The organism is Escherichia sp. E14S1, assembly GCF_004211995.1.
GTDB lineage: Bacteria > Pseudomonadota > Gammaproteobacteria > Enterobacterales > Enterobacteriaceae > Escherichia.
This window is the reverse complement of record NZ_RHJQ01000006.1, coordinates 1-57,671: the sequence shown is the minus strand read 5'-3', so window position 1 is coordinate 57,671 and position 57,671 is coordinate 1. Positions and strand designations below refer to the sequence as shown.

Annotated in this window: 44 protein-coding genes, 1 pseudogene and 1 riboswitch (1 of these 46 running past the window's edge); of the genes and pseudogenes, 22 read left to right on the top strand and 23 right to left on the bottom strand. The window is 51.5% G+C overall.

The annotated features are described in order from the left end of the window. The 5 genes from hslU to priA all read right to left on the bottom strand — a co-directional run. A protein-coding gene (hslU, locus tag D9734_RS07815) for an HslU--HslV peptidase ATPase subunit (RefSeq protein ID WP_001293348.1) crosses the window boundary here: on the bottom strand, positions 1-1,143 show its 5' portion. The gene continues 189 nt to the left of window position 1, outside the view; only the first 1,143 of its 1,332 coding nucleotides appear in the window; it begins with the start codon at positions 1,141-1,143; its stop codon lies beyond the left edge, outside the window. Positions 1,144-1,152: 9 nt separating this feature from the next. Next, the gene (gene hslV / locus D9734_RS07810) at positions 1,153-1,683 is read right to left on the bottom strand and encodes an ATP-dependent protease subunit HslV (RefSeq protein WP_000208242.1); all 531 of its coding nucleotides are present in this window, start codon (positions 1,681-1,683) and stop codon (positions 1,153-1,155) included. 92 nt (positions 1,684-1,775) lie between these two features. Further along, positions 1,776-2,735 carry a cell division protein FtsN gene (ftsN, locus tag D9734_RS07805; RefSeq protein ID WP_130206606.1) on the bottom strand — a complete coding sequence of 320 codons (960 nt, stop codon included), beginning with the start codon at positions 2,733-2,735 and terminating at the stop codon, positions 1,776-1,778. Between the two features lie 91 nt (positions 2,736-2,826). Further along, the gene (gene cytR, locus D9734_RS07800; protein ID WP_130206604.1) at positions 2,827-3,852 is read right to left on the bottom strand and encodes a DNA-binding transcriptional regulator CytR; all 1,026 of its coding nucleotides are present in this window, start codon (positions 3,850-3,852) and stop codon (positions 2,827-2,829) included. 155 nt (positions 3,853-4,007) lie between these two features. Next, the gene (gene priA / locus D9734_RS07795) at positions 4,008-6,206 is read right to left on the bottom strand and encodes a primosomal protein N' (RefSeq protein WP_130206602.1); all 2,199 of its coding nucleotides are present in this window, start codon (positions 6,204-6,206) and stop codon (positions 4,008-4,010) included. A gap of 203 nt (positions 6,207-6,409) precedes the next feature. Between priA and rpmE the strand changes: the two genes are divergently transcribed. Further along, positions 6,410-6,622 carry a 50S ribosomal protein L31 gene (gene rpmE, locus D9734_RS07790; protein WP_000710769.1) on the top strand — a complete coding sequence of 71 codons (213 nt, stop codon included), beginning with the start codon at positions 6,410-6,412 and terminating at the stop codon, positions 6,620-6,622. 81 nt (positions 6,623-6,703) lie between these two features. Here rpmE and D9734_RS07785 read toward each other — a convergent pair whose 3' ends face one another. The 4 genes from D9734_RS07785 to D9734_RS07770 form a co-directional block, all read right to left on the bottom strand. Next, on the bottom strand, positions 6,704-7,966 hold the full coding sequence (locus tag D9734_RS07785; protein ID WP_130206600.1) for a sigma-54 dependent transcriptional regulator: 1,263 nt from the start codon (positions 7,964-7,966) through the stop codon (positions 6,704-6,706). Positions 7,967-7,968: 2 nt separating this feature from the next. Further along, positions 7,969-9,936, bottom strand: a complete 1,968-nt coding sequence (locus D9734_RS07780; RefSeq protein ID WP_130206598.1) for an ATP-binding protein — start codon at positions 9,934-9,936, stop codon at positions 7,969-7,971. Beyond that, the gene (locus D9734_RS07775; protein ID WP_130206596.1) at positions 9,933-11,165 is read right to left on the bottom strand and encodes an ABC transporter substrate-binding protein; all 1,233 of its coding nucleotides are present in this window, start codon (positions 11,163-11,165) and stop codon (positions 9,933-9,935) included. The genes D9734_RS07780 and D9734_RS07775 overlap by 4 nt, the downstream gene beginning before the upstream one ends. Positions 11,166-11,305: 140 nt before the next feature. Beyond that, positions 11,306-11,647, bottom strand: coding sequence for a hypothetical protein (locus D9734_RS07770; protein ID WP_130206594.1), 342 nt, complete (start codon positions 11,645-11,647; stop codon positions 11,306-11,308). Between the two features lie 389 nt (positions 11,648-12,036). Here D9734_RS07770 and D9734_RS07765 point away from each other — a divergent pair, with 389 nt between their 5' ends. Then, the gene (locus tag D9734_RS07765) at positions 12,037-13,422 is read left to right on the top strand and encodes an MFS transporter (RefSeq protein WP_130206592.1); all 1,386 of its coding nucleotides are present in this window, start codon (positions 12,037-12,039) and stop codon (positions 13,420-13,422) included. Positions 13,423-13,585: 163 nt separating this feature from the next. Here D9734_RS07765 and D9734_RS07760 read toward each other — a convergent pair whose 3' ends face one another. Together D9734_RS07760 and metJ are read right to left on the bottom strand one after the other, a co-directional pair. Next, entirely contained in the window at positions 13,586-14,194 is a 609-nt protein-coding gene (locus D9734_RS07760) for a YiiX family permuted papain-like enzyme (RefSeq protein WP_130206590.1), read from the bottom strand. 59 nt (positions 14,195-14,253) lie between these two features. Continuing rightward, on the bottom strand, positions 14,254-14,571 hold the full coding sequence (gene metJ / locus D9734_RS07755) for a met regulon transcriptional regulator MetJ (RefSeq protein WP_000852812.1): 318 nt from the start codon (positions 14,569-14,571) through the stop codon (positions 14,254-14,256). 276 nt (positions 14,572-14,847) lie between these two features. On the opposite strand from metJ, the gene metB reads away from it, so the two are divergent. Beyond that, positions 14,848-16,008: a cystathionine gamma-synthase gene (gene metB, locus D9734_RS07750; RefSeq protein WP_001353720.1), complete on the top strand. Its 1,161-nt coding sequence runs from the start codon at positions 14,848-14,850 to the stop codon at positions 16,006-16,008. Positions 16,009-16,010: 2 nt separating this feature from the next. Beyond that, positions 16,011-18,443 carry a bifunctional aspartate kinase/homoserine dehydrogenase II gene (gene metL, locus D9734_RS07745; protein ID WP_130206588.1) on the top strand — a complete coding sequence of 811 codons (2,433 nt, stop codon included), beginning with the start codon at positions 16,011-16,013 and terminating at the stop codon, positions 18,441-18,443. A 65-nt stretch (positions 18,444-18,508) separates the two neighbouring features. Here metL and malI read toward each other — a convergent pair whose 3' ends face one another. Together malI and D9734_RS07735 are read right to left on the bottom strand one after the other, a co-directional pair. Next, positions 18,509-19,525 carry a Mal regulon transcriptional regulator MalI gene (gene malI / locus D9734_RS07740; protein ID WP_130206586.1) on the bottom strand — a complete coding sequence of 339 codons (1,017 nt, stop codon included), beginning with the start codon at positions 19,523-19,525 and terminating at the stop codon, positions 18,509-18,511. Between the two features lie 87 nt (positions 19,526-19,612). Further along, complete coding sequence (locus D9734_RS07735; protein ID WP_130206584.1) at positions 19,613-21,112, bottom strand: PTS transporter subunit EIIC; 1,500 nt, start codon at positions 21,110-21,112, stop codon at positions 19,613-19,615. A 498-nt stretch (positions 21,113-21,610) separates the two neighbouring features. On the opposite strand from D9734_RS07735, the gene metF reads away from it, so the two are divergent. The 3 genes from metF to yijE all read left to right on the top strand — a co-directional run bounded on the left by metF (position 21,611) and on the right by yijE (position 26,021). Continuing rightward, positions 21,611-22,501, top strand: a complete 891-nt coding sequence (gene metF / locus D9734_RS07725; protein WP_130206580.1) for a methylenetetrahydrofolate reductase — start codon at positions 21,611-21,613, stop codon at positions 22,499-22,501. Between the two features lie 340 nt (positions 22,502-22,841). Beyond that, positions 22,842-25,022: a catalase/peroxidase HPI gene (katG, locus tag D9734_RS07720; protein ID WP_130206578.1), complete on the top strand. Its 2,181-nt coding sequence runs from the start codon at positions 22,842-22,844 to the stop codon at positions 25,020-25,022. A 93-nt stretch (positions 25,023-25,115) separates the two neighbouring features. Beyond that, positions 25,116-26,021, top strand: coding sequence for a cystine transporter YijE (gene yijE / locus D9734_RS07715; RefSeq protein WP_130206576.1), 906 nt, complete (start codon positions 25,116-25,118; stop codon positions 26,019-26,021). Positions 26,022-26,047: 26 nt separating this feature from the next. Here the strand turns inward: yijE and D9734_RS07710 are convergent. The 4 genes and pseudogenes from D9734_RS07710 to ptsP all read right to left on the bottom strand — a co-directional run bounded on the left by D9734_RS07710 (position 26,048) and on the right by ptsP (position 31,228). After that, positions 26,048-26,664, bottom strand: a pseudogene (locus D9734_RS07710) (DUF1287 domain-containing protein). A 274-nt stretch (positions 26,665-26,938) separates the two neighbouring features. Next, complete coding sequence (gene gldA, locus D9734_RS07705; protein WP_130206574.1) at positions 26,939-28,042, bottom strand: bifunctional L-1,2-propanediol dehydrogenase/glycerol dehydrogenase; 1,104 nt, start codon at positions 28,040-28,042, stop codon at positions 26,939-26,941. A 10-nt stretch (positions 28,043-28,052) separates the two neighbouring features. Next, complete coding sequence (fsa, locus tag D9734_RS07700) at positions 28,053-28,715, bottom strand: fructose-6-phosphate aldolase (RefSeq protein WP_130206572.1); 663 nt, start codon at positions 28,713-28,715, stop codon at positions 28,053-28,055. Positions 28,716-28,726: 11 nt separating this feature from the next. Continuing rightward, entirely contained in the window at positions 28,727-31,228 is a 2,502-nt protein-coding gene (gene ptsP / locus D9734_RS07695) for a phosphoenolpyruvate--protein phosphotransferase (RefSeq protein WP_130206570.1), read from the bottom strand. A 309-nt stretch (positions 31,229-31,537) separates the two neighbouring features. On the opposite strand from ptsP, the gene D9734_RS07690 reads away from it, so the two are divergent. From D9734_RS07690 to D9734_RS07670, 5 genes are read left to right on the top strand one after another with little or no spacing between them, the layout of a single operon-like run. After that, positions 31,538-32,617: a PTS fructose transporter subunit EIIC gene (locus tag D9734_RS07690; RefSeq protein WP_130206568.1), complete on the top strand. Its 1,080-nt coding sequence runs from the start codon at positions 31,538-31,540 to the stop codon at positions 32,615-32,617. Positions 32,618-32,631: 14 nt separating this feature from the next. Next, positions 32,632-32,952: a PTS fructose-like transporter subunit IIB gene (locus D9734_RS07685; RefSeq protein WP_130206566.1), complete on the top strand. Its 321-nt coding sequence runs from the start codon at positions 32,632-32,634 to the stop codon at positions 32,950-32,952. Positions 32,953-33,004: 52 nt separating this feature from the next. Next, positions 33,005-35,302, top strand: coding sequence for a formate C-acetyltransferase (locus D9734_RS07680; protein ID WP_130206564.1), 2,298 nt, complete (start codon positions 33,005-33,007; stop codon positions 35,300-35,302). Then, positions 35,268-36,146 (top strand): [formate-C-acetyltransferase]-activating enzyme, encoded by an 879-nt coding sequence (locus tag D9734_RS07675; RefSeq protein WP_130206562.1) that lies wholly within the window; start codon positions 35,268-35,270, stop codon positions 36,144-36,146. The genes D9734_RS07680 and D9734_RS07675 overlap by 35 nt, the downstream gene beginning before the upstream one ends. Before the next feature lies 1 nt (position 36,147). Next, positions 36,148-36,489: a PTS fructose-like transporter subunit IIB gene (locus tag D9734_RS07670; protein WP_130206560.1), complete on the top strand. Its 342-nt coding sequence runs from the start codon at positions 36,148-36,150 to the stop codon at positions 36,487-36,489. Here D9734_RS07670 and D9734_RS07665 read toward each other — a convergent pair. The 4 genes from D9734_RS07665 to argE all read right to left on the bottom strand — a co-directional run bounded on the left by D9734_RS07665 (position 36,476) and on the right by argE (position 43,569). Next, positions 36,476-37,327, bottom strand: coding sequence for an AraC family transcriptional regulator (locus tag D9734_RS07665; protein WP_130206558.1), 852 nt, complete (start codon positions 37,325-37,327; stop codon positions 36,476-36,478). The two genes, D9734_RS07670 and D9734_RS07665, sit on opposite strands and share 14 nt — an antisense overlap. Before the next feature lie 173 nt (positions 37,328-37,500). Further along, the gene (locus D9734_RS07660; RefSeq protein ID WP_130206556.1) at positions 37,501-39,234 is read right to left on the bottom strand and encodes a phosphoethanolamine transferase CptA; all 1,734 of its coding nucleotides are present in this window, start codon (positions 39,232-39,234) and stop codon (positions 37,501-37,503) included. A 180-nt stretch (positions 39,235-39,414) separates the two neighbouring features. After that, positions 39,415-42,066 (bottom strand): phosphoenolpyruvate carboxylase, encoded by a 2,652-nt coding sequence (gene ppc, locus D9734_RS07655; RefSeq protein WP_130206554.1) that lies wholly within the window; start codon positions 42,064-42,066, stop codon positions 39,415-39,417. 351 nt (positions 42,067-42,417) lie between these two features. Beyond that, positions 42,418-43,569, bottom strand: a complete 1,152-nt coding sequence (argE, locus tag D9734_RS07650; protein WP_130206552.1) for an acetylornithine deacetylase — start codon at positions 43,567-43,569, stop codon at positions 42,418-42,420. A gap of 153 nt (positions 43,570-43,722) precedes the next feature. Between argE and argC the strand changes: the two genes are divergently transcribed. From argC to oxyR, 4 genes are all read left to right on the top strand, one after another. Beyond that, positions 43,723-44,727 (top strand): N-acetyl-gamma-glutamyl-phosphate reductase, encoded by a 1,005-nt coding sequence (argC, locus tag D9734_RS07645; protein WP_130206550.1) that lies wholly within the window; start codon positions 43,723-43,725, stop codon positions 44,725-44,727. Between the two features lie 7 nt (positions 44,728-44,734). Then, positions 44,735-45,511, top strand: a complete 777-nt coding sequence (argB, locus tag D9734_RS07640) for an acetylglutamate kinase (RefSeq protein ID WP_130206548.1) — start codon at positions 44,735-44,737, stop codon at positions 45,509-45,511. Between the two features lie 60 nt (positions 45,512-45,571). Continuing rightward, on the top strand, positions 45,572-46,945 hold the full coding sequence (argH, locus tag D9734_RS07635; RefSeq protein WP_130206546.1) for an argininosuccinate lyase: 1,374 nt from the start codon (positions 45,572-45,574) through the stop codon (positions 46,943-46,945). Positions 46,946-47,211: 266 nt separating this feature from the next. Then, complete coding sequence (oxyR, locus tag D9734_RS07630; RefSeq protein ID WP_130206544.1) at positions 47,212-48,129, top strand: DNA-binding transcriptional regulator OxyR; 918 nt, start codon at positions 47,212-47,214, stop codon at positions 48,127-48,129. On the opposite strand, the gene sthA is transcribed toward oxyR, so the two are convergent. Further along, positions 48,112-49,512 (bottom strand): Si-specific NAD(P)(+) transhydrogenase, encoded by a 1,401-nt coding sequence (gene sthA / locus D9734_RS07625; protein ID WP_001120822.1) that lies wholly within the window; start codon positions 49,510-49,512, stop codon positions 48,112-48,114. The two genes, oxyR and sthA, sit on opposite strands and share 18 nt — an antisense overlap. 329 nt (positions 49,513-49,841) lie before the next feature. On the opposite strand from sthA, the gene D9734_RS07620 reads away from it, so the two are divergent. The 4 genes from D9734_RS07620 (at position 49,842) to D9734_RS07605 (ending at position 53,480) form a co-directional block, all read left to right on the top strand. After that, positions 49,842-51,008 (top strand): M20 aminoacylase family protein, encoded by a 1,167-nt coding sequence (locus D9734_RS07620; RefSeq protein WP_130206542.1) that lies wholly within the window; start codon positions 49,842-49,844, stop codon positions 51,006-51,008. 42 nt (positions 51,009-51,050) lie between these two features. After that, positions 51,051-52,367, top strand: a complete 1,317-nt coding sequence (locus tag D9734_RS07615; RefSeq protein ID WP_130206540.1) for a citrate-proton symporter — start codon at positions 51,051-51,053, stop codon at positions 52,365-52,367. A 103-nt stretch (positions 52,368-52,470) separates the two neighbouring features. Next, positions 52,471-53,121, top strand: coding sequence for an HTH-type transcriptional repressor FabR (fabR, locus tag D9734_RS07610; RefSeq protein WP_001309117.1), 651 nt, complete (start codon positions 52,471-52,473; stop codon positions 53,119-53,121). Continuing rightward, positions 53,121-53,480, top strand: coding sequence for a YijD family membrane protein (locus tag D9734_RS07605; RefSeq protein WP_000806411.1), 360 nt, complete (start codon positions 53,121-53,123; stop codon positions 53,478-53,480). Before fabR ends, D9734_RS07605 begins: the two co-directional genes overlap by 1 nt. A 39-nt stretch (positions 53,481-53,519) precedes the next feature. Here D9734_RS07605 and trmA read toward each other — a convergent pair whose 3' ends face one another. Continuing rightward, positions 53,520-54,620 carry a tRNA (uridine(54)-C5)-methyltransferase TrmA gene (trmA, locus tag D9734_RS07600; RefSeq protein WP_000187026.1) on the bottom strand — a complete coding sequence of 367 codons (1,101 nt, stop codon included), beginning with the start codon at positions 54,618-54,620 and terminating at the stop codon, positions 53,520-53,522. A 113-nt stretch (positions 54,621-54,733) separates the two neighbouring features. Continuing rightward, positions 54,734-54,925, top strand: a riboswitch (cobalamin riboswitch). A 64-nt stretch (positions 54,926-54,989) separates the two neighbouring features. Here trmA and btuB point away from each other — a divergent pair. Further along, positions 54,990-56,834: a TonB-dependent vitamin B12 receptor BtuB gene (btuB, locus tag D9734_RS07595; protein WP_130206538.1), complete on the top strand. Its 1,845-nt coding sequence runs from the start codon at positions 54,990-54,992 to the stop codon at positions 56,832-56,834. After that, a complete protein-coding gene (gene murI, locus D9734_RS07590; protein WP_130206536.1) occupies positions 56,779-57,636 on the top strand; it encodes a glutamate racemase in 858 nt (285 codons plus the stop codon). The genes btuB and murI overlap by 56 nt, the downstream gene beginning before the upstream one ends. The last annotated feature ends 35 nt before the right edge of the window (positions 57,637-57,671 follow it).

Below are 57,671 nucleotides of genomic sequence, written 5' to 3'. Positions count from 1 at the left end.
CCATGCCGCTTCTGCAATGCGTTTGATACCGGAGTCGGTGAACTCAATATTCACGCCTTCGGTCGCCATCAGTGCTTTGTACTGCACGGTGATAGAGGCATTCGGCTCGGTCAGAATACGCTCAAAGTCGCTGGTGGTCAGGGCCTGCAGCTCAACGCGGATCGGCAGACGACCTTGCAGTTCTGGGATCAGGTCAGACGGTTTTGCAACCTGGAATGCGCCAGAAGCGATGAACAGAATGTGGTCTGTTTTGACCATCCCGTGTTTGGTGGAAACAGTACAACCTTCTACCAGCGGCAGCAGGTCACGCTGAACGCCTTCACGAGAAACATCCGGGCCGGAGGATTCGCCGCGCTTACAGATTTTGTCGATTTCGTCGATGAACACGATCCCGTGCTGTTCTACGGCGTCGATAGCGTCTTGCTTCAATTCTTCCGGATTTACCAGTTTCGCCGCTTCTTCTTCAATCAGCAGCTTCATGGCGTCTTTGATTTTCAGCTTACGCGCTTTTTGCTTCTGACCGCCCAGGTTCTGGAACATAGACTGCAACTGACTGGTCATCTCTTCCATTCCCGGAGGCGCCATAATTTCAACGCCCATCGGTGCTGCGGCAAGATCGATCTCGATTTCTTTGTCATCGAGCTGGCCTTCACGCAGTTTTTTGCGGAATGCCTGACGGGCAGCGGAAGGTTCCTGCTGCTGTTCGGTCTGTCCCCAATTGTTTTTAGCCGGTGGGATCAGCACGTCGAGAATACGTTCTTCTGCCAGTTCTTCAGCGCGATAACGGTTTTTCTCGATAGCTTGTACACGTACCATTTTCACTGCGGCATCGGTCAGGTCGCGAATAATAGAATCGACTTCTTTACCTACATAACCGACTTCGGTGAATTTGGTTGCTTCAACTTTGATGAACGGCGCGTTCGCCAGCTTAGCCAGACGACGGGCGATTTCAGTTTTACCGACGCCGGTCGGGCCGATCATCAGAATGTTTTTCGGGGTCACTTCATGGCGCAACTCTTCGTTGAGCTGCATGCGGCGCCAGCGGTTACGCAGTGCAATCGCCACGGAACGCTTAGCGTTATCCTGGCCGATGATGTGCTTATCAAGTTCGCTGACGATTTCGCGTGGGGTCATTTCAGACATGGGAGATCCTTACGCTTTGTAGCTTAATTCTTCGATGGTATGGAAATGGTTGGTATAGATGCAAATATCGCCTGCAATATCCAACGCCTTTTCAGCAATTTCACGGGCGCTAAGTTCTGTGTTTTCTAACAGAGCGCGTGCCGCAGCCTGGGCGTAAGGGCCGCCGGAGCCGATAGCAATAAGATCGTTTTCTGGCTGTACCACGTCACCGTTGCCGGTGATGATCAGCGATGCAGTTTCGTCCGCGACCGCCAGCAGTGCTTCAAGTTTGCGCAACATGCGATCGGTACGCCAGTCTTTTGCCAGCTCAACTGCCGCTTTAACCAGATGGCCCTGATGCATTTCCAGTTTACGTTCAAACAGTTCGAACAGCGTGAAGGCATCCGCCGTGCCGCCGGCAAAGCCTGCGATTACTTTATCGTTATACAGGCGGCGAACTTTTTTAACGTTGCCTTTCATTACGGTGTTACCCAGTGTGGCCTGACCATCACCGGCGATTACTACGTGGCCATTACGGCGTACGCTTACTATAGTTGTCACGAGCAGACCCCTTGGTTAGGAATACAGAATTCAAGCCCCGCACAATTGTGCGGGGCATAATGCAAGTATAGATGGGGGAGATTTTGAGGGTTTCAACCCCCGGTGGCGAGCCGAATGCAGTTTGTATGGCCTGCCATCTTCAAACGATTGAGGGTGTTGTCAGCGTTCTCTTTGCCTTTCACCGGCCCGATGACCACACGATTCCAGCCATTGTTGGTGGTAATTTTCGAGTCAAAGCCTTCGAAAGCCAACTGCGCACGTACAGTCTCAGCCTGTTCAGCACCTTTAAATGAACCGCACTGAACCATCCAGCGACGTTCATCTTTCTTCTCCGCTGTTGGTTTTGGCGCTTCAGCCGCGCGTGCTACTGGTGCGGCCTGCTGTGGCTTCGGCGGCGAGGTTGTATGCGCAGGCGTTTGCAGCAGATCCTGGTACGGTTGCTGGGTAGAAGCCGGTTTAGACTGGCGCGGTTGCGCTTGTACCGGCGCGGCTTGCGACGTACGCGTCTGTTGCTGCCAGCTTTGCTCGGTCGTACGCGACTGCTGAGCCAGGCGTTGCTGTTCCGCTAACTGCTGCGCCTGACGCTGGCGTTGCAGCGTTTGCTGGCGCTGTGCCGGTGTCTGCTCATTCCACGGGACTTCGGCAAGCTGCGTTGGTTGCTGACGCATATCAGCCTGCATTTGTTCAAGAAGCTGGCGCTGCTCCGGAGTCAGCTGATCCGGCGTTTTCACTTCGCCGCCAGCAGACGGTTCTGTTGGCGCACGCACGCCCGGCTGGCGACTTTCCAGCTCTTTAATATAGCGCCAACGTTCTTCCGGTTTCGGAGGTAGCCCGTTTCCGGTCACTTTCTGGCTTTGCAGCGTCTCAGACTCTTCTTTCTTGTGGTGCGTAATGAAGTACAGACCCCCGATAAAGGTCACAAGAACGGCTGCAGCAATAGCGACCATTGCGGGAGAAACCGCAGGCATATTTCGTTGCTTTTTCCGTGAGGTGCTCTTTTTTCGCCGCGAAGGTGCCGGTTGGCTGCGGCGTACATAATCTCGTTGTGCCACTATCGTTTCGCTGTATTTATTCGTTCGTCAGCCCGCCATGTTACTTAAGCGGCGGGCCTTTGACCAGTCACGGAAGCCTTAAAGGTTTACTTTAAGATAACGTGCGCGTCGATCCCCGGATAATAAGCTCGCAGTCCATTAAACGTGAGCCGCTTCCGACCGTTTGCCCCTGCATTTGATCAAGCAGTAACAGCATAGCTTCCCGACCAATTTCGTAGCGCGGCTGTGCAATGGTTGTCAGCGGCGGATCGCAAAATTGTGTCAGGTCGATGTTGTCAAAACCGATTATGGAAAGGTCGTCAGGGACTTTCAGCCCCTGGCGTTTCGCCTGAGAAAGTGCGCCGAGCGCCATGACATCGCTATGACAGAAGACGGCAGTTGGCGGTTGCGGAAGGTCGAGCAGCTGTTGCATGGCTTTACTTCCGGCTTCGAAGGTGAAGTCGCCCCGGGCGATATATTGCGGATCAACCATAATGCCGCAGCGACGCAGTGCCTGCACGTAGCCTTGTAGACGGTAGTGACACAATGGCATCTCTTCGGGGCCGGCAATACAGCCAATCAGTTTATGCCCTTGTTCATACAGATAATTTACGGCATCAAAGGCAGCGGTCAGGTTGTCGATATGAACCGTAGGCAGTTCCAGCTCTGGTGCGAATTCGTTCGCCATCACCATCGGCGGCAGATTACGTTGTTCCTCTATGCTTGCATCAAACGGCAGCCTTGAACCCAGCAGCAACATGCCATCAATTTGTTTGGTGATGATCAAGTCGATAAAGGTCTTTTCCTGCTGATTTTGGTGTGCGCAGTCGCCAATCAGTACCAGATATCCATGACTTGCCGCCGTGACTTCGATACCGCGAATAATTTCGCTAAAGAAGGGGTCGCAGATATCCGGGACAATCACCAGAATCGTTCGGGATTCATTACGCTTAGCGTTACGCCCCATTGGCTGCGGAAAATAACCCACTTCCCGGGCTGCTTTTTCAACCCGATTACGGGTGGCCAGGGAGACTTTATCTGGATTCATTAATGCTCGGGAGACGGTCGCTGTAGAGACTTTTGCCTTCAGGGCAACGTCTTTCATTGTTGCGGCAGTTTCCTGCTTCTTCGCTTTCACACTCACTCCTCGCCTGGCACGTCAGGCGTACTACATCCATGTTTACTTCATATCGGCAACATTTTTAGCAGATAGTGTGTGAAAACGGTTACAGAATTTTCATGAAAAGTGTGATGAATATTTAATTTTTCGATCCGCCTCGCATCGTGAGCGGTTTACCCCTCAATGGGATCAACATCCAGCACCCATTTCACTTTGCGTGAATCCGGTATGGTATTGATAAGCGCCAGTGTGCCATTGATGATGTGTTGTAAACGCACGCGGGAAGGGTGCTGCAACAAGATTTGCCAGCGCCAGCGACCGCCGCGTTTAGGCGCCAGCGCCGGAACCGGGCCGAGAACCCACAATTTGTCATCCGCCAGTGGGCTGGAGAGAAGCAGATTACGCAACTGTTGCAGGAACAGCGGCGCGTGCTGATTGTTATGATCCTCCGCGCGCACAATCACATGGCTGGTCCACGGCGGCAGTTGCATCATTCGCCGCTCGGCCAACGCCTGTTCCGCAAAAGCGTCATAACCTTTATACAGCAAGGTTTGTAAGAGAGGATGTTCCGGATGGTGCGTTTGCAGCACCACTTCGCCTTGTTTACCTGCGCGTCCGGCACGGCCTGCCACCTGGGTGTATAGCTGGGCAAAACGCTCCGCCGAGCGAAAATCGGCAGAAAACAGCGCGCCGTCCACGTCCAGTAATGCAACCAGCGTTACATCCGGGAAATGGTGACCTTTCGCCAGCATTTGCGTGCCAATCAAAATTCGCGCGCCGCCGCGATGCACTTCTGCCAGTTGCTGCTCCAGCGCGCCTTTACGGCTGGTGGTATCGCGGTCGATACGTGAAATGGCTACACCAGGGAAAAGCGGCGCTAACGTCTGTTCAAGTTGTTCTGTTCCCAGACCCACCGGCACCAGATGGGTAGAGCCGCAGGACGGACACTGGCGCGGTACTGGACGCTGACTGTCGCAATGATGGCAGCGCAAATGCTGCTGCGCCTGATGCAACGTGTAGTAGTGATCGCAACGTGGACATTCGGCAATCCAGCCGCAGTCGTGGCACAGCAGTGCAGGCGCAAAACCACGGCGGTTAAGAAAGAGAATGACCTGGTTATCGGCCTGCAAATGCTGGCGCATACGGGTGATTAACGCCGGAGCCAGCCCCGCCTGCACCTTCTGACCTTTTAAATCCAGTACATGTTGAATTGCCGGACGCGCATTACCCGCCCGACGTGTCAGACGCAGCAGGCGGTATTTTTTCTGCTGCACGTTGCATAACGTTTCCAGCGCGGGTGTTGCCGAACCGAGAATTATCGGGATTTGCTCGCTGTGCGCGCGATATACCGCCAGGTCGCGGGCATGATAGCGCCAGCCTTCCTGCTGCTTGTAGGAACTATCGTGCTCTTCATCGATAACAATCACACCGAGATTTTTAAACGGTGTAAACAGTGCGGAACGGGTGCCAATCACAATCGCCGCCTCGCCATTTTTCGCTTTCAGCCAGGCCGAAAGGCGCTCACTGTCATTCAGGCCGGAATGCAGAACTTCCACTGGCGCATTAAACCGTTCACGAAAACGGGCGATCGTCTGGGGTGTCAGGCCGATTTCCGGCACCATCACCAGCGCCTGCTTGCCCTGAGCGAGCACGTTTTCCAGCACGCTCAAATAAACCTCTGTTTTACCGGAACCGGTAACGCCCGCCAGCAGCCAGGCAGAAAAAGTATCCGCCGCGCTATGAATTGCGCCAACGGCGGTGGCTTGTTCGGTATTCAGCCGTAGACGTTCGCCAGTAACAGCATAGTTCGTTCGCCAGTCGCTAAATTCCGGCGTTTCGCTTGCCAGCTCGCAAAGACCTTTTTTGCGCAGCGCCTGTAGTGCGGCATCGTTGAATTCAAGTTCCGCTACCTGGTCACGCCAGATTTTCCCTTGCCGCAACGCCGCCAGCGCCTGTTGTTGCTTAGGCGAACGTTTCAGGCTGTTGATATCCACCGCCTGGCCTTGTTCGGTAGCAAACCAGTACCACATGGGCGCGTTCGCCGCAGGCCGCCCCTGGCGCAATAAAATCGGCAAGGCATGAAACAATACATCGCCAATTGGATGATGATAGTAATCCGCCGCCCAAAGCAGTAAGCGCCAAACGGAACTGGAAAAAACGGGTTCACTGTCCAGCACTTCTACTACGGTTTTCAGTTCGTTGAGCGGCAACTCGCTGACGTCGCTAACTGACACGACAATCCCGATGCGCTCCTGCTGTTTGCCAAACGGCACGCGCACGCGACACCCGGCTTTAACAGTCATGCCTTCTGGCAGGAGATAGTCAAAGGTGCGGGGAAGCGGAACGGGCAAGGCAACGTGGGCAACGGGCATAGCATCATCCTGACTTGAAATTCGGTGGAACAGTATACACATTGCGGTAGAGGAGTGCGGATCAGTTTGCATACGCTGGTTAATTTCTGTATGATTCGGCGCCTTTGATACGAAATGATCGTATTGAAACTATACTTTAAACATCGCGTGGTGTCTGGCGTTAGGGCTGGAAGAGCGACGCGGCCTTAAACCGAGGTTTTCCCATGAAAAAAGATATTCACCCGAAATACGAAGAAATTACTGCTAGCTGCTCTTGCGGTAACGTAATGAAAATCCGCTCCACCGTTGGTCATGATCTGAACCTCGACGTGTGCAGCAAGTGCCACCCGTTCTTCACTGGCAAACAGCGTGATGTTGCTACCGGTGGCCGTGTTGACCGCTTCAACAAGCGTTTCAACATCCCGGGCAGCAAATAAGACCGGATTTCCGAAAAAAGCGCCGAACGGCGCTTTTTTTGTGCCTGAAAACTTTCATTAGCAGGATAACGTATTGGATTGTTATCTTTCCTTTACATCGCGAAAATCCATTTTATCAATACCGTATTTTTTCATGCGCAAATACAGCTTTTTTCTGGGGATCTGAAAGTAATCGGCAACGTCGTTGATACGTCCCTGGAAGAAGTTGAGTGCATCAATAATTATTTGTCTTTCATAGCTTTCTACACGTTCATCAAGTGGTGTTGGATCAGCATCCATCATCTGCAAACTGACTGAATCGTCCAGCATTAAAACACCCACAGCCACCAATTCTGCTGCATTTATTAATTCAATGATATTACCGGGCCAGGTTCGCGCCATCAGTCGCTTATAAAACGTTTTCCCCAGCAGCGGTTGTTGGCGATTTAATCGTTTACAGGTGAGAGTCAGATAATGGTGAAAAATAGGCTCAATATCCCCCGGGCGTTGACTTAGCGGTGGGCATTCGATGTGGGTAAGTGAAAAAAGAAAATACAATGCGGGAATAATTTTTTGTGTGGCGGCAAATGCAGCCAGAGGGCTTTGATTAACAACAATCAGACGAAACGATCGATCCTGTGGGCGTTCCTGGAGTTGAATCAAGAGACGCTGATTTTCTTGCGTTAAATATTCAAGTTCTTTTAATAACAGCGTGCCACCTTTGGCTTCTTCCACCCATTCTTCCAGCGGTTGCTGACTATTAGCGCTGAGTGTGCGTTCAATTAAAGGTCTTTCCTTGCGAGAACTAAATTGGTGAAGATAATGGGCGGCTAATGTTCTGCCGGTTCCAGGTTCGCCGTAAAAACAGACGGGAAGATCGGTTTCTGCCAGAGTTTCAAGCTGCTGACGCGTCTGACGAACCCAGCCACTGTTACCAATTAAGTGCCGATTAAATTGCGCTCGTCGCCATTTTTTTTGTTCCAGATAATCTTCACGCTCTGCCAGCGCTTTTTCGATAAGCGATAAAAATTGTTCCGGGTTGATCGGTTTTTGCAGGAAATCCCACGCTCCTTTTTTTACCGCTTCAACGGCCATTGGGACATCGCCGTGGCCGGTGATCATCAGAATGGGAAGATTAGGATCAATCAGCATTATTTTTTCCAGCAGCATAATGCCTGAAATATCCGGCATGCAAACGTCGCATACCACGATTCCTTCCCAGGTATCTTGCAGCAATTGCAGCGCTTCTGAAGGATTGCTACAGGTACATACGGCATAACCCTCTTGCTGTAAGAGAGAACTGTAGGCTTGCAGAACATCATTGTCGTCATCAATGAGCAGTATTGTTGGAGTTGTATCTGTCATGCTTAAAGTTTCCTGAAACATAGAATAACCAACGCATGGCGGTCGAGGGTAGACGCGATATATAGCTCTCCCTGGCACTGACGCATAATAGAATGACTAATCGAAAGACCAATACCTAAACCTACAGCTTTGTCAGTCGTAAATGGTGTTAATAGTCGATCAGCCAGAAGCACTGGCCAGCCTTTTCCATTATCAGCAATATAGAGCGTTAACGTGGTGTCTTCTTCTTCAAAGTTAATGGTTATTGTGGGCGGTTTTTCCTGACTGGCTTCCAGGGCATTCGTAAATAAATTAACTAAAACTTGTTGAATCAAAACATCGTCGCCATAAACGGCAGGAAAATTATCCGGGTAGTGAAGAGATGCTTTCAGTGGCCGATGTTTCAATGCCAGAAGCTCCCAGGATGAATAAATTACCTGCTGTAAATTAATTGCTCCACCCACGAGTTCACTATCGCGGCGGCGGGCGAAGTTTCGCAGTCGTTTAACGATATTATCCATGCGCTCAACCAGCGATCGCATCGTAACGATATAGTTTTTCGCCAAACCAGCGTCTTGTTGCTCTATAGCGCGATTGGCGCTGAACAGGTACATAGATAATGCATTAAGCGGTTGATTGATTTCATGTGCCAGTGTTGTCATTGTCTGCCCGACTACGGCCAGTTTGGCGGTTTGGATCAATTCACTTTGTGCTGTTCGCAGATTTTTTTCTGTCGCGATTCGATCACAGATTTCCTGCCCCAGTTGACGTTGCTGCTGATTAATTTGCGCTATCGTCTGGCGGAGTAGGTTGGCAATTCTACCAAGCTCATCATTGCCGGAGACTGGAATATCTGCATCGAGTTCACCGTTACTTAATTTGACGACGGCATCATTCAGTAAGCGAAAACGGCGGATCATTCTTGGCCGAATGTAGAAGTAATTCACCAGAATAACGAACAGTAAGGCCGTCACCATAGCGGCAAAAATCAGTAGTCCACTAATTTGCATTATTTTTTCTAATCGCAGATTGAAAGTTTGTAGCTGTTGATGACTATTACCCAGTTGCGTTTCTAATTGGCCGCGTATTTGCGTAAATACACGCTCTTTATCCCTGATGGTATTCATAAGGGTCTGTTGAGCCTGCTGCCAGGCGGCCAGAGTTTCGGGTAGATAATTTTTCTGTGTACCCAGTTCCCACAGAGAATAAACTGTCTGGTGTAATGTAATAGTGCTGGAATAAGAAGCTAACGACCGCACATTTTCGTCAATGCTATGCTTCAAAAAATCCAGGTATTGAATATGTTGTCTTAACGACTCGGTATCATTGTTATGCGTGTTAAGCATCTCCTTTAAGGTACTGACGATTTCAGTTTCTATATGTGAGAGTTCGAAAACGAGCTGCAACTCGTTTTGAATAGATTGCAGTGCATTTTGCAACCCCTGGTTTTCGTGAAGATCTTTCCGTTGGCTGAGTTGATTGAGCAATGATGATTGTTGCCAACTTAAATCCTGAGTCAGGGAGTTGAGTTCATTATTGAAATCGTCATGCAACCAGTTAACTCTTGACGATATAACGTCGAGTTTTCCGTTTTCCTTATTATGTTCATTTAATGCTTTATCGAGATTACTCAGCAATTTGCGACTACTGGCGACCTGTTGGTTAAGCGCACTTTGATTTACTGAATCAAGATGGGGATTAATTGACTGAATTTTTTGTAGCCGTTGTTCAATTTGCTCTCTTACCTGAAGGCGGCTATCGGTGTTGGTTGTCTGTTGTAGCTCATTGAATTCATTTACCAATGCCGTAAGGTTTTCTTCAAAAAGAAATGAAGCCTGAATTCGTGGGAAATAATCGTCAAGTGCGTAGCGAACCTGGGAATTTTGTTCATGCCAGGAATAAAGGCTAACTACACTAACAAATAGCGTAAGAACGGCACTAAAAACAAAGGCGAGCCGCAAGCTCGTCCCGATAGTATGTAGTTGTTTCACTTTAATGACTCAAGTTGCGTATTCACTAATTGCTGCTGCTGCAGGAAAAACTGCTGCCAGGCCATAATCTGGGCTTCACGAAAACCTGATTGCAGTTCGAATTGCTGTAGATATGTAGGATTAACAGACTGTTGTGGAGTAACGGGAACTGCGATTAATAGTGCGCGCACCTCTGGCAATGTCCGCTTAAGCCGATGTTCTGCGGCATATAATGCTTTCCAACTTTTCTGAAGCTCGGTAAGGCGAAAAGTAATCGCATAATCAAATAACAATTGCACGAGCTTTTGGCGTTGCATGATCAACGGGTAATCAAGCGAAGGAGATGCAAATAACCGCATTTGTTGGTCAGCGAGTGGAGTGCCGGAGGGCAGAGGATATACCGGATACTTCCCTGAATCAGAATCGCTCAGTGCTTGCTGACCTTCCGGACTCAACAAGAAATCAATAAAACGTCCCGCCTCTTGTGGATGATTACTGCCTTCTGTAATGGCAATAAACATAGGCGCTGCGCGCGAGTTGGGGAAATAGCTGAAACGTAAAGTTGAATTATTAAGCAGTACGTTAGCGTAATTGTCGATTACCGGACCAGCGTCCCCCAGTCCTGTACTGATCTTATTTGCTACGCCGAAGCTACGTGATGAAATGGTGGCGAGATTACCGCCTATTTTCAGTAGTGTACTCCAACCGCTACTCCATCCTTGTTGCTGCAGAAGATCTTCAATCATCAGATGAGTAGTATCTGAACGAGAAGGACTGCTCATTAATAGCGTTCCTTGATAACGCGACTTACTTAATTCCTGCCATGACGTTGGCACCGGCTCTTTTTTGTCTTCCAGATGCGCCACATTGATAAGAATGCCGTAGCCCGATATGGCAACAGCAACGGTGGTTGAACGAATGGATTCCGGTACTAACTTTCTACTTGTTTCTATTTGATTATTAAATGGCTGGAGCAGATTTTTACTTTGTAACCGCTGTAGCAACATAGGGGATGAACTCAGTACCAGATCAATATTTTCACCCAATGGATTTTCCAGCAGGCGCTCAATAGATGCACTGGTTCGGTTGAGCGTACGGATTTTGGTTGCCTGTGGTTGCTTTTGCCATTGACTGATAATGTGCTCTGTCGCTTCCGAAGAAAGCGTTGTAGCAATCACTAATTCATGCGCTGAGGCAACGCTGATATATAAAATCCAATAGATTAGTGCTCTTTGTATAATGCGAATCATGTCAAAAATCCCATTAATAAGAGATAAATTCCTGGGCTGTAATCCATGTTGTTATCCATTAGTTAACATAAGCAACGAACTTCAAGCCATGTGTTTTTGTATTTGTAAATTATCATTAATTCGGCAAGCAACCAGCATTACTATATCCGCAAGTGACTGTTACGGAAATGCGCATTAATTAATTTCCACATTTTCGCTCTCAGATTCAGGTTCTGACTGTATAGCAGTAAAAAATGAAATTTGTTGTTGGCGGCTTCATCCCATTTTTTTACTCGTTGAGGATGGTAATAACAAGCACTATCGTAAATAGGGTCATCTGCGGTGGCCTGATGCAGACTTAGCGTCTCAGTAATCATGACGGAGTTCCAGTCTTCAGAAACCATAAAAAAGGCCCTAATTTGAGCGCAAATCAGCGTGTTACGACGGATATCCTGAAGATGTTCAGACTCTGCTTTTTGTTGTGCGGTGATGAAGGTTTTCATGTTGTGCAGCATGGTTCTCTGGCATAACAAGAACAAGTATCTTCAATGATCCCGATTATAGAAGCAAAATATGTGATTGAACTCAAAAAATGAAAATTTTAATAAAACTAATTTTTTTTAAATTGGGCCTGTTGTAACACGTTAAGGTTTAAATAATAACCATGTTGCATTTTCCAAAATCAAATATGGGAAAGAAATGGAACATTGAATTTGTTTTTTTGAGTCAGTTTTGACTCATTTGCCCTGTATTGTAACTTAAACTCTCTTGCTTCACTATCTTCAAAACTCACTAAGCAAAGGCTTTTTAAATACTCATCAGAGAGTAGTAATGAGCATTGCTATGAATATTATTATTTGATTAAACAACACTATGAACTGGAAGGTGATATATGCTTTCTTTATTGAAACCTAAAGTGGCAACACATAAGGTTCCTGAAAGTGAAGTGAAAAGTACCTATAATCGTTACCGTATGCAGGCGTTATTCAGCGTATTTATCGGTTATCTTTCGTATTACATTGTCAGGAATAACTTTGTTCTCTCTACACCGTATTTAAAACAAGAGCTCAATCTTTCTGCGACGCAAATAGGGCTGTTAAGCAGTTGTATGCTGATAGCCTACGGTATTAGTAAAGGGATAATGAGCAGTCTGGCGGATAAAGCTAATCCTAAAGTATATATGGCAGTGGGTTTAATACTTTGTGCTCTCGTTAACGTGGCACTTGGTTTTAGTTTCGCATTCTGGATGTTTGCAGGACTTGTCATTCTGAATGGTTTCTTTCAGGGAATGGGTGTTGGCCCGTCATTTATTACGATCGCCAACTGGTTTCCTCGTAAAGAACGGGGCATTGTCGGCGCGGTCTGGAATATTTCGCACAACGTGGGTGGTGGTATTGTTGCTCCGATTGTCGGCGGCGCATTTGCCGTACTGGGCACTGAACACTGGAAAATAGCAACATATGTTATTCCAGCGATTGTCTCTGTTGTCATTGCTATCGTGGTACTGATGTCAGGTAAAGGTTCACCGGTAAGTGAAGGTTTGCCGCCATTAAACGAAATCGTTCCGGACGACGTCAGCATTAAAGCAAAAGATGATCGTGCGCCGGAAGATATGACGGCCTGGCAAATTTTTTGTACCTATGTGCTTAAAAATAAGAATGCCTGGTTTGTCTCTTTCGTTGATGTTTTTGTCTATATGGTGCGTTTCGGAATTATCAGCTGGTTACCTATTTATTTGTTAAGCGTGAAGCATTTTACAAAGACCGAAATGAGTACGGCATTTTTAATCTTCGAATGGGCGGCTATTCCAACGACATTATTTGCTGGCTGGTTGAGTGATAAATTATTTCATGGTCGCCGTATGCCGCCAGCGATTATCAGTATGGTATTGATTTTCTTCTGCCTGTTGGGCTACTGGAAAAGCGATTCTCTACTCTCTATTACTATTTTCGCTGCTTGCGTGGGCTGCCTTATCTATGTTCCGCAGTTCCTGGCCTCTGTTCAGACAATGGAAATTGTTCCCAGTTTTGCCGTGGGCTCCGCTGTCGGTTTGCGTGGTTTCATGAGCTATATTCTTGGAGCGACGCTTGGTACAAGCCTGTTTGGTATTATGGTCGATGAGGTTGGTTGGGATGGTGGTTTTTATCTTCTGCTTGCTGGTGTTATCTGTTGCATCATTTTCTGTACGTTAACGCACTTTGGTGCGATTGCTATGGAAAAACAACGTCAAAATGATGCTGAGACGTATCAACCAGAGCTTCAGACCCAAAAAAGCTAAGTTTTAGGGCCAGTCACGATGTGATTGGCCCACTTGCTTCTCCGCACAATTACCTTTCATCATCGATTTCGTACCCGTTTGGTTGCGTAAAGCGCATTTCGAGTTATGGCAAAACGCGATTAACGTTTGCGGCGTGAACGCCAGCCGTGTTCACAGTAATCCATTACCAGGAAAACAGCGGCCATTCTTTGGCAACCGTGGTGAGTTGTGGTGCATCGAAAACGGCTTGTGGCGAAACCACCGTTTCCTCAAGCGGGATATTTTTACCGTATCGTTCTTTAAGCTTTCCCTGGACCAGCGGGTTGCTAAGATCGAATTCTTTCAGCTTTTGCTGTTCACCTATGCGCATTCCCAGCGCGTTCTGATAAACCTTCCAAACGACTTCCGAGCAGTACTGACGATCATCGCTCCACGAGAAGCTAAAGTCATACGGTTTGCCGAGATAACGTTTTGCCGTTTGCGCCAGTTTTTGCTGTTGTTCGGTATTCAGTCCGCCTTCAACGCGGCGAACAATGTATTTGCCATCTTCACCGTGGGCGATCCACTGCTTGAGGGGGGTGTATTTCACCGGGCCGACCGCTTCAAAAACGTAGGGCTTTTTGTTGCGTATCACCAGCATACCGGTGTGGCTGTAATCGGAATGAGTTGCCAGTTGGATCGCTTTACTTTGCGATGAGGGAGAGATCTGAAAGATGATGTCGCCGGTTTGTGGTTGCCAGGCAAAGGCAGGTACAGAAACCAGCAGGCTGAGGATCAGCAGCCTGTTTTTCATAGTTAAACGTCCATGTATAAAAAAAGCGGCTGGTTAACGCCAGACCGCTTTTTTCAGCATTAGTATTCCCACGTCTCCGGGTTAATCCCCATCTCACGCATGATCTCTTTTGCCGCTTCCGGAATTTCGTCGCTGCGCTCTTTACGCAGGTCGGCATCATCCGGCAGAGGTTGCCCGGTAAAGGCATGCAGAAACGCTTCGCACAGCAGTTCGCTGTTGGTAGCGTGACGCAGGTTGTTCACCTGACGACGCGTGCGTTCATCGGTGAGGATTTTTAACACCTTAAGAGGAATGGAAACCGTAATCTTTTTGACTTGTTCACTCTTCTTGCCGTGCTCAGCGTATGGGCTGATATATTCGCCGCTCCATTCAGCCATGAGATACTTAATCCTCTTCGTCAATAAATTGAAACCAGACCACACAATTAATGTGGGTAATGGCCATAAACCCGCATAGTTTACCGTACAGGCGCTACCGTGACATCGTGTAATGCACCTGTCGGCGTGATAATGCATGTAATTTTAACGGTTATTGGGGAATTGCTCAATCTATACGCAAAGAAGTTTAGATGTCCAGATGTATTGACGTCCATTAACACAATGTTTACTCTGGTGCCTGACATTTCACCGACAAAGCCCAGGGAACTTCATCACATGACGCGTAAACAGGCCACCATCGCAGTGCGTAGTGGGTTAAATGACGACGAACAGTATGGTTGCGTTGTCCCTCCAATCCATCTTTCCAGCACCTATAACTTTACCGGATTTAACGAGCCGCGCGCGCATGATTACTCGCGTCGCGGCAATCCAACGCGCGATGTGGTTCAGCGTGCGCTGGCAGAACTGGAAGGCGGTGCTGGTGCAGTGCTTACTAATACCGGCATGTCCGCGATCCACCTGGTGACTACCGTCTTTTTGAAACCCGGCGATCTACTGGTTGCGCCACACGACTGCTACGGCGGCAGCTATCGCCTGTTTGACAGCCTGGCGAAACGCGGTTGCTATCGCGTGTTGTTTGTTGATCAAGGTGATGAGCAGGCATTGCAGGCGGCACTGGCGGAAAAACCTAAACTGGTGCTGGTAGAAAGCCCAAGTAATCCATTGTTACGCGTCGTGGATATTGCGAAAATCTGCCATCTGGCAAGGGAAGTCGGGGCGGTGAGCGTGGTGGATAACACCTTCTTAAGCCCGGCATTGCAAAATCCGCTGGCATTGGGTGCCGATCTGGTGTTGCATTCATGTACGAAATATCTGAACGGCCACTCTGACGTGGTGGCCGGCGTGGTGATTGCTAAAGACCCGGACGTTGTCACTGAACTTGCCTGGTGGGCAAACAATATTGGCGTGACGGGCGGCGCGTTTGACAGCTATCTGCTACTGCGAGGGTTGCGTACTCTGGTGCCGCGTATGGAGCTGGCCCAGCGCAACGCGCAGGCGATTGTGAAATATCTGCAAACCCAGCCGTTGGTGAAAAAACTGTATCACCCGTCGCTGCCGGAAAATCAGGGGCATGAAATTGCCGCGCGCCAGCAAAAAGGCTTTGGCGCAATGTTGAGTTTTGAACTGGATGGCGATGAGCAGACGCTGCGTCGTTTCCTGGGCGGGCTGTCGTTGTTTACGCTGGCGGAATCGTTAGGGGGAGTGGAAAGTTTAATCTCTCACGCCGCAACCATGACACATGCAGGCATGGCGCCAGAAGCGCGTGCTGCCGCCGGGATCTCCGAGACGCTGCTGCGTATCTCCACCGGTATTGAAGATGGCGAAGATTTAATTGCCGACCTGGAAAATGGCTTCCGGGCTGCAAACAAGGGGTAAAAATGAGTGTGATTGCGCAGGCAGGGGCGAAAGGTCGTCAACTGCATAAATTTGGTGGCAGTAGTCTGGCTGATGTGAAGTGTTATTTGCGTGTCGCGGGCATTATGGCTGAGTACTCCCAGCCCGACGATATGATGGTGGTTTCCGCCGCCGGTAGCACTACTAACCAGTTGATTAACTGGTTGAAACTAAGCCAGACCGATCGTCTCTCTGCGCATCAGGTTCAACAAACGTTGCGTCGTTATCAGTGCGATCTGATTAGCGGCTTGTTACCCGCCGAACAAGCCGATAGCCTCATTAGCGCCTTTGTCAGCGATCTGGAGCGTCTGGCCGCGCTGCTCGACAGCGGTATTAACGACGCGGTGTATGCAGAAGTGGTGGGCCACGGGGAAGTGTGGTCAGCACGCTTAATGTCTGCGGTGCTTAATCAACAAGGGCTGCCAGCGGCATGGCTTGATGCCCGCGAGTTTTTACGCGCCGAACGCGCCGCACAACCGCAGGTTGATGAAGGGCTTTCTTATCCGTTGCTGCAACAGCTACTGGTACAACATCCGGGCAAACGTCTGGTGGTGACTGGGTTTATCAGCCGTAACAACGCTGGTGAAACGGTGCTGCTGGGGCGTAACGGTTCCGACTATTCCGCGACACAAATCGGTGCGCTGGCGGGCGTTTCTCGCGTAACCATCTGGAGCGACGTCGCCGGGGTATACAGCGCCGACCCGCGTAAAGTGAAAGATGCCTGTCTGCTGCCGTTGCTGCGTCTGGATGAAGCCAGCGAACTGGCGCGTCTGGCGGCTCCCGTTCTTCACGCCCGTACTTTACAGCCAGTATCCGGTAGCGAAATCGACCTGCAGCTGCGCTGTAGTTACACGCCAGACCAAGGTTCCACGCGTATTGAACGTGTGCTGGCCTCCGGTACTGGTGCGCGTATTGTCACCAGCCATGATGATGTCTGCTTGATTGAGTTTCAGGTGCCCACCAGCCAGGATTTCAAACTGGCGCATAAAGAGATCGACCAAATCCTGAAACGTGCTCAGGTGCGTCCACTGGCAGTTGGCGTGCATAACGATCGCCAGTTGCTGCAATTTTGCTACACCGCAGAAGTCGCTGACAGTGCGCTGAAAATCCTCGACGAAGCGGGATTACCCGGCGAACTGCGCCTGCGTCAGGGGCTGGCGCTGGTGGCGATGGTTGGGGCGGGCGTCACCCGTAACCCGCTGCATTGCCACCGCTTTTGGCAGCAACTGAAAGGCCAGCCGGTCGAATTTACCTGGCAGTCGGATGACGGCATCAGTCTGGTAGCAGTGCTGCGCACCGGACCGACCGAAAGCCTGATTCAGGGGCTGCATCAGTCCGTCTTCCGTGCAGAAAAACGCATCGGCCTGGTGCTGTTCGGCAAGGGCAATATCGGCTCCCGCTGGCTGGAACTGTTCGCCCGCGAGCAGAGTACGCTCTCGGCACGCACCGGCTTTGAATTTGTGCTGGCAGGCGTGGTGGACAGCCGTCGCAGCCTGTTGAGCTACGACGGGCTGGACGCCAGCCGCGCGTTAGCCTTCTTCAACGATGAAGCCGTCGAGCAGGATGAAGAGTCGCTGTTCCTGTGGATGCGCGCCCATCCGTATGATGATTTAGTGGTGCTGGACGTTACCGCCAGCCAGCAGCTTGCTGACCAGTATCTTGATTTCGCCAGCCACGGTTTCCACGTCATCAGCGCCAACAAACTGGCGGGAGCCAGCGACAGCAATAAATATCGCCAGATCCACGACGCCTTCGAAAAAACCGGGCGTCACTGGCTGTACAACGCCACCGTCGGTGCGGGCTTGCCGATCAACCATACCGTGCGCGATCTGATCGACAGCGGCGATACTATTTTGTCGATCAGCGGGATCTTCTCCGGCACGCTCTCCTGGCTGTTCCTGCAATTCGACGGTAGCGTGCCGTTTACCGAGCTGGTGGATCAGGCCTGGCAGCAGGGCTTAACCGAACCTGACCCGCGTGACGATCTCTCCGGCAAAGACGTGATGCGCAAGCTGGTGATTCTGGCGCGTGAAGCAGGTTACAACATCGAACCGGATCAGGTACGCGTGGAGTCGCTGGTGCCTGCCCATTGCGAAGGCGGCAGCATCGACCACTTCTTTGAAAATGGCGATGAACTTAACGAGCAGATGGTGCAACGGCTGGAAGCGGCCCGTGAAATGGGGCTGGTGCTGCGCTACGTAGCGCGTTTCGATGCCAACGGCAAAGCGCGTGTAGGCGTGGAAGCGGTACGTGAAGACCATCCGCTGGCATCATTGCTGCCGTGCGATAACGTCTTTGCCATCGAAAGCCGCTGGTATCGCGATAATCCGCTGGTGATCCGTGGGCCTGGCGCAGGGCGCGACGTCACCGCCGGGGCGATTCAGTCGGATATCAACCGACTGGCGCAGTTGTTGTAATTGCTTTTACCCTGGCTTGTAAAAGAAGGATGCTTTCGGCAAAGAATTATTTGAAAGCATCTCTTTTACGCCGATTCCCGCACCACCAGTTGCCCGGAAAGCGCAATTCTTTGGGTTTGCAAATCCGGGTCTTTTAATTTGCGAATCATCAGGGTCGCTGCCTGGCGTCCGGTTTCTTCACTGGCGGAAGATACATAGGTGAAAACAGGAGAGGTCAGGTTGATATGCAGCATATCTTCAAAACCAATTAGCGCTACCTGCTGGGTCAGAAAGACGTCTTTCCCGACGGTACGCCCCACCTGATGTATGCCGTTGATGCTGCCAATCATGGCCTCGGGCGAATGGCAGAGCAGGGCGGTAATGGCGTTGTTATTTTCCAGCAACTGGCGCGTTGCCATGCTGGCAGCCCAGGTGTCACCGTCACAGGCTGGCGTGAACTCGTCACGACAAGCAATGCCAAATTTTGCCAGGGTCTGGCGAAAACCAACCAGTCGCTGCTGACGGATAAGATCACTTTCTCTGCCACCGAGATAGGCAATGTAACGATGGCCGCGCTCAATTAAATAACGTGTGGCAAGACTTGCTGCCTGCTGGTTGTCACGCAATACCAGGTTGCACTCATCTTTGATAGGCGTTTGTGACGCGACAACAAGGGGAAGCGAACACTGGCGGATTAGCGTGGGGAGGGTTTCACGATGCGCATCGGAAGCCAGATAAATCACTCCGGCAACACCTTGTTGCTTGAAGGAAAGTAAACAACGTTCAAGATGTTCATGTTCGTTCTGTGGTTGCCCAAGGAATACCATATAGCCCCTGGCTTCCAGTTCCTGAACAATACTGGCCATCACTTTGATGGAAAAGCTATCGCTAAAATCACGTAAAATCAGTCCGATAATATTTGACGTGTGGGAACGTAAATTGGCGGCGGCAACATTATGCACGTAGCCCAGTTCGTTAATAGCAGCATGAACTTTCCCGATGGTCGCCTCTGAGATTTTCCCTTTCTGGCGCAGCACTAGCGACACGGTAGAGACGGAAACTCCGGCTCTTTTGGCAACATCAATTATGCTGACTTTCTTCAAACTCACTCCCTGAACAACGTTGATTCTTTAAATAGCAAGAAGGTTCTGGTCAGGGACCAGAACCTCTGACATCGAGTAATCTTAAGGCTATTTACCGATCATCGTCGACATGGTTTGCGCGATAAATTGCGCTCGCGCGCCAAAAATGACCTGAATGCCGTTATCGCCAACAAAAACCACGCCACGGGCGCCAATATTATTTAGACCATCCTGATCCACCGCTTCTTTATCAGAGACTTCCAGACGTAAACGCGTGATGCAGGAGCCTACCGATTTAATGTTTTGCTGACCGCCAAGCAGCGTGATGATTTCTGTTGCCAGCTCGTCATCGGTTTTATCATTAGCGCTAACCGTAGTTTCAGTACGACCAGGCGTTTTCACATCAAAACGACGAATAACAAAGCGGAAGGTGAAGTAGTAGATCACCGCCATTGGCACGCCGACGATAATGGCGCTCAGGAAGTTGGTTTCATAGCCGTTAAAGGATGGCAGGATGCCAAACGAAATATAGTCAATCAGCCCCGCAGAGAAGGATTTGGCAATATGTGCATGCAGCAGATACATCGCCATATAGGAAAGGCCCGCCATGATGGCATTGAAGATATACAGCACAGGGGCGACAAAGATAAATGTAAATTCAACGGGTTCTGTAATACCGGTCAGAAAACAGGTTAATGCGGCAGAGAACAGAATACCGGCGGCAATTTTCTTATTCTTTGTGTGCGCTTCATGGTACATCGCCAGGCACGCCGCAGGCAGGGCAAACAGCATCAGGGGGAATTCGCCTTGCATAAATTTACCGGCGTCATGATAACTGTCGCTGCTAAATGATTTCACCCCTTCTTCCAACATCTTGAACCAAATCGTCTGATCGCCGTGAATCATTTGCCCGGCATGGGTAGTGTAATCCCCAAAAGAATACCAAAACGACGGATACCAGATGTGGTGCAAGCCAAGCGGAATGAGCGCTCGTTCAGTTACACCAAAAATAAAGGTCGATGCTGCCTGGTTGTTACCATTAACGATAACCGATAATGCATCGATTCCTGACTGAATGTGTTGCCAGACATAGGGTAGTAACAGGCCAAGAATGAAGGAGAGAAAAGCCGTCGCGATAGCGACAAAGCGTTTCCCGGAGAAAAAACCAAGGAATTCTGGCAATTGCATGGTATGAAAACGGTTGTAACACCACGCCGCCAGGATCCCGCATATCAGGCCGCCAAAAACGCCCATTTGCAATGTAGGGATACCCACCACCATCGCGTATTTGCCGCCTTGCCCGGCCATTTCTGGCGTGATGCTAAGTACGGTGCTGATGGTGATATTGGTGACAAAAACGGAAACGGCTGCGGATAACGCCGCAATTCCTGATTCAGAAGCCAGCCCTACGGCGGAACCGATAGCAAAAAGCATCGGCAAGTTATCAAAAATAATGCCGCCTGCATTCATCATCAACGGCAAATGGAATTTATCTCCGAACGCCAGTAACAGCCCAGCGGCAGGCAGAAGCGAAATTGGCAGCATTAGGGCGCGACCAATCATCGACAATTTAGAAAGTGACTTCACGAAACTCGACATCAGATTCATGCTGATTTCCCCCGAATAGCGCATAAATCTGCGCGAATTAGTCTTTTTTTGTATAAGTAGAACGTTCTAGTAGAACGTTCTACTTATCGTGGGGGATGCATAATTGCTCTGCAACATAATTTTGGAGAAATTGTTAATAGTTTGAAGTAGTTCAAATAATAAACATGCAGTATTGAATGCAAATTATGGTATCTATTTGTTTTATTTAAATAAGTGTCCAGCTAACACAGACGAGCATATTAATTAACTCTTATTTAAATAAATTTGAAGCCGATGGCTTATCCGTTTATTCATTACTTCGCGCGCGATAATGTGAGAGAACCCATTTACCCTCACATTCAAATGAAGAAAATTCATCTTCCCTGATTTTTCCTCACCATCATGGGGCATTTTTCGGTTGACGCCCCTCGGCTTTTCCTTCATCTTTACATCTGGACGTCTAAATGGATAGATGTTCACAACACAACATATAACTACAAGCGATTGATGAGGTAAGGTATGAGCTTTTTTCACGCCAGCCAGCGGGATGCCCTGAATCAGAGCCTGGCCGAAGTCCAGGGGCAGATTAATGTTTCGTTCGAATTTTTCCCGCCGCGTACCAGTGAAATGGAGCAGACCCTGTGGAACTCCATCGATCGTCTTAGTAGCCTGAAACCGAAATTTGTTTCAGTGACCTATGGCGCAAACTCCGGCGAGCGCGACCGTACGCACAGCATCATTAAAGGCATTAAAGACCGTACTGGTCTGGAGGCTGCACCGCATCTCACCTGCATTGATGCGACGCCTGACGAGCTGCGGACCATCGCCCGCGACTATTGGAATAACGGTATTCGCCATATCGTGGCGCTGCGTGGCGACCTGCCGCCGGGAAGCGGTAAGCCGGAAATGTATGCCTCTGACCTGGTGACGTTGTTAAAAGACGTCGCGGATTTCGATATCTCCGTGGCGGCGTATCCGGAAGTGCATCCGGAAGCGAAAAGCGCCCAGGCGGATTTGCTTAACCTGAAACGCAAAGTGGACGCCGGCGCCAATCGCGCGATTACCCAATTCTTCTTTGATGTCGAAAGCTACCTGCGTTTTCGTGATCGCTGCGTTTCGGCGGGTATCGATGTGGAAATTATTCCTGGCATTTTGCCCGTCTCTAACTTTAAACAGGCGAAGAAATTTGCTGACATGACCAACGTACGCATTCCGGCGTGGATGGCGCAAATGTTTGATGGTCTGGATGACGACGCCGAAACCCGCAAGCTGGTGGGCGCGAATATTGCGATGGATATGGTGAAGATTTTAAGCCGTGAAGGGGTGAAAGATTTCCACTTCTATACGCTTAACCGTGCTGAAATGAGTTACGCGATTTGCCACACATTGGGTGTTCGACCTGGTTTATAAGTGCTTTGGTTTCTGTAAAAATCACACGGTGATCACAAAATTAAAACAAAGCACAAAATGCCTCCTCGAAGCGAGGGGGCAGACAAGTAAAACTATTGACTCGCTTTTTCTCCTTCATTCCTTAAAAGAACAGAGAGAAAACAGGGATAAAACCCTTTTTTATAAGGTATTTGTCCGGAATCGGACATAATCAAAAAGGCTTATTTAAGATCAATTTGATCTACATCTCTTTAACTAATGATATGTAAGATCCCAACTATCGCATCCGTGGATTAATTCAATTATAACTTCTCTCTAACGCTGTGTATCGTAAGGGTAACACTGTAGAGGGAGTATATTGATGAGCACGTCAGACGATATCCATAACACAACAGCAGCCGGAAAATGCCCGTTCCATCATGGCGGTCATGACCAGAGCGCCGGTGCGGGAACAACCACTCATGACTGGTGGCCAAAACAACTCCGTGTTGACCTGTTAAACCAACATTCTAACCGTTCTAACCCACTGGGTGAGGACTTCGACTACCGCAAAGAATTTAGCAAGCTAGATTACTACGGCCTGAAAAAAGATCTGAAAGATCTGCTGACAGAGTCTCAACCGTGGTGGCCAGCAGACTGGGGCAGCTACGCTGGCCTGTTTATTCGTATGGCCTGGCACGGCGCGGGGACTTACCGTTCAATTGATGGCCGCGGCGGCGCGGGTCGTGGTCAGCAACGTTTTGCACCGCTCAACTCCTGGCCGGATAACGTCAGCCTGGATAAAGCGCGTCGTCTGTTGTGGCCAATCAAACAAAAATATGGTCAGAAAATCTCTTGGGCCGACCTGTTTATCCTCGCGGGTAACGTGGCGCTGGAAAACTCCGGTTTCCGTACCTTCGGTTTTGGTGCCGGTCGTGAAGACGTCTGGGAACCGGATCTGGATGTTAACTGGGGTGATGAAAAAACCTGGCTTGCCCACCGTAACCCGGAAGAACTGGCAAAACGCCCATTAGCAGCAACCGAAATGGGGCTGATTTACGTTAACCCGGAAGGACCAAATGCCAGTGGCGAACCGCTTTCTGCGGCTGCAGCTATTCGCGCGACATTTGGCAATATGGGGATGAACGACGAAGAAACCGTTGCGCTGATCGCGGGTGGTCATACGTTAGGTAAAACTCACGGCGCAGGCCCGGCAACGCACGTAGGTCCTGATCCAGAAGCGGCCCCGATCGAAAACCAGGGCTTAGGCTGGAAAAGTGATTTTGGTTCCGGTGTCGGTGCTGATGCCATTACGTCAGGTCTGGAAGTGGTCTGGACCCAGACGCCGACCCAGTGGAGCAACTATTTCTTCGAAAACCTGTTCAAATATGAGTGGGTACAGACTCGTAGCCCGGCAGGCGCCATCCAGTTTGAAGCCGTAGATGCACCGGAAATTATCCCAGATCCGTTCGATCCGTCGAAGAAACGTAAGCCGACGATGCTGGTCACTGACCTGACGCTGCGTTTTGATCCAGAGTTTGAGAAGATTTCACGTCGCTTCCTTGACGATCCGCAAGCGTTCAACGAAGCCTTTGCCCGTGCGTGGTTCAAACTGACGCACAGGGATATGGGGCCGAAATCACGTTACATCGGACCGGAAGTGCCGAAAGAAGATCTGATCTGGCAAGATCCGCTGCCACATGCGTTCTTCAACCCGAGCGAGGAAGATATCCTTAACCTGAAGACGGCGATTGCTGAGTCTGGTCTCTCTGTGAGCGAGCTGGTTTCTGTTGCCTGGGCTTCTGCCTCCACCTTCCGCGGTGGGGATAAACGTGGCGGTGCCAACGGTGCGCGTCTGGCATTAGCTCCGCAGCGCGACTGGGAGGTTAATGCCGCAGCAGCACGCGCATTGCCGGTGCTGGAGGGGATCTATAAATCCTCACACACGGCTTCACTCGCTGACATTATTGTTCTCGCCGGTGTTGTTGGTGTCGAAAAAGCGGCGAGTGCTGCGGGTATCAGCATCTGTGTTCCGTTCACACCAGGCCGCGTAGATGCACGTCAGGATCAGACGGATATCGAGATGTTCGAGCTGCTCAAACCTGTTGCTGATGGTTTCCGTAACTATCGCGCTGCGTCGGGCGAGGCTACCACTGAATCACTGCTGATCGATAAAGCGCAGCAACTGACGCTGACTGCACCAGAAATGACTGTGCTGGTGGGCGGGATGCGTGTGCTGGGCGCCAACTTCGATGGCAGCAAAAACGGTGTCTTCACTGACCGTGTGGGCGTATTGAGCAATGACTTCTTTGTGAACTTGCTGGATATGCGCTACGAGTGGAAAGCGACCGACGAATCGAAAGAGCTGTTCGAAGGCCGTGATCGTGAAACGGGTGAAGTGAAATACACCGCTAGCCGTGCGGACCTGGTATTTGGTTCTAACTCCGTTCTGCGTGCACTGGCAGAAGTTTACGCCAGCAGCGATGCCCACGAGAAATTTGTTAAAGACTTCGTGGCAGCATGGGTGAAAGTGATGAACCTCGACCGTTTCGACCTGCTGTAATCTGACCTTCTTCAGCGACTGCCTTTCAGGCAGTCGCTGAAGTTTCTTTACCGGCGTATAGTGTCCACAGGAAAACTACACACTGGATCTCTCATGTCTGCCGCAGGAAAGAGCAACCCACTGGCAATCAGTGGCCTGGTTGCGCTCACACTTATCTGGAGTTATAGCTGGATTTTCATGAAGCAAGTCACCAGCTACATCGGTGCCTTCGACTTCACCGCCTTACGCTGCATTTTCGGCGCTCTCGTTTTATTCATCGTTCTTTTGTTACGTGGTCGCGGAATGCGCCCGACGCCGTTTAAATACACCTTAGCCATTGCCCTGTTACAAACCTGCGGGATGGTTGGCTTGGCGCAGTGGGCGCTGGTCAGCGGTGGAGCGGGGAAAGTGGCGATCCTGAGCTATACCATGCCGTTCTGGGTGGTGATTTTCGCCGCGTTGTTTCTCGGTGAACGCCTGCGACGTGGGCAATATTTCGCGATTCTGATTGCCGCTTTCGGTTTATTTTTGGTGTTGCAGCCGTGGCAACTCGATTTCTCTTCGATGAAAAGCGCCATGCTGGCGATCCTCTCCGGCGTCAGTTGGGGGGCGAGCGCCATTGTCGCTAAACGCCTTTACGCCCGTCATCCGCGCGTGGATCTATTGTCGTTAACATCCTGGCAGATGCTGTATGCGGCGCTGGTGATGAGCGTGGTCGCCTGGCTGGTGCCGCAACGTGAAATTGACTGGCAGCCCACCGTGTTCTGGGCGCTGGCCTACAGTGCAATTCTGGCGACGGCGCTGGCGTGGAGCTTATGGTTGTTTGTATTGAAAAACTTGCCTGCCAGTATTGCCAGTTTAAGCACACTGGCCGTTCCCGTTTGCGGCGTACTCTTTTCCTGGTGGCTGCTCGGTGAGAATCCTGGTGCGGTTGAAGGTAGCGGTATTGTGCTGATTGTGCTGGCATTGGCGCTGGTGAGCCGTAAGAAAAAAGAAGCCGTCAGTGTAAAAAGGATCTGAATTTTTTCTTCATGTGGGGCGAGCTCTTATTTAACAAAATAGCGATAGTGCCCCACAATCCGCCAGCTAAACAGCACATCTTCTTCCTGCGCGCCCGCGCCAATGTTATGTATCACCAGCGGCGTACCGTCGCGGGCGAAGCCATCTGAAACTACCCCAATATGTGCCAGCCCGTTGTCCAGTCGCCAGGAGACAATATCGCCCGCTTGATAGTCACCAGCGTTTTTGCTGGTGGGGCGTGTTTTATCGTGGCGGGTAAACCAGGTTTCCAGATTAGGCACCCGACGGTGATCGATGTTGCTGTCCGGGCGCTTTAACTTCCACTTTTGCGGATAATCGGCAAAATTCTTCGCCATATCTTCGTGAACCAGTTTCTGCAAATCGACCTTCTGGCTGCGCAAGGCGCGGATCACCACATCGGAACATACGCCGCGTTCTTGCGGGACATCACCGCCAGGATAGGTAAGCTGCACATACGCCGGATCGTAAAATAGCGTGCTGCCAATTTGCTGTCTGGCACCGTCCGCGATGGCAAGATTGGTGTTGGCCTGGATTGGTACCACGGCTGGTGGAACGGCGGGAGATTTTAAGGGGGGCTGGTAAATGCCGTTAGCAGGCTGACCAGCGCCAGTGAAGCTTTCATCTGTTTCATCCGTGAAAATAAGAGTCACAGATTCGACCTTCCGGGCTAACGATTGTTCTGTGGAGAAAATGTCCAGAAGCGGATAAAAAAACTCCCAATCAACGTGGGAGTTTCAGATTACTGGCACAGAGTGCCGGATGCGACGTGAACGCCTTATTTGGCCTACAAAAACACGCAAATTCAATATATTGCAGAGATTAGGTAGGCCACATAAGCGTAGCGCATCAGGCTATTTTGCGTTCAAACTCCCGGACAAGCCGGGAGTTTGACAAGGTTATTCCCACTCTTGCAGGAAACGCTGACCGTACTGGTCGGCTACCAGCAGTGCGGCGTAAACCTGATCTGGCGTCGCGCCGCCAGGCATGTTGTGAATGGTTTCACCTTCTGCACATGCCGCTTCTGCCACAATTCGCATTTTCGCCGGGACATCTTCTTTAATATCCAGTTGAGCGAGAGTTATTGGCAAACCTACCGCATGGCTAAGTGCGGCTACGGTTTCGATTTCCTCAACCGGCGCGTTTTCCAGAACCAGCTGCGTCAGCGTACCGAATGCCACTTTTTCACCGTGATAATAGTGATGCGCATCTGGGATAGCGGTCAGGCCGTTATGCACCGCGTGAGCCGCCGCCAGACCACCGCTTTCAAAACCAACGCCGCTCAAATAGGTGTTCGCTTCAATCACGCGCTCCAGCGCCGGAGTCACTACATGCTGTTCGGCGGCAAGCATCGCTTTTTCGCCTTCTTCCAGCAGGGTGTTGTAGCACAGTTCAGCCAGCGCCAGCGCCGCCTGAGTACACTTACCGCCCGCCATGGTGGTCGCGCCGCTACGAGAGCATGCACGCGCTTCAAACCAGGTTGCCAGCGCATCACCAATACCCGCTGCTAACAGACGCGCAGGTGCGCCCGCGACGATTTTAGTATCGACAATGACCATATTCGGGTTATTTGGCAGCAGCAGATAGCGGTCAAATTCACCATCATCGGTGTAAATAACAGACAACGCACTGCACGGCGCGTCGGTAGAAGCGATGGTCGGTGCGATTGCTACCGGAACACCCATGAAATGCGCCAGTGCTTTGGCGGTATCAAGGGTTTTACCGCCGCCAATACCGAGAATCGCGCCACACTGCGCAGTCTCCGCGATGCCGCGCAGACGATCGATCTCATTTTGCGAACATTCACCGCCAAAGGGGGCGATTTCAACAACCAGCCCGGCATCTTTAAAGCTTTGCTCGACGGTTGCCTGAGCAAAACCTAATACAAATTTATCGCCAACAACCAACCAACGTTCTGCCAGCGGCTTCAGGTATTCGCCCAGGCGATTAATGACATCAGCGCCCTGGATGTATTTACCCGGTGATTGAATAATGCGGTCCATAATTGCTCCTTTAGAGATGAGTAGTGCCAAATGCGGCATTCCAGTCGTGCTCGAACTTCTCTATAGCCGACTCTACCGCAGGGGTGTTGAGCATTTGTTGCGCTACATCTAAGGGCAGTGTGATGGATTCACATCCTGCCAACAAACAATCCAGCGCCTGACGTGGTGTTTTAAAGCTGGCAGCCAGCACCATGCTTTCTGGCGCGTGCATTTCCAGTAACGCTTGCAGCTCCTGGACGGTACGAATGCCGTCTCCGCCCTGAGCGTCCACGCGATTTACATAGGGAGCAACGTATTTTGCCCCTGCCAGCGCGGCCAGCAATCCTTGCGCGGCGCTGTACACTGCGGTGCCAAGTGTAGTAATACCCTCTTTTTTCAACAATTTAATTGCTGCCAGACCTTCTGAGGTTACCGGAATTTTCACCACAATGCCCGGAATAACGTCGCGCAGGCGCTTCGCTTCCTCCACCATCCCCTGCGCGTCGCGGCTCATGGTCTGAGCAAACAGAATGCCTTCATCACCAATCGCTTTTTGCAGACGCGGCAGCACTTCCCAGATGGACTCCTTGCTGGCAGCGATAATGCTCGGGTTAGTTGTTACCCCGGCAATGGGGAATATGCGTGCCAGACGTTCGACTTCTGCGACGTTAGCGGTGTCCAGATACAGTTCCATGATGTTTCCTTTTACAGTTCCAGTTCATGTTGCAGCAGGCTGGCGATAGCGTCGGCAGAGGCGGCGTTAACCAGCGCGTTACGGAATTCTTCGTGCATGATGCGACGAGCGAGACGCGAGAAAATGCGCATATGCTGATCGCCCGCGGCGTGTTTGTTCAGGGTTAACATAATGATGAATTGTGCTTCATCATCGCCCCAGCGCACCGGCGCTTGCAGACGCGCTACGCTGATGGTGGATTGCTCAATGTGTTCTGATTTGCTGTGTGGAATGGCGAAACTAAAGCCCAGACCGGTAGAGAAAACGGCCTCGCGTGCCCACAAGTCGGCTTCCAGTTTACGCGGATAGCGGCAGCGGCCCGCCAGCAGCAGGTTATCGGTCATGCCTTTGAGCACTTCTTCTTTGCTGCGCCAGTCACTTTCCAGCGTGATGCACTCAGCGGTGACCAGCGGTGCGTCCTGTTGCGTCATACGGAATTGCGCCAGCAGGTGTTCCACTTCCAGCGAAGTCCGGCAGGCCATTGCCTGGTTGAGCAACTGGCGGCATTCGCGGCTATCAAGCTGCGCCATTCGCGCTTTCGCTGCCGGAATCGACGGCGCGCTCATGCTCAGTTCATCCAGACCTAAACCAATCAGCAACGGCAGCACGGAACCTTTCGCCCCCAGTTCTCCGCACAGACCAATCCATTTCCCCTGGCGATGCACCGCCTGCACGGCGTAATCGAGCGCCCGCAAGAATGCCGGATTCAGGCTGTTGTAGTGACGAGTAACCTTAGCGTTATCGCGATCCACCGCCAGCAGATACTGCGTCAGATCGTTACTGCCGATACTAAAGAAATCAATCTCTTCGCAGCATTGATCGATGATGAACATCACCGATGGCACTTCCAGCATAATGCCGAGCTGGATCTTCTCATCAAACGGAATGTGTTCGTTACGTAGCTGCTGTTTGGCTTCTGCCAGTTTTTCTTTCACCCATAAGATCTCTTCCATTGAAGAGATCATCGGGATCATGATTTTCAGGCTGCCGTGAGCAGAGGCGCGCAGGATCGAGCGTAGTTGTGTGGTGAACAGCGAGGCGTATTCTTCATAAATACGCACCGCGCGATAACCGAGGAACGGGTTAGCTTCTGCCGGAATGTTCAGATAATCAACGGGTTTGTCACCGCCAATATCCATAGTGCGCACAATAATGCTGCGCCCGTTGGCGGACTCCAGCGCCTGACAAAAAATGTTGTACAGCTCGCTTTCGCCCGGTGCACTGGTGCGATCCATATAGAGCATTTCAGTGCGGAACAAACCAACGCCTTCCGCGCCATTGCCAAATGCGGCCTGCGCTTCCACGGAGTGGGCGATGTTCGCCGCGACTTCGATACGGATACCGTCAGCGGTACGCGCTTGCTGGGTCAGCCAGACACGCTGTTGCTCACGCAGAGCGTCCTGTACGCGGGCTTCTTGCTGATAATAACGGGCTACGGCTTCCCCTGGCTCAACCACAATTGCCCCGGCGTTGCCGTCGATATAAATCGTTTGTTGCTGCCACGGGGTAAGGGCATCGATATCCACACCAACCAGCGTCGGAATGTTGAACGAACGAGCAAGAATTACCGTGTGTGAGGTGGTGCCGCCGCTTTTGAGAAACAATCCTTTGAGGTGATTTTTATCCAGTTCGAGGAACTGGCTGGGGGTCAGTTCATCCGCCATACAAATAGCGGGATGTGTCAGTTTACCTGGCGCCGGAAAGCGTTGTTCACCGTAGATTTGCTGGAGTAGCTGGAAGCACACGTCGCGCACATCCAGCGCACGCTCTTGCAGGTAGCTACTGCTGGAACGGGCGAACTCTTCGCAAAAGTGATTCGCGCTGGCAACAATCGCTTCGGCGCAGCTTAATCCCTCGCTAACGCCTGCCAGTAAATGTTCGCGCAGGGACGTGTCGCCAGCCAGCGAGCGGTGCGCTTCCAGAATCGCGCTGGTAGCACCGTCGCTATCCAGCAGACGAAACTCAATGTTTTTCATCACCAGCGTCAGGCCGTTTTCCAGCGCGGATTGCTCAGCGTCCACACCTTTGGCGGCGGGAAGATTACCCAGTGCGTTGAGATCTAACGATGAAATTGGCGTCAGCGTGCCGCCTGCGCTACCGCTACATACGGTGCGGGCGCGAATAATGCGCGGATTCAAATTAGTGAGTGAAACCGGCAGCGGCTCCAGCTCGTCAGATTTAACTTCTGCCAGCGGCGCATCGCAGTGGGGGAATTCATCACGTAACCACTGGCTCAAGCGCTGGTGTGCTGCTTGTTCGTCAGCCCCGGAAATCAGTAACTGGCAGTTATCGCCCACCAGTGTATCGGTGCCAATCAGCGCCAGGGCGCTTTTGGCGTTGCCTTTACGGTCAGTACGCAGGTTATGCCACTCAATTTGAGATGAAAAAGTATTACACAGCGTTTCAACGTGGCTTGCCGGACGCGCATGTACGCCGTTAGGCAGCTCACAAATAAATTCCACAATCAGGGCCATTGCCTCTCTCCCGGTACGGTTTTCTGTTTACAGGATAAGAGCGCATGGCAACGACCTGCCATGTGACAAATCTGCCAAAAGCTGGACAAATGTAATGTAACCGCCAATTTGCGACGCGTCTCACAAGACGCGCCATTCCGGCATGATTCCGAGTTAACGCAAGTTATGAGGCGGATCGCATTTTTGTACTGACATTACAAAAGTCCAGTAAATGGCCTTTTTATCCACTGTTTGACCTGCTTGCGATTGCCTATTGTTTCTCCCATCAAAAAATATGGACATAGGCTTGGGTAAGCCTGGGAGCGACTTATGAATGAGTTGGTACAGATCCTGAAAAACACTCGTCAGCACTTAATGACGGGCGTTTCACACATGATTCCCTTCGTGGTATCGGGCGGTATTTTGCTGGCGGTTTCCGTCATGTTGTATGGCAAAGGCGCAGTGCCGGATGCCGTAGCCGATCCGAATCTGAAAAAACTGTTTGATATCGGCGTTGCAGGTTTGACGCTGATGGTGCCTTTCCTCGCCGCTTACATCGGTTATTCCATTGCAGAACGTTCTGCGCTGGCCCCGTGTGCTATCGGTGCCTGGGTTGGTAACAGCTTTGGTGCGGGCTTCTTTGGTACGCTGATCGCCGGGATCATCGGCGGCATTGTGGTGCATTACCTGAAGAAAATCCCGGTGCATAAAGTTCTGCGCTCGGTGATGCCTATCTTCATTATTCCGATCGTCGGTACCTTAATTACCGCTGGCGTCATGATGTGGGGGCTGGGCGAGCCGGTAGGCGCGTTGACTAACAGCCTGACTCAGTGGCTTCAGGGTATGCAGCAAGGCAGCGTGGTGATGCTGGCGGTGATTATGGGGCTGATGCTGGCGTTCGATATGGGCGGCCCGGTTAACAAAGTGGCCTATGCGTTTATGCTGATTTGCGTCGCTCAGGGTGTTTATACCGTGGTGGCAATTGCTGCCGTGGGGATCTGTGTTCCGCCGCTGGGCATGGGGCTGGCAACGCTGATTGGTCGTAAAAATTTCTCCGCAGAAGAGCGCGAAACCGGTAAAGCGGCGCTGGTAATGGGCTGTGTTGGCGTCACCGAAGGGGCGATTCCTTTCGCTGCCGCCGATCCGTTGCGTGTCATTCCTTCCATTATGGTAGGGACTGTCTGTGGCACGGTGACCGCAGCAATGGTAGGTGCGCAGTGCTATGCAGGCTGGGGTGGTCTGATTGTGCTGCCGGTGGTTGAAGGCAAGTTGGGTTACATCGCGGCAGTGGCTGTTGGGGCTGTAGCAACGGCTATCTGCGTTAACGTGCTGAAAAGTCTGGCGCGTAAAAATGGGTCTTCGACTGATGAGAAGGAAGACGACCTGGATCTGGATTTTGAAATTAATTAATTGAGGAACGAGCCATGACGAAAATTATTGCAGTAACCGCATGTCCTTCAGGTGTTGCCCATACCTATATGGCGGCAGAGGCGCTGGAAAGTGCCGCGAAAGCGAAAGGCTGGGAAGTGAAAGTAGAAACCCAGGGGTCGATTGGTCTGGAAAACGAACTGACTGCGGAAGACGTGGCGAGCGCCGATATGGTGATTCTGACCAAAGATATCGGCATCAAGTTTGAAGAGCGTTTTGCTGGCAAGACTATCGTGCGCGTCAACATCAGCGATGCGGTAAAACGTGCTGACGCCATCATGAACAAAATCGAAGCCCATCTGGCACAGACTGCTTGAGTTTTTAGCCCGCCTGAAACGGCGGGCTTGTTTTTCCCTACAGGAGTTCCTCATGACGAATCGTATCTCTCGCCTTAAAACTGCATTGTTTTCCAATACCCGTGAAATCTCGCTGGAGCGTGCGCTGCTTTACACTGCCAGTCATCGGCAAACTGAAGGCGAGCCGGTGATATTGCGTCGGGCGAGAGCAACAGCGTATATCCTTGAACATGTTGAAATTTCGATTCGTGATGAAGAACTGATTGCCGGTAACCGCACCGTAAAACCGCGCGCCGGGATTATGTCGCCGGAAATGGACCCTTACTGGTTGCTGAAAGAGTTGGATCAGTTCCCGACGCGCCCGCAAGACCGTTTCGCCATTAGCGAAGAAGATAAACGTATCTACCGCGAAGAGTTGTTCCCATATTGGGAAAAACGTTCGATGAAAGATTTCATCAACGGGCAGATGACGGATGAAGTAAAAGCCGCGACCAGCACGCAGATTTTTAGCATCAACCAGACGGATAAAGGCCAGGGACACATTATTATTGATTACCCGCGCCTGCTGAATCACGGGCTGGGTGAGCTGGTGGCGCAGATGCAGCAACATTGTCAACAACAGCCTGAGAATCACTTTTATCAGGCAGCGCTGTTACTGCTCGAAGCCTCGCAGAAACACATTTTGCGTTACGCCGAACTGGCGGAAACGATGGCGGCAAACTGCACAGATGCCCAGCGTCGCGAAGAACTGCTGACTATTGCGGAGGTCTCCCGCCATAATGCCGAACATAAGCCGCAGACGTTCTGGCAGGCGTGCCAGTTGTTCTGGTACATGAACATCATCCTGCAATACGAATCCAACGCTAGTTCGCTGTCGCTGGGGCGCTTCGACCAGTATATGTTGCCGTTCTATCAGGCATCATTAACTCAGGGGGAAGATCCGGCGTTCCTGAAAGAACTGCTCGAATCTTTATGGGTGAAATGCAACGACATCGTACTGTTACGTTCTACCAGCAGCGCGCGTTATTTCGCAGGTTTCCCAACCGGGTATACCGCACTGCTCGGCGGGTTAACCGAGAACGGACGTAGCGCAGTGAACGTACTTTCGTTCCTTTGCCTCGATGCCTATCAAAGCGTGCAATTACCGCAACCGAACCTGGGCGTGCGCACTAACGCCTTGATCGACACGCCGTTCCTGATGAAAACCGCAGAAACCATTCGCCTCGGCACCGGTATTCCGCAAATCTTCAACGATGAAGTGGTGGTGCCCGCATTCCTCAACCGTGGCGTTTCGCTGGAAGATGCGCGCGATTATTCAGTGGTGGGCTGCGTGGAATTATCTATTCCTGGCAGAACCTACGGTCTGCACGACATCGCGATGTTTAACTTGCTGAAAGTGATGGAAATCTGCCTGCATGAGAATGAAGGCAATGCCGCGCTGAGCTATGACGGTTTGCTGGAACAGATCCGCGCCAAGATCAGCCACTACATCACCCTGATGGTTGAAGGCAGCAATATTTGTGATATCGGCCATCGCGACTGGGCACCTGTACCGCTGCTCTCATCGTTTATCAGCGATTGTCTGGAAAAAGGTCGTGATATTACTGACGGCGGCGCGCGTTATAACTTCTCCGGTGTACAGGGGATCGGTATCGCCAACCTGAGTGACTCTCTCCATGCGTTGAAAGGGATGGTTTTTGATCAACAGCGTTTAAGTTTTGACGAATTGTTGTCGGTATTAAAAGCGAACTTCGCAACGCCAGAAGGCGAAAAAGTCCGCGCTCGCTTAATTAATCGCTTCGAGAAATACGGTAACGATATCGACGAGGTGGATAACATTAGCGCCGAACTGTTACGCCATTACTGCAAAGAAGTGGAAAAATACCAGAACCCGCGTGGTGGTTACTTCACGCCGGGATCGTATACCGTTTCTGCTCATGTCCCGTTGGGATCGGTGGTTGGTGCGACGCCAGACGGTCGTTTTGCCGGAGAACAACTGGCAGACGGCGGCTTGTCACCCATGCTGGGCCAGGATGGGCAAGGACCAACGGCGGTACTGAAGTCCGTCAGTAAGCTCGATAACACGCTGCTTTCTAACGGGACGTTGCTGAACGTGAAATTCACTCCAGCTACCCTGGAAGGTGACGCGGGATTACGCAAACTGGCTGACTTCTTACGGGCATTTACCCAGCTTAAGTTGCAGCATGTTCAGTTTAACGTGGTGAATGCCGACACGTTACGTGAAGCCCAATTACGCCCGCAGGACTATGCGGGGCTGGTGGTACGCGTTGCCGGATACAGCGCCTTCTTTGTCGAACTGTCGAAGGAGATCCAGGATGACATCATCCGCCGGACAGCGCATCAGCTGTAACGTTGTGGAAACGCGCCTCGATGATGTGGCGCGCATTTTCAACATTCAGCGTTATTCGCTGAATGACGGCGAGGGCATTCGCACGGTGGTCTTTTTTAAAGGCTGTCCGCATCTTTGCCCGTGGTGTGCTAATCCGGAGTCGATCTCCGGCAAAATCCAGACGGTGCGCAGAGAGGCGAAATGTCTGCACTGCGCGAAATGTTTGCGCGATGCGGATGAATGCCCCTCCGGGGCGTTTGAACGGATTGGTCGCGATATCAGCCTTGACGCGCTGGAGCGGGAAGTGATGAAAGATGACGTTTTCTTTCGCACCTCCGGCGGCGGCGTCACGCTTTCTGGCGGCGAAGTGTTAATGCAGGCGGAGTTTGCTACCCGTTTTTTGCAACGACTGCGGCTGTGGGGCGTGTCATGCGCCATCGAAACTGCCGGAGACGCGCCAGCCAGCAAGTTGTTACCGCTGGCGAAATTGTGCGATGAAGTGTTGTTCGATTTAAAAATTATGGACCTGACTCAGGCGCGGGATGTGGTGAAGATGAACCTGCCACGCGTACTGGAGAACCTGCGTTTGCTGGTGAGTGAGGGTGTCAACGTGATCCCGCGTTTGCCGCTGATCCCCGGCTTCACACTCAGCCGGGAGAATATGCAGCAGGCGCTGGACGTGCTGATCCCGCTGAATATCAGGCAGATCCACCTGTTGCCGTTTCATCAGTACGGCGAGCCGAAATACCGCCTGCTGGGGAAAACATGGTCGATGAAAGAGGTTTCTGCGCCGTCGTCAGTCGATGTGGCAACAATGCGCGAAATGGCAGAACGGGCCGGATTTCAGGTTACCGTGGGAGGTTAAAATGGCATACCTGGTGGCAGTAACCGCCTGCGTGAGCGGCGTGGCGCATACTTATATGGCGGCGGAACGGCTGGAAAAATTATGTCAGATAGAGAAGTGGGGCGTCAGCATTGAAACCCAGGGCGCGCTGGGAACGGAGAATCGTTTAGCGGATGAGGATATCCGCCGGGCGGATGTCGCGCTGTTGATTACGGATATTGAGCTTTCCGGTGCCGAGCGATTTGAACATTGTCGCTACGTGCAATGCAGTATCTACGCGTTCCTGCGTGAGCCGCAGCGGGTGATGAGCGCGGTGCGCAAAGTGCTTTCTGCGCCGCAGCAAACCCATCTTATTCTGGAGTAGTTGGTTTTTCTGTCAGTTGGCTGTGGTACTGCCGACGATATTCCGACGGCGAGCGTTCGGTATTTTTACGAAACAGACGGCAGAAGTAGTTGCTGTCGACAAAGCCGCAGGCGTGCGCCACTTCTTTTACCTTCAGGTCATACCCTTTCAATAACGTTTTAGCGTGCTCCAGTCGCGTGTGATTCAGGTATTCGTTAAAACCAATGGCCCCCGTTTTTTGAAACAGATGCGAGAGGTAATTTGGCGAAATATAGAATGCCTGTGCGACAGATTCGCGGGTAAGCGCGGAGGCATAGCGTTCGTCGATATAATCACGAATAGCTTCGAATAGAGCCTGGCTGCGTGAGGCGGTCTGGATTTGGCTGCCAAGCAAATCGCGGCAGTGGCTAAGCAGGCTGGCGACGATAAGCCTTGCCGTTTGCTGCTCCTGTGGCTGCATTTGCATTTCATTGAGCGTTTGTAGCAGAAAAGAACCAATGCGCGGGCCGCGTCGGGCGACGTGCTGCTTCGCCAGATTTTGATACTGTTTGCCATCCCATTGCACGACGCTGAAGCCGAGTTGCTGTTTGCCAAACAGCACACTAAAGGTGGTCGCGGGTGTTTTCCATTGTGGGAAATTCCAGCCGCCAGCGGGAACGTACAGCACATCGCCGGGAACTAACGTTGCTCCAGCGCCGGTATCAACAAACTCACCTTCCAGCACAATTTCCAGCCGTGGAAAATCGACCTGATACGCAAGATCGGGCGCCGGACCGTTGCTGCTGGCAAAGTAAATCTGGCGCAGCGACAGCGGGCCGTTTATCAGGCGGGAGAGCAGATAGCTGACGTCGTGATACATGTTATTCCCTTAGGTATGTAGACGGGAAAACAGTAACTGGCATTATAAAAAAAGGCCACCTGAAAAGTGTGGCCTGATGGGAGTTCGATGTAAACATTGTGGCAGTTTCAGTCGCCTTGTATTGCCGGATGCGGCGTGAACGCCTTATCCGGCAAATAGCATCTGGCTGATAATTACTGATTACCCACCTGATCGCCATACGGCAGAGTGTCGTAATCGATCAGCGCATTTTTCTTATACGGGTTACCAATCCAGCGGGTAGTTTCTTTGAACTGCGGATTCACCACCGAACGGGTTGGATCGTAACCGTCGTAAGATAAACCTGCCAAATCCGACCAGGTGTGGATCAGTTCCGCCAGGCTGTATTTACGATCAACATCCTGCGAGAAATCACGCGGATGAGTCGCCTGCCATTTTTCCGACGTCCACAGCAGGAACGGAATGGTGTACATATGGCGCGTCGGGTTATCTTCGTTACGCCCCTGAGTTTTGTGTGGCGGCGTGTCGTAAACCTCTTCACCGTGGTCAGAGAAGTAAACCAGGAAACCGTTCGGGTCTGCTGCTTTAAAGTCTTTAATCAGGCTGGCAACCACATGGTCGTTGTACAGGTTAGCGTTGTCATAATCATTATATGACTCCAGCTCTTCTGCGCTTAATCCCGGTGGAACATGATCGGTATTACCATCAAACTTGCCCTGATTTTCCGGGTAACGGTATTTGTATTTGATATGCGTACCCAGCAGATGAACGATGATCAGTTTCTTCGGCGCAGGGTCCTTCAGAACTTCCTGGAACGGCTTCAGCACGTTGGTGTCGTATTCACGCGCACTCTGTGTACGTTGCTGGTTCATGTAGTACTGCTTGTCGGTCTGGCGCGAAAATACCGTCAACATGGTGTTGCGGGCAGTCATCGTCTGCTGGTTGGTTATCCAGAAGGTTTTATAACCGGCCTGTTTCATCATGTTCATCAGCGACGGCTGTGTCAGATACAGGTCCGGGTTCTTTTCGTTGGCAAAGGTCAGCGCCTGTTGCAGGATTTCAATGGTGTACGGACGAGACGTAACCACGTTATTGAACACGGTCAGGTTCGGCTCGGTTTTATGCAGCGCATCCAGTTCCGGCGTGGTTTCACGCGGATAGCCGTACAGGCTCATGCGTCCACGCTGGGTCGATTCGCCAATCACTAGCACTAAGGTGCGCGGTTCGTTACCCGATTCGTCTTTGAAATTAGCCAGTGGCGGTAACGCGTTATTTTCATTCAGCAGCTTCGTCAGTGAGTTAAGTTGTTGACGATACTGATAATAACCAGTCAGAAATTGCCACGGTGCGGCAGGTTCCATGCGTGATGCCAGATTATCCAACGTTTTCTCAAACGGCTTGTGTTTGATAAACGTGTTCATGGCGATAGGGTGCAGAATCAAACCATAAAGCAGGGCAAAAGAGATGATATAACGCCACGGCTTTGGAATATAGACCGGGCGCAGGCGCGTCCACAGCAAAATTGCCACCGCCGTATAGGCCAGGGCAATAAGCACAATCTTCAGACTGAAATACTGGCTTAAGTACTCGCTGGCTTCGTTGGTGTTGGTTTCAAACATCACAAACAGAACGCTCTGCGAGAACTCCTGACCGTAGATGACGTAGTAGCACAACGCTGCCAGAGACGCCGCCCACAGCATTACGCCGATTACTGCTGCGATAATCTTAATCCGCTTCGGAAAGAGGAATACCGGGATCAACCACAGCGAACTGAACAGCAGCGAGTCGCGAATGCCGTTGGTGCCGCTGTAGCCGCTGATGTAAATAATGGCCTGTAACAGGGTAGAGAAAAACCAAAAGTAGAGCAGTGCCCAACCCAGGGCTTTCCAGCTAAAAATGGGTTTAGTCTGGACTTCAGTGGAATGCATAGTAAGAACCCGTTTTGGATAATAGCGCCGAATGTAAGGACAAAACCTTAAGGATATCTGAAGGGATATCCAGAATCTGGGTGAAATGCAGACAGAAATATATTGAAAACGAAGGTGTTAGAACAGAAGTATTTCAGAAAACCCTCGCGCTATTGCACGAGGGTTGATAGAGGAGGGGGGTTAGCCAGTATTACGCATACCTGCCGCAATTCCGGCAATAGTGACCATCAACGCTTGTTCGACGCGGGGATCCGGTTCCTGTCCTTCTTTTTCTGCCAGGCGCGAACGATGCAGCAACTCTGCCTGCAGTACGTTCAGCGGGTCAGTGTATATATTTCGTAGCTGAATAGACTCGGCAATCCACGGTAGATCGGCCATCAGATGGGAGTCGTTGGCAATCGCCAGCACCACTTTGATGTCTTCTTCTTGCAGATTGCGTAACTCTTTACCTAACGGCCACAGTGCTTTGTCGACCAGGCGTTGGTCATAGTATTCCGCCAGCCACAGGTCTGCTTTGGCGAAGACCATCTCCAGCATGCCGAGACGCGTTGAGAAGAACGGCCAGTCGCGGCACATGGCTTCCAGTTCGCTCTGCTTGCCATCTTCGACCACTTTTTGCAGCGCCGTACCTGCACCCAGCCAGGCGGGGAGCATCAGGCGGTTTTGTGTCCAGGCAAAAATCCACGGAATGGCGCGCAGAGACTCGACGCCGCCGGTTGGACGACGTTTCGCCGGGCGTGAACCTAACGGCAGTTTGCCCAGTTCCTGTTCTGGCGTAGCGGAGCGGAAGTAAGGGACAAAGTCTTTGTTTTCACGCACGTAGCCACGGTAGAGATCGCAGGAGATGACTGACAGTTCATCCATAATGCGACGCCAGCTCTCTTTCGGCTCAGGCGGTGGCAGCAGGTTGGCTTCCAGAATCGCCCCGGTGTACAGCGACAAGCTGCTAACGGTGATTTCTGGCAGACCGTATTTAAAGCGGATCATCTCGCCCTGCTCGGTTACGCGCAGGCCGCCTTTCAGGCTTCCCGGCGGTTGCGACAGCAGCGCCGCATGGGCTGGTGCGCCGCCGCGACCAATGGAACCGCCGCGACCGTGGAACAGTGTCAGTTCAATGCCCGCTTTTTCGCAGGTTTTGATTAACGCGTCCTGTGCCTGATATTGCGCCCAGGAGGCCGCCATCACGCCCGCATCTTTTGCTGAGTCGGAATAGCCAATCATCACCATCTGTTTGCCCTGAATCAGACCGCGATACCAGTCGATATTCAGCAGTTGGGTCATGACATCGTTGGCGTTGTTCAGGTCATCGAGAGTTTCAAACAGCGGTGCGACTGGCATTGCAAATCCAATACCCGCTTCTTTCAGCAGCAGGTGAACAGCCAGTACGTCGGACGGCGTTTTCGCCATCGAGATCACGTAGGCGGCAATAGAGCCTTGCGGCGCTTCGGCAATCACTTGACAGGTATCAAGCACTTCGCGTGTTTCGGCGCTTGGTTGCCAGTTGCGTGGCAGAAGCGGACGTTTGGAGTTCAGTTCGCGGATCAGGAACGCCTGTTTGTCGGCCTCTGACCAGCTTTCGTAATCGCCAATGCCGAGATAGCGGGTCAGCTCGCCCAATGCTTCGGTATGACGAGTGCTCTCCTGGCGAATATCAATACGCACCAGCGGTACGCCGAAACATTTCACGCGGCGCAGGGTGTCGAGCAGATCGCCGTTAGCAATAATGCCCATACCACATGCTTGAAGTGACTGGTAGCAAGCGTAGAGCGGTTCCCACAGTTCTTCATTCTGCGTCAGCAGACCTTCCGGCTTCGGCAGCTCTTCGCCTTTCAGACGCGCCTCCAGCCAGGCCTGTGTCGCCATCAGGCGAGAACGCAGGTTTTTCATCAGATAGCGATACGGTTCTGCGGCACCTTCTTCGCCAACCAGCGCCAGCAGTTCTGGGGTAGCCTCAACCATCGACAGTTCAGAAACCAGAACCTGAATATCTTTCAGGAACAGGTCGGTGGCTTTCCAGCGACTGAGCAGCAGGACACGGCGGGTGATATCGGCGGTTACATTAGGGTTGCCGTCGCGGTCGCCGCCCATCCACGAGGTAAAGCGTACCGGAACAAATTCGACCGGCAGCTTATAGCCGAGGTTCTCTTCCAGTTGTTCGTTCAGTTCGCGCAGGTAATTTGGTACGCCTTGCCACAGGCTGTTTTCTACTACGGCAAAGCCCCATTTCGCTTCATCAACCGGAGTTGGGCGCAGCTTACGGATTTCATCGGTATGCCATGATTGGGCGATCAGCTGGCGCAGGCGGCGCATCAGCTGGTGGTGTTCGTAGTCGGCGATATCTTTGTTATCGAGCTGCTTTAAGCAGGCGTTCACTTCCACCATTTTGTGGATCAGTGTACGACGGGTAATTTCGGTTGGATGAGCCGTGAGGACCAGTTCCAGCGACAGAGATTCCACCGCTTTTTTGATGGTGTCTTCGCTCAGTTCCGGCTGGTTTTTCAGTTTACGCAGGGTGCGGGCGATCACTTCCGGATTGCTGGCAGCCTCGCCTTTCGGCGAAATGCTGTGGTATTGCTCGGCAGTGTTGGCCAGATTCAGGAACTGACTAAACGCACGCGCAACGGGCAGCAGCTCGTCGTTCGACAAATTTTGTAAAGTGGTGAGTAACTCCTGGCGGTTAGCATCATTGCCAGCGCGTGAAGATTTGGACAACTTACGGATAGTTTCTACGCGTTCAAGAATGTGTTCTCCCAACGCATCCTTGATGGTTTCTCCCAGCACTTTGCCGAGCATACTGACATTACTACGCAATGCGGAATATTGTTCGTTCATATGACCCCAGACACCCATCTTATCGTTTGATAGCCCTGTATCCTTCACGTCGCATTGGCGCGAATATGCTCGGGCTTTGCTTTTCGTCGTCTTTTATAAAGCCACGTAAAAGCGGTGACGTCAAATGCTGCGAAATCGCTTCAGCAAACGAATAAATAGCAGGAATTTACGCCATTAAATTCACAACGTTTTAAATAAGCGTAACTTATGGGAATGTTAAAAAATCGCCATACATAACACCAAAGGTGTAGGTCGGATAAGATGCGCAAGCATCGCATCCGACATTATTTGTGGCACCGGAGTGTGGCAACGGTGCCGGATGCGGCGCGAGCGCCTTATCCGGTCTACGTTTTAATGCCAGCAAAAATGGTGAATCACCTGGGTAATCAATTCACGGGTGGGCTTGATAAAACGCGTCTCCAGATATTCATCAGGCTGATGGGCTTGATTGATTGAGCCCGGGCCTAGCACCAGCGTCGGGCATAGCGTCTGAATAAACGGTGCTTCAGTACAGTAGTTCACCACTTCGGTCTTTGCACCGAGCAATTTCTCAACCACTTCAACCAGTTGATGATTTGGCGGGCATTCATAGCCTGGGATCGGTGGGTGCAACTCTTCGACCGTTAGACGGCCCGGCCAGCGTTCGCTCACCGGAGCCAGCGCGTCGTTGAGCAAACCATTAAGTTCGTTGAGCGTCATGCCCGGCAGCGGGCGAATATCCATATGCAACTCACAGCAGGCGCAAATTCGGTTAGAGGCGTCGCCGCCATGAATATGCCCGAGGTTGAGCGTGGGATACGGCACGGTAAACGCTTCATAGTGATAACGTTCTTTAAGATTATCGCGCAATTGCAAAATATGGCCGATGGCGTCGTGCATCAGTTCAATAGCGTTAACCCCGCGCGACGGATCGCTGGAGTGGCCCGACTGACCCATAATTCGAATGGCATTTGAGATGTGGCCTTTATGCGCGCGTACCGGTTGCAGCGACGTTGGTTCGCCAATGATGGCGCAATCCGGTCGCAGGGAGGTGGTTTCGGCAAAATAACGCGCTCCTGCCATACTGGTTTCTTCATCGGCAGTCGCCAGAATGTAGAGCGGTTTTTTCAGTTTAGTGACGTCGACATCGCGTAGCGCATCGAGGATAAACGCAAAAAAGCCTTTCATGTCGGCGGTGCCTAAGCCGTAAAGCTTGCCGTCATGCTCCGTCAGTGTAAACGGATCGCGCGTCCAGCGACCGTCATCAAATGGCACCGTATCGGTATGCCCCGCCAGCAACAAGCCGCCAGCCCCCTGTCCGGTACTTGCCAGCATATTAAATTTGTTGCGAGTTCCTGGCACAGGCTGCACTTCCACATTGAAGCCTAAATCTTTAAACCAGTCCGCCAGCAGAGTGATTAAATCTGCATTACTTTGATCGAGTGCCTCTTCCGTGGCGCTTATTGAAGGTGTGGCAATCAGAGCGCGGTAAATCTCGATAAATGGCGGTAATTTGTTTTTCATTGTTGACACACCTCCGGTCATGATAGTATCAATATTCATGCAGTATTTATGAATAAAAATACACTAACGTTGAGCGTAATAAAACCCACCAGCCGTAAGGTGAATGTTTTACGTTTAGCCAGGCAAACAGACATAAGAAGGTGAATAGCCCCGATGTTGAATACGCTGATTGTGGGTGCCAGTGGTTACGCTGGCGCAGAGCTAGTGACCTATGTAAATCGCCATCCGCATATGAACATAACCGCTTTGACTGTCTCAGCGCAAAGCAATGATGCGGGAAAGTTAATCTCCGATTTGCATCCGCAGCTCAAAGGCATCGTTGATCTGCCGTTGCAGCCGATGTCGGATATCAGCGAGTTTAGCCCAGGGGTGGATGTGGTGTTTCTCGCCACCGCCCATGAAGTTAGCCACGATTTAGCGCCGCAATTTCTTGAAGCGGGCTGTGTGGTGTTCGACCTTTCCGGCGCATTTCGCGTTAACGACGCCGCCTTCTATGAAAAATATTACGGCTTTACCCATCAATACCCGGCATTGCTTGAGCAGGCGGTCTATGGCCTGGCGGAGTGGTGTGGCAATAAATTAAAAGAAGCGAACTTGATTGCGGTGCCGGGCTGTTATCCGACGGCGGCACAGCTGGCGCTGAAACCGTTGATTGATGCCGATCTTCTCGACCTCAGTCAGTGGCCGGTGATTAACGCCACCAGCGGCGTGAGCGGAGCAGGGCGTAAGGCAGCGATTTCAAATAGCTTTTGTGAAGTGAGCCTGCAACCGTATGGCATCTTTACCCATCGCCACCAGCCGGAGATCGCTACGCATCTCGGTGCTGACGTCATCTTCACCCCGCATCTGGGCAATTTCCCGCGCGGTATTCTCGAAACCATTACCTGCCGCCTGAAACCGGGCGTGAGTCAGGCGCAAGTGGCGCAGACATTACAGCAGGCGTATGCGCATAAACCGTTGGTGCGTCTGTATGACAAAGGCGTTCCGGCACTAAAAAATGTCGTCGGGCTGCCGTTTTGCGATATCGGATTTGCCGTTCAGGGCGAGCATCTGATTATTGTGGCGACCGAAGATAACTTACTGAAAGGCGCGGCGGCACAGGCAATCCAGTGTGCCAATATTCGTTTCGGCTATGCCCAAACGCAGTCTCTTATTTAAGGGTGCAATGATGAATCCATTAATTATCAAGCTGGGCGGCGTACTGCTGGATAGCGAAGAGGCGCTGGAACGGCTGTTCAGCGCACTGGTGAAATATCGTGAGTCACATCAGCGTCCGCTGGTGATTGTCCACGGCGGCGGCTGCGTGGTGGATGAGCTGATGAAAGGGCTGAATCTGCCGGTGAAAAAGAAAAACGGCCTGCGGGTGACCCCTGCGGATCAGATAGACATTATCACCGGAGCGCTGGCGGGAACGGCAAATAAAACCCTGCTGGCATGGGCGAAGAAACATCAGATTGCGGCCGTAGGTTTGTTTCTCGGTGACGGCGACAGCGTCAAAGTGACCCAGCTTGATGAAGAGTTAGGCCATGTTGGACTGGCGCAGCCAGGTTCGCCTAAGCTTATCAATACGTTGCTGGAAAACGGTTATCTGCCGGTGGTCAGCTCCATTGGCGTAACGGACGAAGGACAACTGATGAACGTCAATGCCGACCAGGCGGCGACGGCGCTGGCGGCAACGCTGGGCGCAGATCTGATTTTGCTCTCCGACGTCAGCGGCATTCTCGACGGTAAAGGGCAACGTATTGCCGAAATGACCGCCGCGAAAGCGGAACAACTGATTGAGCAGGGCATTATTACCGACGGCATGATTGTAAAAGTGAACGCGGCGCTGGATGCTGCGCGCACGCTGGGCCGTCCGGTAGATATCGCCTCCTGGCGTCATGCGGAACAGCTTCCGGCACTGTTTAACGGTATGCCGATGGGGACGCGGATTTTAGCTTAAGTTTTGTTGGCCGGAGACGTCGCTTTCCGGCATTGAATTTCAACATAAGGAAACAGAGTTATGGCACTTTGGGGCGGGCGTTTTACCCAGGCAGCAGATCAACGGTTCAAACAATTCAACGACTCACTGCGCTTTGATTACCGTCTGGCGGAGCAGGATATTGTTGGCTCTGTGGCCTGGTCCAAAGCCCTGGTAACGGTAGGCGTGTTAACCGCAGAAGAACAGGCGCAACTGGAAGAGGCGCTGAACGTGCTGCTGGAAGATGTTCGCGCCAGGCCACAACAAATCCTCGAAAGCGACGCCGAAGATATCCATAGCTGGGTGGAAGGCAAACTGATCGACAAAGTGGGTCAGTTAGGCAAAAAACTGCATACCGGGCGTAGCCGTAATGATCAGGTAGCGACTGACCTGAAACTGTGGTGCAAAGATACCGTTAGCGAGTTGCTGACGGCTAACCGTCAGCTGCAATCGGCGCTGGTGGAAACCGCACAAAACAATCAGGACGCGGTGATGCCAGGTTACACTCACCTGCAACGCGCCCAGCCGGTGACGTTCGCTCACTGGTGCCTGGCGTATGTTGAGATGCTGGCGCGTGATGAAAGCCGTTTGCAGGACGCGCTTAAGCGTCTGGATGTCAGCCCGTTAGGCTGTGGCGCACTGGCGGGAACGGCCTATGAAATCGACCGTGAACAGTTAGCCGGCTGGCTGGGTTTTGCTTCGGCGACACGTAACAGTCTCGACAGCGTTTCTGACCGTGATCATGTGCTGGAACTGCTTTCTGCTGCCGCTATCGGCATGGTGCATCTGTCGCGTTTTGCTGAAGATCTGATTTTCTTTAACACCGGCGAAGCGGGGTTTGTCGAGCTTTCTGACCGCGTGACTTCTGGTTCATCATTAATGCCGCAGAAGAAAAATCCGGATGCGCTGGAGCTGATTCGCGGTAAATGTGGGCGGGTGCAGGGCGCGTTAACTGGCATGATGATGACGCTGAAAGGTCTGCCGCTGGCTTACAACAAAGATATGCAGGAAGACAAAGAAGGTCTGTTCGACGCGCTCGATACCTGGCTGGACTGCCTGCATATGGCGGCGCTGGTGCTGGACGGCATTCAGGTGAAACGTCCGCGTTGCCAGGAAGCGGCGCAGCAAGGTTACGCGAACGCCACTGAACTGGCGGATTACCTGGTGGCGAAAGGCGTACCGTTCCGCGAGGCGCACCATATCGTGGGTGAAGCAGTGGTGGAAGCCATTCGTCAGGGCAAACCGCTGGAAGAGCTGCCGCTCAGTGAGTTGCAGAAATTCAGCCCGGTGATTGGCGAAGATGTCTATCCGATTCTGTCGCTGCAATCGTGCCTCGACAAGCGTGCGGCAAAAGGCGGCGTCTCACCGCAGCAGGTGGCGCAGGCGATTGCTTTTGCAAGGGCGCGGTTGGGGTAAGAACATTTATATGTACAAATTTGAGCCTGGCTTATCGCCGGGCTTTTTTATGGCAAAAAAAAGCGGATCCTGGAGATCCGCAAAAGTTCACGTTGGCTTTAGTTATTCGAGTTGAGAAACTCTCGAAACGGGCAGTGACTTCAAGGGTTAAAAGAGGTGCCGCTCCGTTTCTGTGAGTAATTATCAGTCACAATGCTTGATAGGGATAATCGTTCGTTGCTATGCTACCTATCGCCATGAACTATCGTGGCAATGGAGGATGGATAATGAATATTCGTGATCTTGAGTACCTGGTGGCACTGGCCGAGCACCGCCATTTTCGGCGTGCGGCAGATTCCTGCCACGTTAGCCAGCCGACGCTTAGCGGGCAAATTCGTAAGCTGGAAGATGAGCTGGGCGTGATGTTGCTGGAGCGGACCAGCCGTAAAGTGTTATTCACCCAAGCGGGAATGCTACTGGTGGATCAGGCGCGTACCGTGCTGCGCGAGGTGAAAGTCCTTAAAGAGATGGCAAGCCAGCAGGGGGAGACGATGTCCGGGCCGCTGCATATTGGCTTGATTCCCACGGTTGGGCCTTACCTGTTGCCGCATATTATCCCGATGCTGCACCAGACCTTTCCGAAGCTGGAAATGTATTTGCATGAAGCGCAGACCCATCAGTTACTGGCGCAACTGGACAGTGGCAAACTCGACTGCGTGATCCTCGCGCTGGTGAAAGAGAGCGAAGCATTCATTGAAGTACCGTTGTTTGATGAACCCATGTTGTTGGCAGTCTATGAAGATCACCCGTGGTCTAATCGCGAATGCGTGCCGATGGCCGATCTGGCAGGGGAAAAACTGCTGATGCTGGAAGATGGTCACTGTCTGCGCGATCAGGCAATGGGCTTCTGCTTTGAAGCTGGAGCGGATGAAGATACACACTTCCGCGCGACCAGTCTGGAGACGCTGCGCAACATGGTGGCCGCAGGTAGCGGGATCACTTTATTGCCTGCGCTGGCTGTACCGCCAGAACGCAAACGCGATGGCGTCGTTTATCTGCCGTGCATTAAGCCGGAACCACGCCGTACCATTGGTCTGGTTTATCGTCCAGGCTCACCGCTGCGTAGCCGCTATGAGCAGCTGGCAGAGGCCATCCGCGCAAAAATGGATGGCCATTTCGATAAAGCGTTAAAACAGGCGGTTTAAGCCGTTTAATGCCGCTACCCGATAGGCTTCCGCCATGGTCGGGTAGTTAAAGGTGGTGTTGACGAAGTACTCAATAGTGTTGCCGCCACCTTTCTGTTCCATAATCGCCTGACCGATATGAATAATTTCGGCAGCGCGCTCACCAAAGCAATGGATCCCCAGAATCTCTTTCGTTTCCCGATGGAACAAAATTTTCAGCGTACCCACGTTCATGCCAACGATTTGTGCACGTGCCAGATGTTTAAACTGGGCGCGGCCTACTTCATACGGTACTTTCATCGCGGTCAGCTGCTGTTCGGTTTTGCCCACAGAGCTGATTTCTGGGATGGTGTAAATACCGGTAGGGATATCTTCAATCAAGTGCGCGGTGGCTTCACCTTTTACCAGCGCCTGCGCGGCAATGCGCCCCTGGTCATAGGCCGCTGAAGCCAGGCTTGGATAACCAATCACGTCGCCCACCGCGTAAACGTGCGGCTGCGCGGTCTGATACATGCTGTTGACCTTCAGCTGTCCGCGACTGTCAGTTTCCAGCCCAATGTTCTGTAACGCCAGCGAATCGGTATTACCCGTGCGACCGTTGGCATAGAGCAGACAGTCGGCTTTCAGTTTTTTGCCCGACTTCAGATGCATGATCACACCGTCGTCACAGCCTTCGATCTTCTCGTACTCTTCGTTGTGACGAATCACTACGCCACTGTTCCAGAAGTGATAGGAGAGCGAATCTGACATCTCTTGATCGAGAAACGCCAACAGGCGATCGCGGGTATTGATCAGATCTACTTTTACATCCATACCGCGGAAGATCGACGCATATTCACAGCCGATCACTCCAGCACCGTAAATAAGTACATGGCGCGGTTCGTGGTGCATGCTAAGAATTGAGTCGCTGTCGTAAATGCGTGGATGGGTGAAATCGACGTCTGCTGGATGATAAGGGCGTGAGCCGCAGGCTATGACAAATTTTTCTGCGGTTAATGTTTCGACCGTGCCGTCCGGGCAGTCCAGCGCCAACGTATGCTCGTCAACAAAGCGAGCGTTCCCCTGCAATATTTCACAGTGATTACGTTCGTAAAATCCCTGACGCATGCGCGTTTGTTGATTAATCACGTTATCGGCATGGTTAAGGATATCGGCAAAAGAAGAGCGGAGCAGTCGGGAATGGTCGCTGTAAAGTGGGTTTTGATTGAATTCTATAATGCGGCTGACGGCGTGACGGAGGGCTTTCGACGGGATGGTTCCCCAGTGGGTGCAACCGCCGCCAACATTTTGATAACGCTCGATAACTGCGACGCGCGCACCTTGCTTAACAAGACCCATTGCAGCGCCTTCGCCGCCGGGGCCGGAACCTATTACTATGGCATCGTAATCGTAGGAATGTGGCATGGTAGGGCTTACCTGTTCTTATACATAAAAGCAACAGAATGGTAACATTTTATCGCGGGTAAGCCAATTGATCCCCGTCATTTATCTGGCTATATCGTGACCGGCCTTTGCTTTGTCTTCCCCCTTCTTATTTTATTAATTCACTATTAATCGCTTTTTCTTATGGCTGATAGTTTTATCTTGCCGAAGCGTGCTTTTTTGTTATTGTCTTTGTGAAATCTTCTTATAAAACAAATGTATAAATATTTTATATTGATGTGTTATTTATATTTATACCATCAATAAAATCCGTTAATTAGCCTGTTTATAAGTGAATAAAGGAATAGCCGATGATCGAACACTACATTCGTGGGTTTGAGGAAGAGTTGCGCGAGATTCGCCACCAAATCCACGAAAATCCGGAGTTGGGGCTACAAGAATTTAAAACCAGTGCTCTGGTTGCGGAAAAGCTGCGCCAGTGGGGTTATGAGGTAGAGCAAGGACTGGCGACGACGGGGATAGTGGCCACGTTAAAAGTGGGCGACGGAGAGAAAAGTATTGGCCTGCGGGCGGATATGGATGCGTTGCCGATTTATGAAAATAGCGGCAAGCCCTGGGCCAGTAAACATCCCGGTTTAATGCACGCATGCGGGCATGACGGCCATACCACGATATTACTAGGTGCAGCGCGTTATCTTGCCGAAACTCGTCGTTTTAACGGCACGTTACGTCTTATCTTCCAGCCCGCAGAAGAGATGATTAACGGCGGCGAGATTATGGTTAAAGAAGGTCTTTTTGACCACTTCCCCTGCGATGTCATTTTCGGGATGCACAACATGCCGGGCTTGCCGGTTGGCAAGTTTTTCTTCCAGCCAGGGGCGCTAATGGCGTCAATGGATCAGTTCCATATTACGGTTCGTGGTTGTGGCGGACACGGTGCGATCCCGCACAAAGCCATCGATCCGGTGCTGGTCGCGGCACATATCACCACCGCATTACAAAGCATTGTGTCGCGCAATGTCGATCCGCTGGAAGCGGCGGTAATTACCGTTGGCAGCATTGTTGCAGGAGAGGCGGCTAACGTCATTCCTGACAGTGCTGAGATGAAAATCAGCGTCCGCTCTCTTAGCCGCGATACCCGACAACTTCTTCTGACCCGTATTCCGGCTCTGGCGCAAGCCCAGGCTGTCAGCTTTTGCGCTACGGCTGATGTGACGCATGTTAACGGTACGCCGGTATTAGTGAATGACGAGGAGATGGCGCGCTTCGCCTGGCAGGTGGCGTGTAAAACGTTTGGTGAAGATCGGGCCGAGTTTGGCATCAAGCCCCTGATGGGCAGTGAGGATTTCTCTTTCATGCTGGAAGCCCAGCCGAAAGGCGCTTTTTTGCTGTTCGGTAATGGCGATGTCGGGGAAGGTTCCTGCATGGTGCATAACCCGGGCTACGACTTCAACGATGCAAGTCTGGTCCCGGCGTGCAGCTACTGGGGCGCACTGGTAGAAGCCTGGCTGCAATAAATAAAACAACACACAACAACACTTTCTGGCAAGGAACATGGAATGACGGCGATCGTAAATGGAAGCGTGATTGTGAAGAAAAAGCCCAGCGGTAAGCGGGTGATTTTTGCGTCGGCGTTTGGCAATGCGCTCGAATTTTTTGATTTTGGCGTTTACAACTTTTTTGTGGTCTATATCAGTACGCTTTTCTTCCCGCCCAGTGCCGATCACAATGTCGCGCTGTTACTGGCATTTGCAACGTTTGGCGTGAGTTTTTTTATGCGCCCGCTTGGTGGAATTATCGTCGGGGCCTGGGCCGATCGTTTCGGACGCAAACCCGCGATGGTGTTCACCATTGCCCTGATGAGCCTCGGTACGCTGATGATCGGCATCGCGCCGACCTATGCGACGGCGGGCTATTGGGGAACGGCGACGTTGGTACTGGCGCGTCTGATTCAGGGTGTTGCGGCAGGTGGTGAAGTCGGCGCCTCAATGTCTTTACTGGTTGAATCAGCTCCGGCAAATCGTCGCGGTTTTTACAGCAGTTGGTCGCTGGCGACCCAGGGGCTGGCAACGACCTTTGGTGGTGTTGTCGCTTTAGGTCTGAGCACTTGGCTACCGTTTGCCACAGGTTCAGAAACCGTAATGGCAGAATGGGGCTGGCGTGTGCCATTTTTTATTGGCGTGTTATTAGCACCGATCGGTTGCTGGTTGCGTCTGAGCCTGGAAAATGACGTACCTGAACCTGTACACAATAAAAAAGCTGCTGCCAGCGAAAGCGCGTTCTCTCTGCTCCTGCAACATAAAGCGACTATCATTAACGGCGTTTTACTCGCTATCGGTAGCACGGTAGCAACCTATATTTCCCTCTTTTACTATGGCACCTGGGCGGCGAAGTATCTGGCAATGCCTCAACACTATTCTCATGCAGCGATGTTACTGGCGGGGGTAATTACGTTTGTGGGCGCGCTGTTGGTGGGGATGCTATGTGATTCGGTCGGGCGTAAAAAGCTGATTTTAATCTCCCGTGTGATGGTGCTGATCTGTAGCTGGCCGTCATTCTGGTTGTTGGTGAATTACCCAAGCCCCGGCATGTTGCTGACGGTAGTTTTCGTGATGGTCAGCTTTACCACGCTTGGTGGGGTACCAGTGATGTTGTTGATCTCTGAACTGTTGCCGAAACGGATTCGGGCATTGGGTTTTGCGCTGGTTTATAGCATTGGTGTAGCAATCTTCGGCGGTTTTGCGCAATATTTCGCCACGCAATCCATCGTGTTACTGGATAGTCTGACGGCTCCGGCGTGGTATCTGGGCGGAGGCACGTTGCTGTCGATGCTGGCGTTATTGTTTGTAAAAGAACCGGCCAAAGAGTTGCAGTAAATGTGTTTTATTGCGCTACCGTTCATTCACAACACTGGAGCAATCCAGTATGTTCATTCTCTGGTATAGTGCCAGCAGTACTTTTGGCAAGGATTCAGACATCGTGATGGGCGTAAGAGCGCAGCAAAAAGAAAAAACCCGACGTTCGCTGGTAGAAGCAGCATTTAGCCAATTAAGTGCTGAACGCAGCTTCGCCAGCCTGAGTTTACGTGAAGTGGCGCGTGAAGCGGGCATTGCTCCCACCTCTTTTTATCGGCATTTCCGCGACGTAGACGAACTTGGCCTGACCATGGTTGACGAGAGTGGTTTGATGCTGCGTCAGCTTATGCGCCAGGCGCGTCAGCGTATCGCTAAAGGCGGGAGTGTGATCCGTACCTCGGTATCCACATTTATGGAGTTCATCGGTAATAATCCTAACGCCTTCCGGTTATTATTGCGGGAACGCTCCGGCACCTCCGCCGCGTTTCGTGCCGCCGTTGCGCGTGAAATTCAGCACTTCATTGCGGAACTTGCGGACTATCTTGAACTCGAAAACCATATGCCGCGCGCGTTTACTGAAGCGCAAGCCGAAGCAATGGTGACGATTGTCTTCAGTGCGGGTGCCGAGGCGTTGGATGTCGGCGTCGAACAACGTCGGCAATTAGAAGAGCGACTGGTACTGCAACTGCGAATGATTTCGAAAGGGGCTTATTACTGGTATCGCCGTGAACAAGAGAAAACCGCAATTATTCCGGGAAATGTGAAGGACGAGTAATGAAACAAGCAAATCAAGATAGAGGTACGCTGCTGCTGGCGTTAGTTGCTGGCTTATCGATTAATGGTACTTTCGCAGCGCTGTTTAGCTCCATTGTGCCATTTTCTGTATTCCCGATTATTTCCCTGGTGCTGACGGTTTACTGCCTGCATCAACGCTATCTTAATCGCACTATGCCGGTCGGCTTGCCGGGTCTGGCAGCTGCCTGTTTTATTCTCGGTGTTCTGCTTTATAGCACTGTGGTCCGTGCGGAATATCCGGATATCGGTTCTAACTTCTTCCCGGCTGTGCTGTCCGTTATTATGGTGTTCTGGATTGGCGCGAAGATGCGTAACCGTAAGCAGGAAGTTGCTGAGTAATCGGTATCATGCCGGATGCTGGCGCATCCGGCATGGGGTTTACTTCGCAGTCAGTAATACGCCGCACTCCATATGGTGCGTGTAGGGGAACTGATCAAACAGAGCCAGACGTTCAACCTTGTGCGTCTGGCTTAATGTTTCCAGATTCTTACACAGCGTTTCCGGGTTGCAGGAGATATACAGAATACGCGGATACGCCTGTACCATTTTCTCGGTTTCACTGTCCAGACCGCTGCGCGGTGGGTCGACAAAAATGGTTTCGCACTGATAACTCTTTAAGTCGATCCCTTGCAGGCGGTTAAACTCGCGCACACCATTCATCGCCTGAGTAAATTCTTCTGCCGCCATACGAATAATTTGTACGTTATCAATATGGTTAGCTGCGATGTTGTATTGCGCAGCAGCAACCGACGGCTTGGCGATTTCGGTGGCTAATACCCGATCAAAATTGCGCGCCAGCGCTAATGAAAAGTTACCGTTGCCGCAGTACAGCTCCAGTAAATCGCCTTTTGAGCCTTTGGTGACGTCCAGCGCCCATTCCAGCATCTGAATATTCATCGCCGCGTTTGGCTGGGTGAAACTGTTCTCCACCTGACGGTAGATCATCTCTTTTCCGGCGACCGGCAGACGCTCGTCGATGTAATCTTGATCCAGCGCGATTTTGGTTTTCGTTGCCCGACCAATCAGATGCACATTCAGATTCTGCGCGCGCAACGCATCGCGCAGGGCTTCCGCCTGCTGACGCCATTCGTCATCCAGCTTTTTATGGTACAGCAGGGAAACCACCGCCTGATTACTCAGCGTGGTGAGGTAATCAATCTGGAACAACTTGTGGCGCAGAACGGGATTATTACGCACACCCGCAATCATCGCCGTCATCAACTGGTTGATGAGTTCACTGGCGGCAGGGAAGCTATCCACGCGGATACGGCTTTTGGTTTGTTGATCGAAAATGATGTGGTACAGGTCATCGCCATCGTGCCAGATGCGGAACTCTGCACGCATCCGGTAATGGCTGACCGGCGAGCGAAACACTTCCGGAACCAGGTCAGAAAACGGTGCCATCATACTTTGCAAACGTACCACTTTTTCGGCTAACTGCGCTTCATACTGTTCTGTTGGAAGGTGTTCGGGGGTCATGATGTATCCTGAAAAATTAAAGTACGCGGCGATTGTAGGGATTGCTCATCAGATGTCCAGATCTTGATGAATTCCTATTTGTGAGCTACGTCTGGACAGTAACTTGTTACAACCTGTAGCATCCACTTGCCGGTCCTGTGAGTTAATAGGGAATCCAGTGCGAATCTGGAGCTGACGCGCAGCGGTAAGGAAAGGTGCGATGATTGCGTTATGCGGACACTGCCATCCGGTGGGAAGTCATCATCTCTTTGTATCTTCAGATACCCCTCCAAGCCCGAAGACCTGCCGGCCAACGTCGCATCTGGTTCTCATCATCGCGTAATATTGATGAAACCTGCGGCATCCTTCATCTATTGTGGATGCTTTACAATGATTAAAAAAGCTTCGCTGCTGACGGCGTGTTCCGTCACAGCCTTTTCTGCTTGGGCACAGGATACCAGCCCGGATACTCTCGTTGTTACTGCTAACCGTTTTGAACAGCCGCGCAGCACTGTGCTTGCGCCAACTACTGTTGTGACGCGTCAGGATATCGACCGCTGGCAGTCAACCTCGGTCAATGATGTGCTGCGCCGTCTCCCTGGCGTGGATATCACCCAAAATGGCGGTTCAGGTCAGCTTTCTTCTATTTTTATTCGTGGCACAAATGCCAGTCATGTGTTGGTGTTAATTGATGGCGTACGCCTGAATCTGGCAGGGGTGAGTGGTTCAGCCGATCTTAGTCAATTCCCCATTGCACTTGTTCAGCGTGTCGAATATATCCGTGGGCCGCGTTCCGCCGTTTATGGTTCTGATGCAATAGGCGGGGTGGTGAATATCATCACGACGCGTGATGAACCTGGAACGGAAATTTCAGCGGGGTGGGGAAGCCATAGTTATCAGAACTACGATGTCTCTACGCAGCAACAACTGGGGGATAAGACACGGGTAACTCTGTTGGGCGATTATGCTTATACCCATGGTTATGATGTTGTCGCTTACGGCAATACAGGAATGCAAGCGCAGCCTGATAACGATGGTTTCTTAAGTAAAACGCTTTATGGTGCGCTGGAACATAATTTTACCGATGCCTGGAACGGCTTTGTACGTGGCTATGGCTATGATAATCGGACCAATTATGACGCGTATTATTCTCCGGGTTCACCATTGGTCGATACCCGTAAACTCTATAGTCAAAGTTGGGACGCCGGGCTGCGCTATAACGGCGAACTGATTAAATCACAACTCATTTCCAGCTATAGCCATAGCAAAGATTACAACTACGATCCGCATTATGGTCGTTATGATTCGTCGGCGACGCTCGATGAGATGAAGCAATACACCGTCCAGTGGGCAAACAATGTCATCGTTGGTCACGGTAGTGTTGGTGCGGGTGTCGACTGGCAGAAACAGACTACGACGCCGGGTACAGGTTACGTTGAGGATGGATATGATCAACGTAACACCGGTATCTATCTGACCGGGCTGCAACAAGTTGGCGATTTTACCTTTGAAGGCGCAGCACGCAGCGACGATAACTCACAGTTTGGTCGTCATGGAACCTGGCAAACCAGCGTCGGATGGGAGTTCATCGAAGGTTATCGCTTCATTGCTTCCTACGGGACATCTTATAAGGCACCAAATCTTGGACAACTGTACGGCTTCTACGGTAATCCGGATCTGGACCCTGAGAAAAGCAAACAGTGGGAAGGCGCGTTTGAAGGCTTAACAGCAGGAGTGAACTGGCGTATTTCCGGATATCGTAACGATGTTAGTGACTTAATCGATTATGACGACCATATCCTGAAATATTACAACGAAGGGAAAGCGCGGATTAAAGGTGTCGAGGCGACCGCCAATTTTGATACCGGACCACTGACGCATACTGTGAGTTACGATTATGTTGATGCCCGTAACGCAATTACCGACACGCCGTTGTTACGCCGTGCTAAACAGCAGGTGAAATACCAGCTCGACTGGCAGTTGTATGACTTCGACTGGGGTATTACTTATCAGTATTTAGGCTCTCGCTATGATAAGGATTACTCCTCCTGGCCGTATCAAACTGTGAAAATGGGCGGTGTGAGCTTGTGGGATCTTGCGGTTGCATATCCGGTCACCTCTCACCTGACAGTTCGTGGTAAAATAGCCAACCTGTTCGACAAAGATTACGAGACAGTCTATGGCTACCAAACTGCAGGACGGGAATACACCTTGTCTGGCAGCTACACCTTCTGAACCACGTCCCACCGTGCTGGTGTTTGACTCCGGCGTCGGTGGGTTGTCGGTCTATGACGAGATCCGGCATCTCTTACCGGATCTCCATTACATTTATGCTTTCGATAACGTTGCTTTCCCGTATGGCGAAAAAAGCGAAGAGTTTATTGTTGAGCGTGTGGTGGAAATTGTCACCGCGGTGCAAGAGCGTTATCCCCTTGCGCTGGCTGTGGTCGCTTGCAACACCGCCAGTACCGTCTCACTTCCTGCATTACGCGAGAAGTTTGCGTTCCCGGTTGTCGGTGTCGTTCCGGCAATTAAGCCAGCGGCACGGCTGACAGCTAATGGCATTGTCGGATTGCTGGCAACTCGTGGTACGGTAAAACGTTCTTATACCCACGAGCTAATCGCGCGTTTCGCTAATGAATGTCAGATAGAGATGCTGGGCTCGGCAGAAATGGTTGAGCTGGCTGAAGCGAAGTTGCATGGCGAAGAAATCTCTCTGGATGCGCTAAAACGTATCCTGCGCCCGTGGTTAAGAATGAAAGAGCCGCCAGATACCGTTGTTCTGGGTTGCACCCATTTTCCTCTACTACAAGAAGAACTGTTAAAGGTGCTGCCAGAGGGAACCCGGCTGGTGGATTCTGGCGCAGCGATTGCCCGCCGAACGGCCTGGCTGCTGGAACATGAAGCTCCTGAGGCAAAATCTGCCGATGCGAACATTGCCTTTTGCATGGCCATGACACCAGAAGCTGAACAGTTATTACCCGTTTTACAGCGTTACGGCTTCAAAACGCTCGAAAAACTGGCAGTTTCAGGCTGATTTGGTTGAATGTTGCGCATTCGGAAAATTATTTT

Excerpts from the sequence above, each read along its gene's own strand:
- priA (WP_130206602.1), bottom strand. The coding sequence starts at position 6,206 with ATGCCCGTTGCCCACGTTGCCTTGCCCGTTCCGCTTCCCCGCACCTTT.
- rpmE (WP_000710769.1), top strand. The coding sequence starts at position 6,410 with ATGAAAAAAGATATTCACCCGAAATACGAAGAAATTACTGCTAGCTGC.
- D9734_RS07785 (WP_130206600.1), bottom strand. The coding sequence starts at position 7,966 with ATGACAGATACAACTCCAACAATACTGCTCATTGATGACGACAATGAT.
- D9734_RS07775 (WP_130206596.1), bottom strand. The coding sequence starts at position 11,165 with ATGATTCGCATTATACAAAGAGCACTAATCTATTGGATTTTATATATC.
- D9734_RS07770 (WP_130206594.1), bottom strand. The coding sequence starts at position 11,647 with ATGAAAACCTTCATCACCGCACAACAAAAAGCAGAGTCTGAACATCTT.
- D9734_RS07765 (WP_130206592.1), top strand. The coding sequence starts at position 12,037 with ATGCTTTCTTTATTGAAACCTAAAGTGGCAACACATAAGGTTCCTGAA.
- D9734_RS07760 (WP_130206590.1), bottom strand. The coding sequence starts at position 14,194 with ATGAAAAACAGGCTGCTGATCCTCAGCCTGCTGGTTTCTGTACCTGCC.
- metJ (WP_000852812.1), bottom strand. The coding sequence starts at position 14,571 with ATGGCTGAATGGAGCGGCGAATATATCAGCCCATACGCTGAGCACGGC.
- metB (WP_001353720.1), top strand. The coding sequence starts at position 14,848 with ATGACGCGTAAACAGGCCACCATCGCAGTGCGTAGTGGGTTAAATGAC.
- metL (WP_130206588.1), top strand. The coding sequence starts at position 16,011 with ATGAGTGTGATTGCGCAGGCAGGGGCGAAAGGTCGTCAACTGCATAAA.
- D9734_RS07735 (WP_130206584.1), bottom strand. The coding sequence starts at position 21,112 with ATGAATCTGATGTCGAGTTTCGTGAAGTCACTTTCTAAATTGTCGATG.
- metF (WP_130206580.1), top strand. The coding sequence starts at position 21,611 with ATGAGCTTTTTTCACGCCAGCCAGCGGGATGCCCTGAATCAGAGCCTG.
- katG (WP_130206578.1), top strand. The coding sequence starts at position 22,842 with ATGAGCACGTCAGACGATATCCATAACACAACAGCAGCCGGAAAATGC.
- yijE (WP_130206576.1), top strand. The coding sequence starts at position 25,116 with ATGTCTGCCGCAGGAAAGAGCAACCCACTGGCAATCAGTGGCCTGGTT.
- gldA (WP_130206574.1), bottom strand. The coding sequence starts at position 28,042 with ATGGACCGCATTATTCAATCACCGGGTAAATACATCCAGGGCGCTGAT.
- fsa (WP_130206572.1), bottom strand. The coding sequence starts at position 28,715 with ATGGAACTGTATCTGGACACCGCTAACGTCGCAGAAGTCGAACGTCTG.
- ptsP (WP_130206570.1), bottom strand. The coding sequence starts at position 31,228 with ATGGCCCTGATTGTGGAATTTATTTGTGAGCTGCCTAACGGCGTACAT.
- D9734_RS07690 (WP_130206568.1), top strand. The coding sequence starts at position 31,538 with ATGAATGAGTTGGTACAGATCCTGAAAAACACTCGTCAGCACTTAATG.
- D9734_RS07685 (WP_130206566.1), top strand. The coding sequence starts at position 32,632 with ATGACGAAAATTATTGCAGTAACCGCATGTCCTTCAGGTGTTGCCCAT.
- D9734_RS07680 (WP_130206564.1), top strand. The coding sequence starts at position 33,005 with ATGACGAATCGTATCTCTCGCCTTAAAACTGCATTGTTTTCCAATACC.
- D9734_RS07675 (WP_130206562.1), top strand. The coding sequence starts at position 35,268 with ATGACATCATCCGCCGGACAGCGCATCAGCTGTAACGTTGTGGAAACG.
- D9734_RS07670 (WP_130206560.1), top strand. The coding sequence starts at position 36,148 with ATGGCATACCTGGTGGCAGTAACCGCCTGCGTGAGCGGCGTGGCGCAT.
- D9734_RS07665 (WP_130206558.1), bottom strand. The coding sequence starts at position 37,327 with ATGTATCACGACGTCAGCTATCTGCTCTCCCGCCTGATAAACGGCCCG.
- D9734_RS07660 (WP_130206556.1), bottom strand. The coding sequence starts at position 39,234 with ATGCATTCCACTGAAGTCCAGACTAAACCCATTTTTAGCTGGAAAGCC.
- ppc (WP_130206554.1), bottom strand. The coding sequence starts at position 42,066 with ATGAACGAACAATATTCCGCATTGCGTAGTAATGTCAGTATGCTCGGC.
- argE (WP_130206552.1), bottom strand. The coding sequence starts at position 43,569 with ATGAAAAACAAATTACCGCCATTTATCGAGATTTACCGCGCTCTGATT.
- argC (WP_130206550.1), top strand. The coding sequence starts at position 43,723 with ATGTTGAATACGCTGATTGTGGGTGCCAGTGGTTACGCTGGCGCAGAG.
- argB (WP_130206548.1), top strand. The coding sequence starts at position 44,735 with ATGATGAATCCATTAATTATCAAGCTGGGCGGCGTACTGCTGGATAGC.
- argH (WP_130206546.1), top strand. The coding sequence starts at position 45,572 with ATGGCACTTTGGGGCGGGCGTTTTACCCAGGCAGCAGATCAACGGTTC.
- oxyR (WP_130206544.1), top strand. The coding sequence starts at position 47,212 with ATGAATATTCGTGATCTTGAGTACCTGGTGGCACTGGCCGAGCACCGC.
- sthA (WP_001120822.1), bottom strand. The coding sequence starts at position 49,512 with ATGCCACATTCCTACGATTACGATGCCATAGTAATAGGTTCCGGCCCC.
- D9734_RS07620 (WP_130206542.1), top strand. The coding sequence starts at position 49,842 with ATGATCGAACACTACATTCGTGGGTTTGAGGAAGAGTTGCGCGAGATT.
- D9734_RS07615 (WP_130206540.1), top strand. The coding sequence starts at position 51,051 with ATGACGGCGATCGTAAATGGAAGCGTGATTGTGAAGAAAAAGCCCAGC.
- D9734_RS07605 (WP_000806411.1), top strand. The coding sequence starts at position 53,121 with ATGAAACAAGCAAATCAAGATAGAGGTACGCTGCTGCTGGCGTTAGTT.
- trmA (WP_000187026.1), bottom strand. The coding sequence starts at position 54,620 with ATGACCCCCGAACACCTTCCAACAGAACAGTATGAAGCGCAGTTAGCC.
- btuB (WP_130206538.1), top strand. The coding sequence starts at position 54,990 with ATGATTAAAAAAGCTTCGCTGCTGACGGCGTGTTCCGTCACAGCCTTT.
- murI (WP_130206536.1), top strand. The coding sequence starts at position 56,779 with ATGGCTACCAAACTGCAGGACGGGAATACACCTTGTCTGGCAGCTACA.